Source organism: Actinoplanes sp. NPDC004185 (assembly GCF_053603475.1).
The window spans coordinates 57,672-115,342 of the sequence record NZ_JBSGFR010000023.1; the positions used below are offsets into that span (position 1 = coordinate 57,672).

General features: G+C 72.7%; 37 protein-coding genes and 2 pseudogenes (1 of these 39 only partly in view). 25 read left to right on the forward strand and 14 right to left on the reverse strand.

Translation table 11 applies throughout. The features are described from left to right. Window positions 1-46 precede the first annotated feature (46 nt). The 3 genes from ACWEOZ_RS23605 to ACWEOZ_RS23615 form a co-directional block, all read right to left on the reverse strand. Window positions 47-1,699, reverse strand: a complete 1,653-nt coding sequence (locus ACWEOZ_RS23605) for a PAS domain S-box protein (protein ID WP_451912845.1) — start codon at window positions 1,697-1,699, stop codon at window positions 47-49. A 124-nt stretch (window positions 1,700-1,823) separates the two neighbouring features. Next, window positions 1,824-2,684: a hypothetical protein gene (locus tag ACWEOZ_RS23610; RefSeq protein WP_451912846.1), complete on the reverse strand. Its 861-nt coding sequence runs from the start codon at window positions 2,682-2,684 to the stop codon at window positions 1,824-1,826. 25 nt (window positions 2,685-2,709) lie between these two features. Then, entirely contained in the window at window positions 2,710-3,498 is a 789-nt protein-coding gene (locus ACWEOZ_RS23615; RefSeq protein WP_451912847.1) for an enoyl-CoA hydratase-related protein, read from the reverse strand. 36 nt (window positions 3,499-3,534) lie between these two features. On the opposite strand from ACWEOZ_RS23615, the gene hemW reads away from it, so the two are divergent. Further along, entirely contained in the window at window positions 3,535-4,746 is a 1,212-nt protein-coding gene (gene hemW, locus ACWEOZ_RS23620) for a radical SAM family heme chaperone HemW (protein WP_451912848.1), read from the forward strand. Window positions 4,747-4,786: 40 nt separating this feature from the next. Here the strand turns inward: hemW and ACWEOZ_RS23625 are convergent, their stop codons facing one another. Then, window positions 4,787-5,521 (reverse strand): DUF4870 domain-containing protein, encoded by a 735-nt coding sequence (locus ACWEOZ_RS23625; protein ID WP_451912849.1) that lies wholly within the window; start codon window positions 5,519-5,521, stop codon window positions 4,787-4,789. A 179-nt stretch (window positions 5,522-5,700) separates the two neighbouring features. Between ACWEOZ_RS23625 and hrcA the strand changes: the two genes are divergently transcribed. From hrcA to ACWEOZ_RS23670, 9 genes are all read left to right on the forward strand, one after another. Next, window positions 5,701-6,723, forward strand: coding sequence for a heat-inducible transcriptional repressor HrcA (gene hrcA, locus ACWEOZ_RS23630; RefSeq protein WP_360548884.1), 1,023 nt, complete (start codon window positions 5,701-5,703; stop codon window positions 6,721-6,723). A 43-nt stretch (window positions 6,724-6,766) separates the two neighbouring features. Beyond that, window positions 6,767-7,912: a molecular chaperone DnaJ gene (dnaJ, locus tag ACWEOZ_RS23635; RefSeq protein ID WP_203770907.1), complete on the forward strand. Its 1,146-nt coding sequence runs from the start codon at window positions 6,767-6,769 to the stop codon at window positions 7,910-7,912. 31 nt (window positions 7,913-7,943) lie between these two features. Continuing rightward, the gene (locus ACWEOZ_RS23640; protein ID WP_451912850.1) at window positions 7,944-8,678 is read left to right on the forward strand and encodes a 16S rRNA (uracil(1498)-N(3))-methyltransferase; all 735 of its coding nucleotides are present in this window, start codon (window positions 7,944-7,946) and stop codon (window positions 8,676-8,678) included. A 94-nt stretch (window positions 8,679-8,772) separates the two neighbouring features. Next, window positions 8,773-9,843, forward strand: coding sequence for an iron chelate uptake ABC transporter family permease subunit (locus tag ACWEOZ_RS23645; RefSeq protein ID WP_451912851.1), 1,071 nt, complete (start codon window positions 8,773-8,775; stop codon window positions 9,841-9,843). After that, window positions 9,840-10,892: a FecCD family ABC transporter permease gene (locus tag ACWEOZ_RS23650; RefSeq protein ID WP_451912852.1), complete on the forward strand. Its 1,053-nt coding sequence runs from the start codon at window positions 9,840-9,842 to the stop codon at window positions 10,890-10,892. The genes ACWEOZ_RS23645 and ACWEOZ_RS23650 overlap by 4 nt, the downstream gene beginning before the upstream one ends. After that, window positions 10,893-11,687, forward strand: a complete 795-nt coding sequence (locus ACWEOZ_RS23655; protein ID WP_451912853.1) for an ABC transporter ATP-binding protein — start codon at window positions 10,893-10,895, stop codon at window positions 11,685-11,687. Between the two features lie 37 nt (window positions 11,688-11,724). Next, a complete protein-coding gene (locus ACWEOZ_RS23660; protein ID WP_212989933.1) occupies window positions 11,725-11,937 on the forward strand; it encodes an MbtH family protein in 213 nt (70 codons plus the stop codon). Beyond that, window positions 11,934-13,619: an ABC transporter ATP-binding protein gene (locus ACWEOZ_RS23665; RefSeq protein WP_451912854.1), complete on the forward strand. Its 1,686-nt coding sequence runs from the start codon at window positions 11,934-11,936 to the stop codon at window positions 13,617-13,619. Before ACWEOZ_RS23660 ends, ACWEOZ_RS23665 begins: the two co-directional genes overlap by 4 nt. Beyond that, window positions 13,616-15,364 (forward strand): ABC transporter ATP-binding protein, encoded by a 1,749-nt coding sequence (locus tag ACWEOZ_RS23670; RefSeq protein ID WP_451912855.1) that lies wholly within the window; start codon window positions 13,616-13,618, stop codon window positions 15,362-15,364. The genes ACWEOZ_RS23665 and ACWEOZ_RS23670 overlap by 4 nt, the downstream gene beginning before the upstream one ends. A 27-nt stretch (window positions 15,365-15,391) precedes the next feature. Here ACWEOZ_RS23670 and ACWEOZ_RS23675 read toward each other — a convergent pair whose 3' ends face one another. Both ACWEOZ_RS23675 and ACWEOZ_RS23680 read right to left on the reverse strand, forming a co-directional pair. Continuing rightward, a complete protein-coding gene (locus tag ACWEOZ_RS23675; protein WP_451912856.1) occupies window positions 15,392-16,468 on the reverse strand; it encodes a sensor histidine kinase in 1,077 nt (358 codons plus the stop codon). Continuing rightward, complete coding sequence (locus tag ACWEOZ_RS23680; RefSeq protein ID WP_451912857.1) at window positions 16,465-17,124, reverse strand: response regulator transcription factor; 660 nt, start codon at window positions 17,122-17,124, stop codon at window positions 16,465-16,467. The genes ACWEOZ_RS23675 and ACWEOZ_RS23680 overlap by 4 nt, the downstream gene beginning before the upstream one ends. A gap of 114 nt (window positions 17,125-17,238) precedes the next feature. Here ACWEOZ_RS23680 and ACWEOZ_RS23685 point away from each other — a divergent pair, with 114 nt between their 5' ends. From ACWEOZ_RS23685 to ACWEOZ_RS23700, 4 genes are all read left to right on the forward strand, one after another. Then, window positions 17,239-18,102, forward strand: coding sequence for a S1 family peptidase (locus ACWEOZ_RS23685; protein WP_451912858.1), 864 nt, complete (start codon window positions 17,239-17,241; stop codon window positions 18,100-18,102). Then, the gene (alr, locus tag ACWEOZ_RS23690) at window positions 18,099-19,235 is read left to right on the forward strand and encodes an alanine racemase (protein ID WP_451912859.1); all 1,137 of its coding nucleotides are present in this window, start codon (window positions 18,099-18,101) and stop codon (window positions 19,233-19,235) included. The genes ACWEOZ_RS23685 and alr overlap by 4 nt, the downstream gene beginning before the upstream one ends. Further along, window positions 19,232-20,263, forward strand: coding sequence for a D-alanine--D-alanine ligase family protein (locus ACWEOZ_RS23695; RefSeq protein ID WP_451912860.1), 1,032 nt, complete (start codon window positions 19,232-19,234; stop codon window positions 20,261-20,263). Before alr ends, ACWEOZ_RS23695 begins: the two co-directional genes overlap by 4 nt. Window positions 20,264-20,328: 65 nt before the next feature. Beyond that, window positions 20,329-41,430 carry an amino acid adenylation domain-containing protein gene (locus ACWEOZ_RS23700; RefSeq protein WP_451912861.1) on the forward strand — a complete coding sequence of 7,034 codons (21,102 nt, stop codon included), beginning with the start codon at window positions 20,329-20,331 and terminating at the stop codon, window positions 41,428-41,430. A 262-nt stretch (window positions 41,431-41,692) separates the two neighbouring features. On the opposite strand, the gene ACWEOZ_RS23705 is transcribed toward ACWEOZ_RS23700, so the two are convergent. Continuing rightward, the gene (locus tag ACWEOZ_RS23705; protein WP_451912862.1) at window positions 41,693-42,439 is read right to left on the reverse strand and encodes a hypothetical protein; all 747 of its coding nucleotides are present in this window, start codon (window positions 42,437-42,439) and stop codon (window positions 41,693-41,695) included. 357 nt (window positions 42,440-42,796) lie between these two features. Between ACWEOZ_RS23705 and ACWEOZ_RS23710 the strand changes: the two genes are divergently transcribed. Then, window positions 42,797-42,985, forward strand: coding sequence for a hypothetical protein (locus ACWEOZ_RS23710; protein WP_451912863.1), 189 nt, complete (start codon window positions 42,797-42,799; stop codon window positions 42,983-42,985). Between the two features lies 1 nt (window position 42,986). Here ACWEOZ_RS23710 and ACWEOZ_RS23715 read toward each other — a convergent pair whose 3' ends face one another. Together ACWEOZ_RS23715 and ACWEOZ_RS23720 are read right to left on the reverse strand one after the other, a co-directional pair. Then, window positions 42,987-43,748 (reverse strand): DUF6082 family protein, encoded by a 762-nt coding sequence (locus ACWEOZ_RS23715; RefSeq protein WP_451912864.1) that lies wholly within the window; start codon window positions 43,746-43,748, stop codon window positions 42,987-42,989. 356 nt (window positions 43,749-44,104) lie between these two features. Continuing rightward, window positions 44,105-45,121, reverse strand: a complete 1,017-nt coding sequence (locus ACWEOZ_RS23720; RefSeq protein WP_451912865.1) for an ABC transporter substrate-binding protein — start codon at window positions 45,119-45,121, stop codon at window positions 44,105-44,107. Window positions 45,122-45,233: 112 nt separating this feature from the next. On the opposite strand from ACWEOZ_RS23720, the gene panD reads away from it, so the two are divergent. Next, window positions 45,234-45,653 (forward strand): aspartate 1-decarboxylase, encoded by a 420-nt coding sequence (gene panD / locus ACWEOZ_RS23725; protein ID WP_451912866.1) that lies wholly within the window; start codon window positions 45,234-45,236, stop codon window positions 45,651-45,653. A gap of 25 nt (window positions 45,654-45,678) precedes the next feature. After that, window positions 45,679-46,026 carry a hypothetical protein gene (locus ACWEOZ_RS23730; protein WP_451912867.1) on the forward strand — a complete coding sequence of 116 codons (348 nt, stop codon included), beginning with the start codon at window positions 45,679-45,681 and terminating at the stop codon, window positions 46,024-46,026. Window positions 46,027-46,042: 16 nt separating this feature from the next. Here the strand turns inward: ACWEOZ_RS23730 and ACWEOZ_RS23735 are convergent, their stop codons facing one another. Further along, window positions 46,043-46,396, reverse strand: a complete 354-nt coding sequence (locus ACWEOZ_RS23735; RefSeq protein WP_451912868.1) for a hypothetical protein — start codon at window positions 46,394-46,396, stop codon at window positions 46,043-46,045. A 53-nt stretch (window positions 46,397-46,449) separates the two neighbouring features. Next, complete coding sequence (locus tag ACWEOZ_RS23740; RefSeq protein WP_451912869.1) at window positions 46,450-46,770, reverse strand: hypothetical protein; 321 nt, start codon at window positions 46,768-46,770, stop codon at window positions 46,450-46,452. 36 nt (window positions 46,771-46,806) lie between these two features. On the opposite strand from ACWEOZ_RS23740, the gene ACWEOZ_RS23745 reads away from it, so the two are divergent. Continuing rightward, window positions 46,807-47,535 (forward strand): SDR family NAD(P)-dependent oxidoreductase, encoded by a 729-nt coding sequence (locus ACWEOZ_RS23745; protein ID WP_451912870.1) that lies wholly within the window; start codon window positions 46,807-46,809, stop codon window positions 47,533-47,535. Here ACWEOZ_RS23745 and ACWEOZ_RS23750 read toward each other — a convergent pair. After that, window positions 47,532-48,485: a methionyl-tRNA formyltransferase gene (locus ACWEOZ_RS23750; protein ID WP_451912871.1), complete on the reverse strand. Its 954-nt coding sequence runs from the start codon at window positions 48,483-48,485 to the stop codon at window positions 47,532-47,534. The two genes, ACWEOZ_RS23745 and ACWEOZ_RS23750, sit on opposite strands and share 4 nt — an antisense overlap. Before the next feature lie 103 nt (window positions 48,486-48,588). Here ACWEOZ_RS23750 and ACWEOZ_RS23755 point away from each other — a divergent pair, with 103 nt between their 5' ends. From ACWEOZ_RS23755 to ACWEOZ_RS23765, 3 genes are all read left to right on the forward strand, one after another. Next, window positions 48,589-49,887: a lysine N(6)-hydroxylase/L-ornithine N(5)-oxygenase family protein gene (locus tag ACWEOZ_RS23755; protein WP_451912872.1), complete on the forward strand. Its 1,299-nt coding sequence runs from the start codon at window positions 48,589-48,591 to the stop codon at window positions 49,885-49,887. A 47-nt stretch (window positions 49,888-49,934) separates the two neighbouring features. Continuing rightward, the gene (locus ACWEOZ_RS23760; protein WP_451912873.1) at window positions 49,935-50,708 is read left to right on the forward strand and encodes a GNAT family N-acetyltransferase; all 774 of its coding nucleotides are present in this window, start codon (window positions 49,935-49,937) and stop codon (window positions 50,706-50,708) included. 217 nt (window positions 50,709-50,925) lie between these two features. Then, complete coding sequence (locus tag ACWEOZ_RS23765; protein WP_451912874.1) at window positions 50,926-51,396, forward strand: hypothetical protein; 471 nt, start codon at window positions 50,926-50,928, stop codon at window positions 51,394-51,396. Window positions 51,397-51,457: 61 nt separating this feature from the next. Here ACWEOZ_RS23765 and ACWEOZ_RS23770 read toward each other — a convergent pair whose 3' ends face one another. Together ACWEOZ_RS23770 and ACWEOZ_RS23775 are read right to left on the reverse strand one after the other, a co-directional pair. Further along, a complete protein-coding gene (locus tag ACWEOZ_RS23770) occupies window positions 51,458-53,824 on the reverse strand; it encodes a beta-glucosidase H (protein ID WP_451912875.1) in 2,367 nt (788 codons plus the stop codon). 34 nt (window positions 53,825-53,858) lie between these two features. Beyond that, the gene (locus tag ACWEOZ_RS23775) at window positions 53,859-54,620 is read right to left on the reverse strand and encodes an SDR family NAD(P)-dependent oxidoreductase (RefSeq protein ID WP_451912876.1); all 762 of its coding nucleotides are present in this window, start codon (window positions 54,618-54,620) and stop codon (window positions 53,859-53,861) included. Between the two features lie 23 nt (window positions 54,621-54,643). On the opposite strand from ACWEOZ_RS23775, the gene ACWEOZ_RS23780 reads away from it, so the two are divergent. The 4 genes and pseudogenes from ACWEOZ_RS23780 to ACWEOZ_RS23795 all read left to right on the forward strand — a co-directional run. After that, window positions 54,644-54,991 carry an HIT domain-containing protein gene (locus tag ACWEOZ_RS23780; RefSeq protein WP_451912877.1) on the forward strand — a complete coding sequence of 116 codons (348 nt, stop codon included), beginning with the start codon at window positions 54,644-54,646 and terminating at the stop codon, window positions 54,989-54,991. Then, window positions 54,988-56,358, forward strand: a complete 1,371-nt coding sequence (locus ACWEOZ_RS23785; protein ID WP_451912878.1) for a serine hydrolase domain-containing protein — start codon at window positions 54,988-54,990, stop codon at window positions 56,356-56,358. The genes ACWEOZ_RS23780 and ACWEOZ_RS23785 overlap by 4 nt, the downstream gene beginning before the upstream one ends. Window positions 56,359-56,519: 161 nt before the next feature. Continuing rightward, window positions 56,520-57,218 (forward strand): annotated as a pseudogene (locus tag ACWEOZ_RS23790) (PhoH family protein); the annotation flags it as partial. A gap of 348 nt (window positions 57,219-57,566) precedes the next feature. After that, window positions 57,567-57,671 (forward strand): annotated as a pseudogene (locus ACWEOZ_RS23795) (LAGLIDADG family homing endonuclease) (its annotated part continues 360 nt past the right edge of the window); the annotation flags it as partial.

Below are 57,671 nucleotides of genomic sequence, written 5' to 3' on the forward strand. Positions count from 1 at the left end.
CCGAACTGCCCGGCACGCGGTGGATCGCCTCACTGCGCGAGCTGCTTCAGTAGCGGAACTTGTGTTGCGCGCTGCGGCGGTTCACCCAGGCCGGGAGTTCGTCCACGTTTTCCAGGTGCGGCACCTGCTCCACCGGGTCCTGCGGCTTCGTCACCTTGCGCATCGTCACCACGTAGCCCTGGACCAGGCGGTCCTCCCGCAGATCCCGGTACGTCGCCTCGACCATCACCTGGGTCTCGTCCGCCCGTTGCAGAGCGCAGTAGACCACCCCGTCGCCCTCGTCGCGGAGGGCTCGGCGGATCTGGCCCCGGTCGTCCGGGTGCACCAGGTCCGGCAGCTTCGCGAACGGGGGGAGCTCCTTCTCACCGATCAGTTCGTGCAGGGCCGGGCTCGCGTACCGGATCTGCTGGTCCTCGTCGATCACCAGCATGATGTCCGCGGTGTTGCGGATCACCGCCCTGAGATAGAGGTCGCTGTCGCGGCGGCCCACCGCCTCCACCAGGGAGATCCGGTCCAGGGCCAGCGCCGCCTGGCCGGCCAGGACCTCCAGGGCGTCGCGGCTCACCGTCAGCATGTCCTTGCGGCCGGCCAGCACCAGCGCGCCGCCGCTCGGGCGGGCCACCGCCAGCGGCTCCAGCCACAGCGGACAGACCAGCGTCCCGTCGGCCGGGTTCGTTCCCGGCGTCTTCTCGTCGTCCAGCCACCAGCTGCGCGGGCGGGGATTCGTCGCCGCCGCCGGCAGAGCCTGCAGGGTGAGCTGGCGGTCGTCGGTGGCGAAGACGATGCGCTGCACGTCGTGCGGTGGCAGCAGCTGGGTCACCGCCGTGCGGACCGCCTCGTCGACCGCGGCGTCGTCGGCCGCCGCGACCAGCGCCGCGCTCGCCTCCCGCAGCACGCGTTCGCGGGTCAGGGCCTGGCTGTTCTGGGTCACGGAGTCGGCCAGCCGGGTGAAGGCCAGCACCACCGTCAGCGCTCCCGCCACCGCGATCACCACACCGTCACGGATCTCGCCCTGCAGCGCCTGGATGAGCAGCACCAACGGCGGGGTGACCACGGACACGCCCAGCAGAGTCGCCCAGCGGCCCTGCCACGGCTTCGGCCGCAACGGCAGCGGCGTCGTCAGCTGGACCATCGACGGGTGCAGCGCCGCGCCGCCCCAGGCCAGGTAGAGGAGCATGTAGCCGGCCTCGGACCAGTGACTCGGGGCCAGCGAGTACGCGATGTCGCTGGCCAGGATGCCCAGCGCGCCGACGCCCAGCAGCACCGCCGACCAGTTGAACCACACCGCCACGACCAGCCGGGTGCAGATGCCGACCAGCAGCAGGGCGCCGAGCATGTCCTCCGGTGCTATCCCGCCCAGCCAGCTGCTGCCACTGATCAGGAACACCCAGATCACCAGCAGCACCGCGCAGGCGAAAGCCACCAGGTCGATCACCCGGGCCCGGTCCATCAGGATCGCGCCGGCCCGGGTCAGCTGCAGCAGCGACAACGCCACCAGGGCGAACATGGCCAGGTAGGCGATGTCGGCGGCAGCGTACTCGTGCAGGGCGTGCAGGATGTCGCCGATGGCCACGGCGACGACCGAAGCCGCCAGCAGCAGCCAGGGCCCGATCCGGGCAGGCTTGTGCCGGCAGATTCCGACGATGATCGCGGCGACGCCGACGGCTCCCAGATGGATCCACTCGATGGCTTGGAGCACGACTAACTAGTACCAGTCCGGTCGCTGTCTGTCCACGTCGATGTATACGCAGCGCTATGACCAGGCAACATCGTGATCGTGACTCTCCGGGGCATGAATAAACGTGAATATGAAGGCTGATCGCCTAGCTGAAGACCTCGGCGATCACGGTGTCGTTGCCCGCGCCCTGGCCGCCGGTTACGGGCTGCCACTTACCCTCGGGTGCGCTCCACTCCCGGTCGGCGAAGCGGACGCGTTCCACGCCGGTGCTGCTGGCGTGCGAGACGAGCCAGTGGGCGTACCGCCAGCCGGCGTTGACGTCCTTGACCGCGACGGTCAGGCCGCCGCTCTGGGTCGCCTCGATGGTGTTGAGGCCCTTGCCCCAGTCGAGGCGCATGCCCTCGGCCAGCGCAGCCGCGGCGGTGGCTCCGCGCAGGGCTGGCTCGCCGCTCACCGTGCACTCGACCGCACCGGTGGCCCGGCCGGTCAGGGCCTTGGCGAGCACGGTGGACTCGTCGGCCCACTTCTCGTACGCGTTCGGGTAGGCCGACCGCTGCACCTTCTGCGCCGCGTCGGTGATCCGCATCTTCTGCCAGCCCTTGACCTTCTTGAGGGCCGAGTAGAACTTGCCCGCCGCGTACCTCGGGTCCTGGATCTTCTCCGGCGTGCCCCAGCCCTGGCTGGGACGCTGCTGGAACAGCCCGACCGAGTCGCGGTCGCCGGTGTCGAGATTCTCCAGCTTGGACTCCTGGAACGCGGTCGCCAGCGCGATGATCACGGCCCGCTCGGGCATCTTGCGCCGCAGGCCGACCGCGGTGATCGTGGCCGCGTTGGCCATCTGCACGAGGTCCAGCGCGACCTCGCCGTCGGCCCGGACGATGCATTCCGGGCCGAGCTGCGGCAGCTTGATCTTGCCGCCGACGGAGTTGACGGCCACGACCACGCCGAGGGCGCCGAGGAGCGCGAGCAGAACGACCACGACTACTGGCTTTCTCCGCACGCACACTCCCTCCGTCGGGGGACAAGGGTAATCAACGAGTGCCCGTCTCCTGCGTCGCCGGCACCCAGGAGGCCGGGCGCTTCTCGCGGAAGGCCGCGACGCCCTCGCGGCCCTCGGCCGATCGGAAATAGCCGGCCGAGCGCTCCGACAGCTCGGCCAGGTCGGCGCGCACGGTCTCGGCCGGCCGGCGGCGCAGCAACTGCTTGGTGCCGGCCAGGGCCAGCGGGCCACCCCGGACCAGAGACTGCGTGTACGCGGTGACGGCCGCGTCCAGCTCCTCCGCCTCGACAGCCGCCGTGACCAGCCCGATCTCGGCCGCGCGCGTCCCGTCGAAGACGTCGCCGGTGAGATAGAGCTCGGCCGCGGCCCGGGGCGCCAGCCGGGGCAGCACGGTGGCGCTGATCACTGCCGGGATCACGCCCAGCCGTACCTCGGAGAACGCGAACGTCGCCGTCCGGGCGCACACCGCGATGTCCGCCGCAGCGATCAGGCCCAGTCCGCCCGCGCGGGCCGGACCGGCGATCCGGGCCAGCACCGGCTTCGGGAACTCCCAGATCGCGGCGAGCACGTCGGCCAGCAGCTCGGCCGGGATCCGGCCGGTCTCGCGGGCCTCGGCGGTCTCCTTCAGGTCGGCCCCCGAGCAGAAGACCGGGCCGGTGTGCGAGATCACCACCGCCCGGACCGCCGGGTCGGTCAGCGCGGCGCCGAGCGCCGCCAGCAACTCGCTCATGAGCAGCGAGGAGAGCGCATTACGGTTCGCCGGGCTGTCCAGCGTCACGGTGGTCACCCCGGCTGCGGTGACGGTACGGACCAACTCCATGCCGGAACCCTAACGGTGTACGTGCACACTTGACGGATGCCTGGTCCCGCGCCCGAGGGCGAGCCCGTACCGAGTGACGGCTCGCTGCCCGACAGTGCCCTGCGCGATGTCGGCGGACGCGGTTTCGGGGTCTACGTCCACGTCCCCTTCTGCGCCAGCCGGTGCGGGTACTGCGACTTCAACACGTACACGGCCAGCGAGCTGGGCGGGGGCGCCAGCCGGGAGGGCTACGCCGACGCGGTCCTGGCCGAGCTCAAGCTGGCCGCCTCGGTCACCGGCGCGCGCGTCGACACCGTCTTCGTCGGCGGCGGCACGCCGACCCTGCTCGACCCGGGCGACCTGGGCCGGATCCTCGAGGGCATCGACCGCACCTGGGGGCTGGCGGCCGACGCGGAGATCACCACCGAGGCCAATCCCGAGTCGGTGACCCCGCAGTCGCTGCAGGCGCTGCGCAAGGCCGGATACACCCGGATCTCACTGGGCATGCAGTCCGCCGCCCCGGTCGTGCTGCGCACCCTGGAACGCCGGCACACCGCCGGGCGGGCACCGCAGGCCGCGATCGAGGCCCGGGAGGCCGGCTTCGACCACGTCAACCTGGACCTGATCTACGGGACGCCGGGGGAGACGCCCGAGGACTTCGCCCGTTCGCTGGCCGCGGTGCTCGACGCCGGGGTGGACCACGTCAGCGCGTACTCGCTGATCGTGGAGGACGGGACGCGGATGGCGGCCCGGATGCGCCGCGGCGAGCTGCCGTACCCGGAGGACGACGTGGCCGCGGACCGCTACCTGGCCGCGGAGGCGGCGCTGGGCGGGGCGGGTTTCTCCTGGTACGAGGTGTCGAACTGGGCGACGACGCCGGACGCCCGCTGCCGGCACAACCTCTTGTACTGGACCGGTGGGGACTGGTGGGGGCTCGGGCCGGGCGCGCACAGCCATGTCGGCGGGGTGCGCTGGTGGAACGTCAAGCACCCGGCCGCGTACGCGAAGCGGGTGGAAGCGGGCCTGTCGCCCGGGCAGGGCCGGGAGATCCTGACCGATGCGGACCGCCACGTCGAGGACGTGATGTTGCGCGTACGGCTGCGCGACGGCCTGCCGCTGACCGCGCTGGACGCGACCGGGCTGACCGGCGCGGCCGGGGCGCTGGCCGACGGCCTGCTGGACCCGGCGGCGTACGAGGCCGGCCGGGTGGTCCTCACCCTGCGCGGCCGGCTGCTGGCCGACGCCGTGATCCGCGACCTGCTGCCGTGACGCCGATGGCGCCGGGCCGGAGCCCGGCGCCATCGAAGCGCTACTTGATGAGCGAGACCGTCATCGGGTAGTTGTACGGCTCGTTGTTGTTGGCCTTCACGCCGGCCACGATGCCGAAGATCGTGGCGATCGCCCAGGCCGCGATACCGACGAAGAAGCCGATCACGATGCAGGTCAGCACCCAGCCGACGATGGCGATGATCGACCAGAGGATCTGGAAGTTCAGCGCCTTGACCGCCTCGGCCCGCACGACCGGGGACTGGTTGCCCTTGGCCAGCAGCGCCACCAGCGGGGCGATCCAGCCGGAGCAGCCGCCGCCGAGGAACGCGCCCGCCGCGCCACCGAAGTGGGCGACAAGGATCCAGGTCTTGTCGTCGTTGCCCGGGGCGTAGCCGCCCGGCGGGTAACCACCGGGCTGCTGGCCGTAGGCGCCGGGAGCGCCGTACGGGGTGCCGCCGGGCGGCGGGCCGTAGCCACCGGCACCCGAGCCGGGCGGCGGGCCGTAGCCACCCGCACCGGAGCTCGGCGGCGGGCCGTAGCCACCCGCGCCCGAGCTGGGCGGCGGGCCGTAACCGCCGGCACCCGAGGTGGGCGGTGGGGTGCCGTAGGTCGGCGGCTGCTGCGGGGTGCCGTAGGTCGGCGGCTGCGGGGAGCCGTACGCCGGGGGCGGCGGCGGGGCCGATCCGGGGGTCGGATCGTTACCCGGATATGGGTTGAGCGGCGCGGTGGGATCCGAGGGATTGCCCTCACCGGGCGGACGCGGCGGTTCAGTCATGCGCACACGGTAGGACCGCACGTCGAACGTGGCGAGAGCAACACCCGGGTGACGTCGGAGAATAGACAGTCGGCTAAGTGGCCCAGGCCCGCACGGCTGATCATCGCGCGGCGGGCGCGGGCGACGTAGACTGGCACTCGACTTCGCGGAGTGCCAGCTGAGAGGTGGAGGGGTACGACATGAGTCTCGACGACCGCAAACTCGAAGTACTCCGCGCCATCGTCGAGGACTACGTCGCCACTCAGGAGCCGGTGGGCAGCAAAGCCCTGGTCGAGCGGCATCAGCTGGGCGTCTCACCGGCCACGGTCCGCAACGACATGGCCGTGCTGGAGGAGGAAGGCTACATCCGGCAGCCGCACACCAGTGCCGGCCGGGTGCCCACCGACGCCGGCTACCGGCTCTTCGTCGACCGGCTCTCCCGGGTCAAGGCCCTGAGCCCGGCCGAGCGCCGGGCCATCGAGCGCTTCCTGGTCGGCGCGGTCGACCTCGACGACGTGGTGCACCGCACGGTGCGCCTGCTCGCGCAGCTCACCCGCCAGGTCGCCGTCGTGCAGTATCCGAGCCTGGCCCGCTCCGCGGTGCGCCATCTGGAGCTGGTGCCGATCTCCACCACCCGGATCATGCTGGTGATGATCGCCGACACCGGCCGGGTCGAGCAGCGCCTGGTGGAGCTGCCCGGTCCGACCCCCGGCGACGACGTGCTCGACATGCGCCGCGTGATCAACGCCAAGCTCACCGGGCAGAAGCTGGCCGACACCCCGCCGCTGGTGCAGACGCTGGTCGACGAGTGCGCCCCGGAGAAGCGCACCACGATGGCCTGCGTCGCCTCGGTCCTGCTGGAGACTCTGGTGGAGCGCAGTGAGGAACGCCTCGCTCTGGCGGGCACGGCCAACCTCACCCGCGGCGGCGTGCTGGACTTCCAGGGTTCGCTGCGGCCGGTCCTGGAGGCGCTGGAGGAGGAGGTCATCCTCCTCAAGCTCATCGGTGAGGTGGAGCCGAGCACCACCCGGGTCCGCATCGGCGACGAGAACGAGATCGACAACCTGCGGGCGGCCTCGGTGGTCAGCACGGGCTACGGCCCGGGCGCGACCATCGTCGGTGGGCTCGGCGTGCTGGGGCCGACCCGGATGGATTACCCCGGCACCATCGCCACGGTACGAGCCGTGGCACGCTACGTTGGCGATTTGCTGGCACAAAACTGACGGAACCGCTCAGCGCTGGGCAGACATGAGGACTCGAACCCCTGTGGCCAAGGACTATTACGGAATTCTCGGGATCAGCCGGGAAGCCACCGACGACGAGATCAAGCGCGCTTACCGCAAGCTGGCCCGTCAATACCACCCGGACGTCAATCCCGACCCCGAGGCGCACGAGAAGTTCAAGGACATCAACGCGGCGTACGAGGTGCTCTCGGACGACCAGAAGCGGCAGATCGTCGACCTCGGCGGTGACCCGCTGGCTCCGGGCGGCGGCGGCGCGGGCGGACCGGGTGGCCCCGGCGGGGCGGGCCCGTTCGTCGGGTTCCAGGACATCATGGACGCCTTCTTCGGCACGGCCGCCGGCGGTGGCTCCCGAGGGCCACGGCCGCGCACCCGGCCGGGCGCCGACGCGATCCTGCGCCTGGAGCTCGACCTGGTCGAGACGGCGTTCGGCGTCGAGGCGCCGATCACGGTCGACACCGCGGTCCTGTGCACCCAGTGCTCCGGCGCGGGCACCGCACCCGGCACCCACCTGGCCACCTGTGAGACCTGTGGCGGCCGCGGTGAGGTCCAGTCCGTGCAGCGCACGTTCCTGGGCCAGGTCGTCTCGTCCCGCCCGTGCCAGGTCTGCCAGGGCCACGGCACGGTCATCCCGCAGCCCTGCCCGACCTGCGCCGGCGACGGCCGGATCCGCACCCGCCGCTCGCTGACCGTGAAGATCCCGGCCGGCGTCGAGGACGGCATGCGCATCCGCCTGGCCCAGCAGGGCGAGGTCGGCCCGGGCGGCGGCACGGCCGGCGACCTGTACGTGGAGATCCACGAACGCCCCCACGACGTCTACTCCCGCAAGGGCGACGACCTGCACTGCCGGGTGACGCTGCCGATGACGGCCGCCGCGCTCGGCACCCGGCTGACCATCAAGACGCTGGACAGCGAGGAGAACATCGAGGTCAAGCCGGGCACCCAGCCGGCCTCGACCTTGCGCATCCGGGGCAAGGGCGTGCCGCACCTGCGCGGGCAGGGCCGTGGTGAGCTGTTCGTGCACCTCGACGTCAAGACGCCGACCAAGCTGACCGCCGACCAGGAGCGGATGCTGCGCGACTTCGCCAAGACCCGGGGTGAGGACATCGCCGAGCTGAGCAAGCAGGGCGGTTTCTTCTCCCGCATGCGTGACGCCTTCAACGGGCACTGAGGGACCGGCGGCGTTCGGCTAGCGTGAGCGGGTGTCTGCGCCTCTTTTTCTCGTTGACGACCTGCCCGGTGGTAAGCGGTTCACGCTCGCCGGCGCGGAGGGGCATCATGCCGCCACCGTGCAGCGGCTCCGGGTCGGTGAGGCGCTGCTGCTCGGGGACGGGCGGGGCGGGACGGCCGCCGCCGAGGTGACCGGGGTCGGCCGGGGCAGCATCGACGTCGAGGTCACCGGCCGGGATTTCGCCGCCGCGCCCGATCCGCGGCTGGTGGTGGTGCAGGGCATCGCCAAGGGTGACCGCGGTGAGCTGGCGGTGCAGGCCATGACCGAGATCGGCGTCGACGAGATCGTGCCGTGGGCCGCTTCCCGGTCGGTCGCCCAGTGGCGCGGTGACCGGGGCGTCAAAGCCCGGGAGAAGTGGGTCACCACCACCCGGGAGGCCGCCAAGCAGGCCCGGCGTCCGTGGCTCCCGGTGGTCTCGGGCAGCCCTGACGTCTCCACCAAGAAGGTCTCCGGGCTGCTCTCGGCGGCCGCCGCCTCGTTTGTGCTGCACGAGGAGGCCACCGATCGGCTCAGCCGGGCGAAGCTGCCCGAGGCCGGTGAGATCGTGCTGGTCGTCGGGCCCGAGGGCGGCATCAGCGATCAGGAGCTGGGCTCGTTCGTCGCGGCCGGCGCGCAGCCGGTGCGGCTCGGGGAGTCCGTGCTGCGCACCTCCACCGCCGGGATGGCCGCGCTCGCGGTGCTCTCCGCTCGCCTGGAACGCTGGTGACCGCAGCGGAAGGCGCGCGGTGGAGGCCCGCCCGGCGCGGCCGGGCAACGACCGGATGGTGACGGGTAAGGAAGGTTAGCCTAAGCTTCGCGGCATGGTGCTGACGCGGACGGCCGCTGCGACGCGACCGGGACCGAAGGCCGCACCGGCCGCCGCCGGGCTCGCCGCGACCCAGGCCCGCCGCACCGTCGGCCTGCTGATCTGTCTCGGCGTGCTGGCCCTGGTCGGCCTGCTCAGCATCGCCCTCGGCACGCGCACCATCTCCCCGGGCGCCGTCTGGGACGCGTTCTTCCACTTCACCGACACCGACGACCAGTCGATCGTGCGGGACCTGCGGGTGCCCCGCACGCTCCTCGGGCTGCTGGCCGGCGTCGCCTTCGGACTGTCCGGCGCGGTCATCCAGGCCGTCACCCGCAACCCGCTGGCCGACACCCAGATCCTCGGCATCAACGCCGGGGCCGGGCTGTTCGTGGTGTTCGCGGTCGGGGTGCTCGGCCTGACCAGCCTCAGGCAGTACATGTGGTTCGGGTTCGCCGGGGTCGCGTTCGCGCTCACCCTGGTCTACCTGCTCGGGTCCACCGGGCGTGGCGGGGCCACCCCGATCCGGCTGACCCTGGCCGGGGTCGCCCTGGGCGCGGTCATGGACGGCATCTCCGGCGGTATCCGGCTCGTGCGGCCCCGGGCCTTCGACTACCTGCGGTTCTGGGATGTCGGCTCGCTGGCCGGGCGGCCGCTGGACGTGGCCGCCACGATCCTGCCGTTCGTGCTGGCCGGGACGGTGCTCGCGCTGATCGTCGCGCGCTCGCTGAACGCCGTGGCGCTCGGTGACGATCTCGCCCGTACCCTCGGCGCCCGGATCGGTCGCACCCGGGTCCTGGCCACCGTCTCGGTCATGCTCCTGGCCGGCGCGGCGACCGCCGCGGTCGGGCCGATCGGGTTCGTCGGGCTGATGGTGCCGCACGTGGTGCGCTGGATCGTGGGCCCGGACCAGCGCTGGATCTTCGTCTACACCGTGGTCTGCGGTCCGGTGCTGCTGTTGCTGGCCGACATCGTGGGCCGGCTCGTGGTGCGCCCGGGGGAGTTGCGCGTCGGCGTGGTCACCGCCTTCATCGGCGCGCCCGTGCTCATCTGGTGGGTCCGCCGGGCCCGGGTGAGTGGGCTGTGAGCGTCGACTTCGGCCGCAAGGTCGTGGTGCTGCGCCCGCACCGCAAGGCGTCCGCCCGGGTCCCGCTGCGTCCGGCGCTGGTCTGTGCGGTGCTCGTGCTGGCCGCGCTGGCCGTCGGGGTGCTGACCCTGGGCACCGGTGAGTTCACCCTCACGCCGTCCGAGGTGCTGCGGGCGCTGTCCGGCGAGGGCACCCGGGCCGCCCGGCTGGTGGTCGTCGAGTGGCGGCTGCCGCGGGTGCTGCTGGCGCTGATCATCGGCGCCGCGCTGGGGCTGGCCGGGGCCGTCTTCCAGGCGCTGACCCGCAACCCGCTGGGCAGCCCGGACGTCATCGGCTTCAGCACGGGCGCGTACACCGGGGTGCTGATCGTGACCGTCCTGATCGGCAACGGCTACTACGTGGTGGCGGCCGGTGCGTTGGCCGGTGGGCTGGCCACCGCCGTCGCGGTCTACCTGTTCGCCTTCAAGCGCGGCGTGCAGGGCTTCCGGCTGATCATCGTGGGCATCGCGATCAGCGCCATGCTGGCCTCGGTCAACCAGTGGTTCATCATCAAGGTCGACCTGCAGGCGGCCTTCGCCGCCATGATGTGGGGGCAGGGCAGCCTCAACGGCCTGGGCTGGGCGCAGGTCACCCCGGTGGCGGTCACCGTCGGTGTGCTCTGCCTGCTCCTGATCGGGTACGGCCCCCGCCTGTCCCTGCTGGAGATGGGTGAGGACGCGGCCGCCGCGCTGGGCGTACGGGTGGAACCGGCCCGGCTCGCGTACCTGGTCATCGGGGTTGCCCTCACCGCGGTCGCGACAGCGGCCGCCGGTCCGATCTCCTTCGTCGCGCTGGCCGCCCCGCAGCTCGCCCAGCGCGTCGCCCGCACGCCCGGCATCGCGCTGCTGCCCTCGGCCGCGATGGGCGCCTTCCTGCTGATGGTCAGCGACTTCCTCGCCCAGCGGGCGTTCGCCCCGACCCAGCTGCCGGTCGGTGTCGTGACCGTCTCGGTGGGCGGCATCTACTTCATCTGGCTGCTGGTCCGCCAGGCGCGAGGACAGGGGTCCTGAATGAGCATCGCCGCCCGCGACATCACCATCGGGTACGACCGCCGGACGATCAGCGAGCACCTCGACCTCGAGGTGCCGGAGAGCCGGTTCACCGCGATCATCGGCCCCAACGCCTGCGGCAAGTCCACGTTGCTCCGTGCGCTGGCCCGGCTGCTCCGGCCCAGCGCCGGCGAGGTGCTGCTGGACGGCCGGGACATCCACTCGCGGCCGGCCAAGGAGGTGGCCCGCCGGCTCGGCTTGCTGCCGCAGTCGTCGATCGCCCCGGACGGGATCACGGTCGCCGAGCTGGTCGCCCGCGGCCGGTTCCCGCACCAGAAGCTGATCCGGCAGTGGACGGCCGAGGACGAGGCCGCGGTGGTCGCCGCGATGGCCGCCACCGGGGTGACCGACCTCTCCGGTGAGCTCGTCGACACGCTGTCCGGCGGGCAGCGGCAGCGGGTCTGGGTGGCCATGGTGCTGGCCCAGCAGACGCCGATCGTGCTGCTCGACGAGCCGACCACGTTCCTGGACATCGCCCACCAGATCGAGCTGCTGGAGCTGTGCGTGCGGCTCAACCGCGAGCAGGGCACGACGATGGTCGCGGTGCTGCACGACCTCAACCAGGCCGCCCGGTACGCCGACCACCTGGTGGTGATGAAGGCCGGGGTGATCGTGGCCCAGGGCGACCCGCGCGAGGTCATGACGGCCGGGCTGGTCGAGGACGTCTTCGCGCTGGGCTGCCGGATCATCGACGACCCGGAAACCGGTACGCCGCTGGTGATCCCGCGCTCGAAGGTGACCCAGCGCGTAGGTTAGGCTGTCCTTACTTTCGGCCGACCTGTGGGGAGACGTCGTGTCCAGCAACCCGTTCGACGACGAGAACGGCACCTTCCACGTCCTCGTGAACGACGAGGAGCAGCACTCGCTCTGGCCGTCCTTCAAGGAGATCCCGTCGGGCTGGCGCAGCGTCTTCGGGCCCGCGCCGCGGCAGCAGGCCATCGACTACGTGGACGCCAACTGGACCGACCTGCGCCCCAAGTCGCTGCGCGACAGCATGGCCCAGTGAGCAGGGCCGGCGCTCGGATTCTGCGTCGCACCACCACTCGGAACGCCAAGCGGCTGTGGCTCGGTACCGGCCTCATCGCGGTGCACCAGGCCTGCGAGACGTTCGTCCCGGTCCTGATCGGCGTGGTCATCGACCGGGCCGTCACGCCGGGCGACCTCGGTCAGCTGCTGCTCTGGGTGGGTGTGCTCGCCGTGCAGTTCACGGTGCTGACCACGGCGTACCGCTTCGGCGCGCGGCAGCTCATGGCCGCCATCGCCGAGGAGGGGCACCAGCTGCGCCTGGAGGTGTCGGCCAAGATCCTGCACCCGCGCGGGGTGCGTACCGACCTGCGGGCCGGGGATCTGCTGACGGTGTCCACGAGCGACGCCGACAACACGTCGTACCTGCTGGACTACGTGCCGCGGATCGTCGGTGCCGTCGTCGCCACGGTGATCAGTGCGGTGGTGCTGCTGCTGATCTCCGTACCGCTGGGTCTGGTCGTCCTGGTCGCCACCCCGCTGGTGCTGGTGCTGCTGCAGATCAGCTCGCCGCTGATCACCCGGCGGGTCGCCGACCAGCAGGAGCAGGCCGGCCGGGCCACCTCGCTGGCCACCGACCTGGTCACCGGGCTGCGGCCACTGCGCGGCATCGGCGCGCAGGACGCCGCCGCCGGGAACTACCGGGCGGTCAGCCGCCGCTCGCTGGCGGCGACGCTGCGCGCGTCGCGCACCCAGGGCGGCTACCTGGCCGCCTCGACCGTGCTGAGCACGCTGCTGGCCTGCGGCATCGCCATCCTGGCGGGCTGGTTCGCGCTCACCGGCCGGATCACGGCCGGACAGTTCATCACCGTGATCGGCCTCGCCCAGTTCCTCATCGAGCCGTTCGGGACCCTCGCGGTGGTGCCGAGCTGGATCGCCGAGGCGCGCGCGTCCGCGGACCGGGTCGCCCTGGTCACCGACGCCGGGCTGGTGCTGCCGGAGGGCGCCGACCGGCCCGCCGAGCACCCGTGCGACCTGCGCCTGTCCGGCGTGCGGCACGGCCCGCTCGACGGCCTCGACCTGCACGTGCGGCCGGGGGAGTTCGTCGGCGTGGTGGCCCGCCGCCCCGGCGACGCCGAGGCGTTGGTCAAGCTGCTCAGCGTCCCCGCCGGCTACCAGGGCCGCGTGCTGCTCGGCGGCTCACCGCTGGAGCAGGTCGACCGCGCCCACGCGCGCCGGCTGCTGCTTGTCGAGCCGCACCACACCGACCTGTTCACCGGCACGATCGCCGCCAACGTCGCCGTGCACGCCCAGGGCGAGATCCCGGCCGACGTGCTCAGCGCCGCCGCCGCCGACGAGGTGCTCGACACCCAGCCGGAGCGGCTCGACGCGCTCGTCGCCGAACGCGGCGCCAGCCTCTCCGGCGGCCAGCGCCAGCGGATCGCCCTGGCCCGCGCGCTGCTCGCCCGGCCGCCGGTGCTGGTGCTGCACGACCCGACCACCGCCGTCGACGCGGTCACCGAGCACGCCATCGCGCAGGGCATCCGCGCGCTGCGGCACGGCCCGGCGTCCGGCTTCGCCACCGTCGTCATCACCAGCAGCCCGGCCCTGCTCGCCGCCACCGACCGCATCGTCGTCCTCGGCGACGGCGTGGTGACGGCCGAGGGCGGGCACGAGGAGCTGGGCGCGAGCGACGAGACCTACCGGCAGTTGGTGCTGCGATGACCCAGATCCTGCCCATCGCGACCACCCGGCAGACCCGCGGCTGGCTGGGGGCCGAGCTGCGCGGGCGCCGGGCCGAGGTGACCGGGACGCTGCTGGTCGGCCTGCTCGCGGCCGCGGCCTCGATCGTCCCCGTGTACGCCCTGGGCATGCTCGTCGACCGGGTCCGCGACGGCGCCGGTACGGGGGCGATCGTGTCGATCTCCGTCGTCATCGTCACCGCCGCGCTGATCGGCGGGGGTGCGATCGGGCTGTCCTCGTACCTGATCGGCCGGCTCGGTGCCCGGATGCTCGCCGACCTGCGCGAGAGCACCGTCGCGACCGCGTTGCGCCTGCCGGCCCTGGTGCTGGACCGGGCCGGGCGCGGCGACCTGCTCTCCCGGGTCGGTGCGGACATCGCCGCGATCGGCAAGGCCGTCTCCGACGTGCTGCCGAACGTGATCTCGGCGCTGCTGCTGGGCGTGCTGAGCCTGGTGGCCATGGCCGGCATCGACTGGCGGCTGGGCCTGGCCGGTGCCGTGGCCGTGCCGTTCTACGTGATCGCGCTGCGCTGGTACCTGCCCCGCTCGGCCCCCCGGTACGCCGCGGAGCGCAAGGCGGTCGCCGAGCGGTCGCAGCTGCTGGTGGAGAGCATGCAGGGGTTGCGGACCGTGCACGCGTACCGGCTGGAGCAGCGGCACCTGGCGGACATCGACGCCGCGTCGGCCAAGGCCCGCGACATCGACGTCGGCGTCTTCACGCTGTTCACCCGCTTCGTCGGCCGGGTCAACCGGGCCGAGTTCTTCGGCCTGGCGGCGATCCTGACGGTCGGCTTCTGGCTGGTCCGCGACGGCTCGGTGACCGTCGGCCAGGCCTCGGCCGCCGCGCTGCTGTTCCACCGGCTGTTCAACCCGGTGTCCACACTGCTGTTCACCTTCGACGAGATCCAGGCGGCCGGCGCGAGCCTGTCCCGGCTGGTCGGCGTCGAGACGATGCCGGTCGAGCAGCGGGGCGCGGGCCGGCCGCCGGCAGACGCGGCGCTGACCCTGGACGACGTCAGCTTCAGCTACGACGGCCGCACGCCGGTGCTGAAAAAGGTCAGCCTGCGGCTCGAGCCGGGAGAGCGGGTGGCGCTGGTCGGCTCGACCGGGGCCGGCAAGACCACGGTGGCCTCCATCGCGGCCGGGGTGCTGCGCCCCGACGAAGGGGTGGCACGGGTCGGCGGGGTGCCGGTCGCGGAGCTGCCGGGCGAGACCGTGGCGATCATCAGCCAGGAGACGCACGTCTTCGCCGGACCGCTCATCGAGGACCTGCGGCTGGCCCGCCCTTCGGCCAGCATCGAGGAGGTCTCCGCCGCACTGGACACCGTGGGCGCCCTGCACTGGGCGCTTGCGTTGCCCGAGGGCTTGGACACGCTCGTCGGTGACGGCAGCCACGAGCTGACCGCCGCGCAGGCGCAACAGCTCGCGCTGGCCCGGCTGGTGCTGCTGGACCCCGCGGTCGCGGTGCTGGACGAGGCGACGGCCGAGGCGGGAAGCGCGGGAGCCCGGGCGCTGGAGGAAGCCGCCGCGGCAGCGACGCGGGGCCGGACGGTGCTGATCGTGGCGCACCGGCTCACCCAGGCGGCGTCGGCGGACCGGGTCATCGTGCTGGAGCACGGCGAGATCGTGGAGTCGGGGCCGCACGCTGAGCTGGTCGCTGCCGGCGGACGCTACGCGCAGCTGTGGTCGGCCTGGGAGACGCGCAGCTCGGCTCCGGCGCCTCGCTGAACGGCAGGGCTAGGCGGGACCGGCGGTCTAGGGGAAGGAGACCTCGACGCGCAGGCCGTCGTGGCCGGTGGACGAGGCCGCGATGACGCCGTCGTGGGCCCGGGTGATCGAGCGGGCGATCGACAGTCCGAGGCCGGCCCCGCCGCCCTGGTGGATGCGGGTGGCGGACAGCCGGCGGAACGGCTCGAACAGGGCCGGCACCGCCTCGGCCGGGACGTCGTCACCGGTGTTGGTGACGATCAGCGCCGGGTCGTCGCCGACCTGGACGTCGATGGTGCCGTCCGGGCGGTTGTAGTTCACGGCGTTCTGGACCAGGTTGCTGACCAGGCGTTCCAGCAGCACCTGCTCGCCCAGGACCAGGCGCGGGCGCAAGGTGCTGGTGATCGTGATGCCGGCCTCGGCGGCCCGGGCGCGGTGGGCGTCGATCACCTCCGCGGCGATCAGGTCGAGCCGCAGCGGGGTACGGGACAGCAGGCCGCGGTCGCTCTCGGCCAGGACCAGCAGGCCCTCGATCAGCTGCTCGTTGCGTTCGTTGGTCTCCAGCAGCTGGGCGGCGAGCAGTTCGAGCTGGTCCTCGGTGCGGGCCCGGGCCAGGCCGACCTCGATCAGCGTCCGCTGCACCGCGAGCGGGGTGCGCAGCTCGTGCGAGGCGTCGGCGGCGAACCGGCGCTGGGCCTCGTACCCGACGGCGATGCGGTCCATCATGTCGTCGATCGTGCGGCCGAGCAGCGCCACTTCGTCCCGGCCGGGGCCGGGGCGCAGCCGGTGGCCCAGGTTCTGCGGGCCGACGTTCGCGATCACCGGCACCAGGTCCCGGACCGGGCGCAGGCACCACCGGACCGCCGGGACACACAGGGCCAGCAGGCCGGCGAGGACCAGGAACAGGACGGGTCCGGTCACGACGCTGGGCCGCCGGAAGATCTGCTCGCAGAGGAACGAGGCGTCGGCGTCCGGGGCCCGCAGTCCGCCCATCCCGCACCAGGACACCCCGAACTCCCGCGACAGGGTGAGCACCTGGTCGGCGACCGTCGGGGCGAACTGCGCCGCGACCAGAGCGATCCCGCAGACCAGGAGGATGCGGCGGGCCGCGGAGGGCGACCTCATGGGGCGAGCCGGTAGCCGACCTTGGGCACCGTGTGGATCACCGGCGGGTCGCCGAGCTTGCGGCGCAAGGTCATGACCGTGGTACGGACGGTGTTGGTGAACGGGTCGGCGTTCTCGTCCCACGCCTGCTCGAGCAGGTCCTCGGCGCTGACCACGCGACCGCCCGCGCGCATGAGCACGTGCAGGACGGCGTACTCCTTCGGCGAGAGCGACAGGGTCAGGCCGTCGCGGGCCGCCGTGTGCCGGGTCACGTCCAGCACGATGCCGGCCTGCTCCAGCACCGGGGGCAGCGCCGGGGCCGAGCGCCGGGACAGGGCCTGCAGCCGTGCGACCAGCTCGGCGAACGCGAACGGCTTGGTCAGGTAGTCGTCGGCGCCCAGCCCGAGGCCCTCGACCCGGTCGCGGATCCCGGCGGCCGCGGTCAGCAGCAGCACGCGCGTGCCCAGCCCGGCCCCGGCGATCCGCCGGCACACCTCGTCGCCGGTGCTGCCGGGCATGTCCCGGTCCAGGACGGCCACGTCGTAGCGGTTGACGCCGAGCTTCTCCCAGGCGGTGACGCCGTCGTAGACCACGTCGACAGCCATGGACAGCCGGCGCAGCCCTTCGGCCACCATGTCGGCGAGCACCCGCTCGTCGTCCGCCACCAGCACCCGCAACGCCGCGCCTCCTGCCGTCCGTGACCGCCCGCCAGGCTGGCACAGCGGGGATAAAGATTTCATAAGGACCGTCCTGACGTCCTCCGGACGGGCGCGTCCGCAGCATGGCATCCCATGAGATCTGTCCGTCGATGTCTCACCGCTGTCCTGATGGCCGGGGCGCTGACCGCCGCACCGGTGAGCGCCGCGCCGGCGTCCGCCATCGCGCACGGAGAGGACGTGGACGCCGGCGCCTATCCGTTCACGGTGTTGCTGACCATGACCGGACTGCCCACCGACGGCCCCGGCACCCGGGACAGCTCCTGCTCCGGCGCTCTCGTCGCGCCTCGCTGGGTGATCACGGCGGGGCACTGCTTCCGTACGGCCGACGGGCGGCGCGTGAGCCGGACCGTGGCCGACCGCACCACCGCCACGATCGGGCGCGCGGATCTGAGCAGTGGCCAGGGGCACGAGGCCGAGGTCGTCGCCGTACGCCAGGCCGAAGGCGCCGATGTGGCCCTGGCCGAGATCGACCCGGCGGTCACCGACATCACCCCGCTGCCGGTCGGCACCACGCCGCCCACGGCGGGCGAGGTCGTCCGGCTCACCGGGTACGGCCTGACCGCCGGTGACGGCTCGGAGCCGGCGCGACGGCTCCAGACCGGGCAGTTCGTCGTCGGCCGGACGAACGACTCGCTGATCGAGACCTCCGGCAAGGCGCCGCGCGCGGACACCAGCCCGTGCCCGCACGACTCCGGCGGACCGTACTTCCGGCAGCGGCGGGACGGGACCGCGGTCCTGGTGGCCGTGGTCAGCGGCGGCCCCCGGTGTCCTCATCCGGGGCCGGACTTCAGCGCGCGGACCGACAACCTCGCCGGCTGGATAGCCGAGACGACCGGCGGGGGCGACCGCCACCTCGTCGGTTACGGCCTGAGTGCTCTCGCCGCGCTGGTGGGCGTCGTGCTGGTCGTTCTCGCGGTGCGGTGGCGCCGGCGATGAGTTCCCTCGGTGAGGCTGTCGTCGACCTGGCGGCGGTGGCGGCCAATGTCCGTACGGTGGCGGCGGTTGCCGGCACGGACCTGATGGCCGTGGTGAAGGCCGACGGCTTCGGGCACGGCGCGGTCGCGGTCGCGCGCGCCGCGACCGCCGCGGGTGCCGCCTGGCTCGGCGTGACCTCCTCGGCAGAAGCGCTGTCGTTGAGATCCGCCGGGCTCACCGCGCCGATCCTGAGCTGGCTGCACACCCCGGACGAGAACTTCGGCCGGCTGATCGCCGCCGGGGTCGACCTCGGCGTCTCCACCGTGCCGCACCTGCATGCGGTGGCCGCGGCCGGGCGCCGGCTCGGCACCCGGGCGGCGGTCCAGCTCAAGGCCGACACCGGGCTCTCCCGCAACGGGGCCGCCGGCCCCGACTGGCCCGAGCTGACCGGCTGGGCCCGCAAGTACGAGCGGGAGGGCAGCCTGTGGGTCCGCGGCGTGTGGTCGCATCTGGCCGACGCCGAATCGCCGGGCTCGGCGAGCGTCGCCCGGCAGGTCACGGCCTTCGAGGAAGCGCTGCGGCTCGCCCGCGCCGCCGGCCTCGACCCGGCGCTGGCCCACCTGGCCAACTCGGCGGCGGCGCTCACCGCGCCGGCGGCCCGCTACGACCTCTGCCGGATCGGCATCGCTCTCTACGGGATCGACCCGCTCGGCACCGGCCCCGCCGGCCTGCGCCCGGCGATGACGGTGCGGACCCGGGTGGTCAACGTGAAGCGGGCCGGCTCCGGCACGGGCGTCTCCTACGGCCCGGACCACGTCACCAGCCGCCCGACGACCCTCGCCCTGCTCCCGCTCGGCTTCGCGGACGGCCTGCCCCGCGCGGCGCAGGGCCGGGCCGAGGTGTGGCTGCACGGCTGCCGGTGCCCGGTCGTCGGACGCATCGCCATGGACCAGTGCGTGATCGACGCCGGAGACCTGCCCGTCGCGATCGGTGACCCGGTGACCGTCTTCGGCCCCGGGGGCCACCCCGCCGGCGCCGCGCCGACGGTCGCGGACTGGGCCCGCTGGGCCGGCACCAGCCCCCACGAGATCTTGACGGGCATCGGCGCCCGGGTGAGACGGACCTATGGGTACGGAGAGGCAGCAGCACTGTGAGAACCCGGATGGCACTGGTCTACGGCGGCCGCAACGGCGAACACGCGGTGTACCGCGGCTCGGCGGCGAGCATCCTGGCCCACCTCGACCCCGGCCGGTACGAGGTCACCGAGGTCCTCATCGAGCAGGACGGGCGATGGCGTGTCGGCGGCCGGCTGGTGGCTCTGCCCGAGGCGCTGCGGGTCATGCGCGATCAGGACGTGGTCTTCCCGGCCCTGCACGGCGCGTACGGCGAGGACGGCCGGCTCCAGGCCCTGCTGGAGTTCCTGGGCGTGCCGTACGTCGGCAACGGGGTCCTCGCCGGCGCCGCGGGCATGGACAAGATCGTGACGAAGAAGCTGCTCGCGGCGGACGGGATGCGCGTCGCCGAGAGCGTGACGATCGACGGTGACGACCTCCCGCCGGCCGAGCGGCGCCGCCTCGGGCTGCCGGTCTTCGTCAAGCCGGCGCGGGCCGGTTCCAGCCTCGGCGTCACGAAGGTCCGCGACTGGGACCACCTTCCGGCCGCCGTGCGGCTGGCCCGCGGCTTCGACGACAAGGTCCTGGTCGAGCGGGCGATCATCGGGCGGGAGATCGACGTGGCCGTCCTGGAGCACCCCGACGGGCGGGTCGAGGCCGGCCCGCCGCTGGAGATCACGGTGACGGAACGGACCTTCTTCGACTACGACGCCAAGTACCACGGCGGCGCCGCGTTCGAGATCCCCGCTGCCCTGGACGCCGCGACCACGAAGGTGCTGCAGGCACGCGCTGTCCAGGCTTTCCGGGCGCTCGGCTGCCGCGGCCTGCTCCGCGTCGACTTCTTCCTGCCCGCCGGCGAACCTGGCGAGCTGCCCGCCGGCGAATTTGGCGAGCTGCCGGTCGGCGGATCCGGCGAGCCGGTGGTCAACGAGGTCAACACGTTCCCGGGGATGACGGCCGAGTCGCAGTTCCCGCAGATCTGGCAGCGGGCCGGCATCCCCTTCGCCACCCTGCTGGACCTGCTGGTCGCCGGCGTGACCCGGCCCCGGACCACCAGAGCCAGAGGTTAGGCTAACCTAAGCTCGCGTCGGTGACGCGCGTCCGGCAGGGCGTCCACATCGGAGGGCGAGATCAGATGACGGCAGGGCTGCAGAGTGTCGAGGAGCTTCTCGCGCGGTGGAACAACCACACCCGGCCGGAGACGACTTCGACCGCGGTCGCCGACTTCGCCGCGCAGGCCCGGCGTACCCCCGATGCCCTGGCCCTGGTGGCCGGGGAGACCCGGCTCACCTACCGGGAGCTGAGCGGCCGGGTCCATGCGGTGGCCCGGCACCTGCGCGAGCAGGGCATCCAGGCCGAGGACGTGGTCGGCATCGGGATGCCGCGTTCGGCCGACATGGTCGTCGCCGTCCTCGGTGTCATGGTGGCCGGCGGCGCGTTCGTCCCCGTCGATCCGGCCTGGCCCGCCCAGCGCCGCGAGCAGGTGCTGGCCGAGGCCCGGGCCGGGCTCGTGCTGACCGAGCTGCCCCCGGGCCTGGCCGAGGACCCGGAGATCCCGGTGTCGCCGGGACAGCTCGCCTACGTCATCTTCACCTCCGGCTCGACCGGCACGCCGAAGGGCGCGATGATCCGGCACGAGGCCATCGCCGAGCGGCTGCGCTGGCAGGTCGAGCACGTGCTGCACTTCGGCCCGGGCGACGCCTCGCTGTTCAAGGCGCCGCTGTCCTTCGACATCAGCGTCAACGAGATCCTGCTGCCGCTGGTCTCCGGCGGTTACGTGGTGGTGGCCGAGCCCGGCGGCGAACGGGACCCGCAGTACCTGCTCGACCTGATCGCCACCGAGGGTGTCACCTTCGTCTATCTGGTCTCGTCCATGCTGGACGTGCTGTTGCAGCTGGCCCGCGGCACGCACCTGCTGGACGGCCTCAAGCACGTCTGGTGCGGCGGCGAGGTGCTCACCCCGGAGCTGTTCGACCGGTTCCGCGCCCAGCTCAGCACCACGCTCTACCACGGTTACGGGCCCGCCGAGGCGACCATCGGCGTCTCGCACGTCATCTACCGCGACTCGGCCGAGCGGATCGCCACCTCGATCGGCCGGCCCAACCCGCACACCCAGCTCTACGTCCTCGACGACGAGCTCGATCCGGTCGGCGTCGGCGTCACCGGCGAGCTCTACGCGGCCGGCTTCCTGCTGGGCCGCGGCTATGTCAACGCGCCCGCGCTGACCGGCGCCCGGTTCGTCGCCAACCCCTTCGGCGCGGCCGGCGAGCGGATGTACCGCACCGGCGACCTGGCCCGCTGGCACGCCGACGGCACCCTGGAGTTCGTCGGCCGGGCCGACAACCAGGTCAAGATCCGCGGCATGCGGCTCGAGCTGGAGGAGGTCGAGGCGGTCGTCGCGACCCACCCGGCGGTGCGCCAGGCCGTCGTGGTCGTGCCCGACCGGCACCTGATCGGGTACGCCGTCACGACCACCGCCGTCAGCCCGGACGAGCTGCGCGGCTGGTGCGCGGACCGGCTCCCGGAGTACATGGTCCCGTCCGCGTTCGTGCTGCTGGACGCGTTCCCGTTGACGCCCAACGGCAAGGTCGACCGCCGCGCACTGCCGGCACCCGTCCTGGCCGGACCGGCCTCCCGGGCACCGCGCACGCCCACCGAGGCCGCTCTCTGTGAGGTCTTCGCCACCGTGCTGGGCGTGGACACCGTCGGCGCCGAGGACGACTTCTTCGCGCTCGGCGGGGACAGCATCGTCGCCATCGGGGCTGTCCGCGCGGCCCGCCGGGCCGGCTTGACGCTGCGCGCCCGGGACCTGTTCGCCAGCCCCACGCCCGCCGCGCTCGCCCTGGTCGTCGCCCCGGCCGCCGAGCCCGGGACCACCGCGGTCGACCCGGCCGGGCCGGTCCCGCCGACCCCGATCGTCGCCTGGCTGGACGAGGTGGGGTCGGCGACCGACGGCTTCCTCCAGGCCGTCACCCTGCGCACCCCGGAGGGCCTGACCCTGCCGGAGCTGCACGAGCTGGTGGACGGGCTGCTCGCCGCGCACGACGTGCTGCGCGCCTCGCTCGACGGCGCGGTGCTGACCGTGGCCCCGATCGGGTCGGTCACCGCCCGTGACGTCGTCCGGGTCGGCGAGGACCTGGACGCGACCGCCGCGCGCCTGAGCACCGACCGGATGGTGGCCTTCTCCTTCCACGAGCAGGACCGGCAGCTGATCGTGGCTGTGCATCACGTCGTCGTGGACGGGGTCTCGCTGCGCGTGCTGGCCGAGGATCTGCGCACCGGGCTGCCGATCGCGCCCGCGCCGACCTCGTACCGGCAGTGGGCCACGGCTCTGTCCGCAGTGGACTTCAGTGCCGACGAGGCGCACTGGGCGGCGGTCGCGGCCGAGCCGGTGCCGCTGCTCGGCAGCCGGGCGCTGGACCCGGCCCGGGACACCGTGGCCACCGAGGAGACGCTGACCGTCACGCTGCCGCCCGGCGTCACCGAGCGGCTGCTCAGCACCGTGCCCGCGGCCATCCACGGCGGCGTCAACGACGCGCTCGTGGCCGCCCTGGCGCTGGCGCTCTCCCCGGACGCGCCGCTGCTGCTGGAGCTGGAGGGGCACGGCCGCGAGGAGGACGTGGTCGACCTCGACCTGTCCCGCACCGTCGGCTGGTTCACCACGCTCTTCCCGGTCCGGCTGGACGTCACCGGGCTCTCCCTCGCGGCCGCGGTGAAGGCGGTCAAGGAGCAGCTGCGTGCGGTGCCGGCGAACGGCCTGTCCTACGGCGCTCTGCGGTATCTGGCGCCCCGGCCGGAGCTCGCCGTGCAGCCGCAGGTGCTCTTCAACTACCTGGGCCGGTTCGACCACGACGTCATCGAACGCCGCGATCCACGCATGCCCCTGCCCCGGGCGCTGGAAATCAACGCCGTGGCCGTCGAGGGCGGACTGTCGGCCACCTTCAGCTGGGCCGGCGGCGTGCTCTCCCGGGCGCGGGCCGAGGAGCTCGCCGCCCGCTGGGTCGAGCTGCTCACCGCGATCGCCGCTGACCCCGGCATCAGCGGGCACACGCCGTCGGACTTCCCACTGGTGAGCTTGACGCAGGCCGATGTGGACGCGCTGGGCGCCGAGGTCACCGACGTGCTGCCGCTGACCCCTCTGCAGGCCGGCCTGTACTTCCACGCCACCTACTCGCCGGGCGCCGACCCGTACGTGGTGCAGCAGCTCATCGAGCTGGACGGGCCGCTGGACGGGGAACGGTTGCGCCGCGCCGCCGGGGAGCTCTTCGACCGGTACCCGAACCTGGGCGCCGCGTTCCGCCCGGTCGGCGACGGCGACGTGGTGGCGGTCGTCGGACCCCGCCCCGAGCTGCCCTGGCGGCTGGTCGTCACCGATGACCTCGACGCCGTGGCCGCCGCCGAGCGCGCGCAGCCCTTCGACCTGGCCCGCCCGCCCGGCATGCGCTACGCCCTGGTCCGGCTGGCCGCCGACCGGCACGTGCTGGTGCAGACCGTGCATCACATCGTCGCCGACGGCTGGTCCGTCCCGCTGATCCTCAACGACCTGCTCGCTCTCTACGCCGGCCAGCCCCTGCCGCCCGCTCCGGCCTACCGCGACTTCCTGGCCCACCGCGGCACCGGCGACCCCGACGCTTTCGCTCGCCTGCTCGACGGCGTGGACGAGCCGACCCTGCTGGCCCCCGGCGCCGACGCCCCCGCCGCCCGCCTCTCCGCGACCGTCGACGGTGCCGGTGTGCAGGCGGTCGCCCGCGCGTACGGGATCACCGTCAGCAACGTGCTCGCCGCCGCCTGGGGTGTGCTCGTCGGCCGGGTGACCGGCCGCGACGATGTGGTGTTCGGCTCGACGGTGTCCGGTCGCGGCGTCGAGCTGCCCGGCATCGACGGGATCGCCGGCCTGCTCATCAACACCGTGCCCGCCCGGGTCCGCTGGACCGGCGCCGACAGCCTGGCCGACGTGCTGCGCGGCTTCGCGGCGAGCCAGCGTGAGGTGGTCGAGCACGAGCAGACCGCGCTGGCCGAGATCCAGCGCCGTCTGGGCCTGTCCGAGTTGTTCGACACCCTGGTCGTGGTCGAGAACTACCCGGCCGCCGCCGCGCCCGCCGGCGGTGACCTGCGGATCGCCGGTATGCGGGTGATCGAGGCGCCGCACTACCCGGTGACGCTGATGGTCAAGCCGGGCGACACCATCGCCGTCGACCTGACCCACCGGCTCGCCCCGGAGACCGCCGAGCTGCTGCTGGAGCAGTACGTCCGCGTGCTGGCCGCGATCGCCGCCGACGCCTCCCGCCCGGTCGCCACCCTCGATCTGCTGTCGGCCGAGCAGCGGGCTGCCGCGCTGGCTCTCGGGACGGGCGCTTCCGCGCCGGCCACGGCAACCGTGCCGGACCTGATCGCGGCCGTCGAGCCCACCCGGACCGCCGTACGGGCCGGCGCGGTGGAGCACACCTACGCCGAGCTGTGGTCCCGCGCGGGCGAGGTGGCGGGTGCACTGCACGCGGCCGGAGTGCGCCGCGGCGACGTCGTTGCGGTCGCCACCCGGCGTACGGTCGAGTTGCCGGTCGCGCTGCTCGGCGTGCTGCGCGCCGGAGCCGCGTACCTGCCGGTGGACCCCGGCTATCCGGCCGCCCGCATCGAGTTCATGCTCGAGGACGCGGCACCCGTCTGCGTGCTCGCCGACGACCCGAGCGCGCGAACGCTGCCCCCGCACGAGCGGCCGACCGTCCGGGTCCGGACCGCTCGTGGCGCCGCGCCCGCGGTGGCGCTGCACGGACTCGACGCCGCTTCCGTGGTCTACACCTCGGGCTCGACCGGGCGGCCCAAGGCCGTCGTCGGCACCCACGCCGCCCTGGCCAACCGGCTGGCCTGGGCCCGCGACGCCTGGGACGGCGAGGTGCGGGTGGCCAAGAGCTCGATGAGCTTCATCGACGGCACCACCGAACTGCTCGGCGGGCTGGTCGCCGGGGCCACTGTCGTCGTCGCGGACGAGACCGCGGCGGCCGACGGCGCGACCCTGGCCCGGCTCGTCGCCGAGTCCGGCGCGACCCAGCTGCTCGCCGTGCCGAGCCTGGCCGCCGCGCTGGCCGAGACCGCCCCGGACCAGGTCCGCGGCCTGCGCCGGTGGATCACCAGCGGTGAGGCCCTGGACGCGGACACCGTCGCCGCGCTGGTGGCGGCCTCGCCGGCCGCCACCGTCGTCAACTCCTACGGCGCCTCGGAGAACACCGGCGACGTGCTGGCCGGGGTGGTCACCCCGGGGGAGCCGGTCACCCTGGGCCGGCCCGTGCCCGGGGTACGGATCCACCTGCTCGACGCCGCCCTCGAACCGGTCGCCCCGGGTGCCGTCGGCGAGCTGTACGTCGGTGGTGTCCAGCTCGCCCGTGGCTACCGTGGCCAGGGCGGTGCGACGGCGGCCCGGTTCGTGGCCGACCCGTTCACCCCGGGCGAGCGGCTCTATCGCACCGGCGACCTGGGCCGCTGGCTCGGCGACACGGTGGAGTTCCTGGGCCGCAACGACGACCAGGTCAAGGTCAACGGGCACCGGGTGGAGCTGGCCGAGGTGGAGGCGGCCCTGCTGCGGCGTCTCGGGGTTCGCGAGGCGGTAGCGGTCGCGCGTCGCCAGAGCCTGCACGCGTATGTGGCCGGCGAGGACCTCGACCCGCAGGGCCTGCTCGCGACTCTGCGGGAGGAGCTGCCGGCGTATCTCGTGCCGGCGACGGTGACCGTGCTGGACGCCGTACCGCTGCTGCCCAACGGCAAGCGGGACAGGCGCGCGCTGCCCGACCCGGCCGCCGCCGTGGCCGCCCCACCGCGCACGCCGCGCGAGGCCCTGGTGTGCGAGCGCTTGGCCGGCGTGCTCGGCGTCGACTCCGTCGGCGTGCACGACGACTTCTTCGCCGCCGGCGGGGACAGCATCTCGGCCATCCGCCTGGTCAACCTGCTCGCCCGGGACGGGATCGTGCTCACCACCCAGGACGTCTTCCGCACCCGGACCGCCGCCGCGATCGCCGCCACCGGCGCGGAACCGGCCGCCGAGCCGGACAGCGCGCCGGCTGCCGAGGTCTGGGAGCTCTCGCCACTGCAGCAGGGCGTCTACTACCAGGCCACCTTCTCCGACGGCGCCAGCACCTACATCGCGCAGAACGTGTTCGACCTGGACCGGCGCATCGACGTGCCGGCCCTGCAGCTGGCCTTCGCCGCGCTGCTCGACCGGCACCCGACGCTGCGGGTCGCCTTCACCGGTGACCCGCGTCCACTGCAGACCGTCAGCCCGAGCGTGCCCGCGGTCGTCACGGTGCTCGACGGTGACCCTGAGCTGATCGCCGCCGAGGACCGTGAACGCCCGTTCGACCTGACCGCGCCCCCGCTGGTCCGCCTCACCGTCGTCCGCAAGCCCGACGGCACCGACCGGCTGCTGCTGACCTGCCACTTCCTGCTCTGGGACGGCTGGTCGCGCGAGCTGGTGCTGCGCGAGCTGTTCGCCCTGTACGACTCGCGCGGCGCCCGCGGGGCCCTGCCGCTCGACGGCCCCGGTTTCACCGACTACCTGGCCTGGATCGCCGCCCAGGACACCACCGCCTCGGCCGCCGCCTGGAAGTCGGCGCTGGGGGAGCCCACGATCGTCGTGCCGGAGGCCGTCGGCCGGGAACCGGTGCTGTCCGACCGCGTTCTCGCCGCGCTGCCCACCGGGGTCACCACCCGGCTCAACGAGCAGGCCCGCCGGGCCGGCGTCACCCTGAACTCGGTGCTCACCGCCGCCCTGGGCCTGGTGCTGGGCCACCGCACCGGCCGCGGCGACGTCACCTTCGGCACCACCGTCGCCGGACGCCCGACCGACCTGCCCGGCATCGAGAACGTCATCGGGCTGTTCCTCAACACCGTGCCCGCCCGGGTCACCGCCACCGGTGGCACGCCGGTGGTCGAGCTGGCCCGCCGAGCCCAGCAGGACCGGCTCGACCTGGCCCCGCACGAGTACCTCGGCCTCGGCGACATCCAGCGCGCGGCCGGCCACGACCAGCTCTTCGACACCCTGTACGTGCTGCAGAACTTCCTGGCCGACGACACCTTCGCCGACCTGGAGGCCGCCCAGGGCATCGTCGACGTCGAGTACACCGACACCACCCACTATCCGCTGACCTGGGTGCTCACCCCGGGCGCGAACCTGCGGATCAAGCTCGAGTACCGCCCCGGCGTCGTCACCGAAGCCACCGCCCGGTCCATGGTGGACGACCTGGTCACCGTGCTGCGGACCCTGGCCGACGGCCTCGACGTGGCGGCCGGCGCGATCCCGTTGACGGCCTCTCCGTCGCGGGGGAGAGACGCCGACATCCCGGACATCACCATTGCGGAGATGCTGGCGGCGCAAGCCCGGCGGACCCCCGAGGCGGTCGCCCTGGTCGCGGGCGAGCAGCAGCTCACCTACGCCGAGCTGGACGCCCGGATCGACGCCGTCGCCCGCGGGCTGGTCGCCCGGGGTGCCGGTCCGGAGCAGATCATCGCGCTGGCCCTGCCGCGCGGCGTGGACATGGTCGTCGCGCTGTTCGCCGTGCTCCGGGCCGGGGCGGCGTACCTGCCGCTGGACCTGGACCTGCCGGCCGAACGGCGGCAGCAGATGATCGACGACGCCCGGCCGCTGCTGGTGCTGACCTCGCTGGACGGCCTGGCCCGCGACGAGGGACCGGTGACCCACCCCGGCTTCACCGGGGACCGGCTCGACCGGCCGGCGTACGTCATCTACACCTCCGGTTCCACCGGCAGGCCCAAGGGAGTCGTCACGCCGTACCGGGGGCTGACGAACATGCAGCTCAACCACCGGGCCGAGATCTTCGACCCGACCGTGGCGCGGGCCCGGGCGGCCGGCGTCGAGCGGCTGCGGATCGCGCACACGGTCAGCTTCTCCTTCGACATGTCCTGGGAGGAGCTGCTCTGGCTGGTCGAGGGACACGAGGTGCACGTCTGCGACGAGGAGCTGCGGCGGGACGCGACGGCGCTGGTCGCGTACTGCCACTCGCGCGGGATCGACGTCATCAACGTGACCCCGACGTACGCGCACCACCTGTTCGCCGAGGGCCTGCTCGACGGGCACCGGATGTGGCTGGTGCTGCTGGGCGGCGAGGCCGTCACCGAGGCGGTCTGGTCCCGGCTCAGCGACCCGGACGGCCCGACCGGCTACAACCTGTACGGCCCCACCGAGTACACGATCAACACCCTGGGCGCGGGTACGGCCGACAGCGCCACCCCCACAGTCGGCAAGCCCATCTTCAACACCCGCGGCCACGTGCTGGACAACTGGCTCCGTCCCGTCCCGCCCGGCGTGGTCGGCGAGCTGTACATCGCCGGGGCCGGCCTGGCCCGAGGCTACCTGCACGCGCCCGGCCTGACCGCGTCCCGCTTCGTCGCCGGGCCGGACGGCACCCGCCTCTACCGCACCGGTGACCTGGTCCGCGAACGCCCGGACGGCAACCTGGACTTCCTCGGCCGCAGCGACGACCAGGTGAAGATCCGCGGCTACCGGATCGAGCTGGGTGACGTGGAGAGCGCGGTCGCCGCCGTGCCGGGCGTCCGTCAGGCCGCCGTGCTGGCCCGTGACGGCAAGCTGGTCGCCTACCTGGTCGGCCCGGTCGAACCGGCCGAGGTCCGGGCGGCGCTCACCGAACGCCTGCCGTCCTACATGGTCCCGTCGCTGTACGCCGTCGTGGCCGCCCTGCCGCTGACCGTCAACGGCAAGCTCGACACGGCCGCGCTGCCCCCGGGCGCCCCGGTCATGTCGGCCGCCCGGGGCCCGCGTGACGAGCGGGAGAGCCTGCTCTGCGGCATCTACGCGGACGTGCTCGGCCTGCCGCAGGTCGGCATCGACGACGACTTCTTCGCCGTCGGCGGGGACAGCATCTCCTCGATCGCGGTGGCCGGCCGGGCCCGTAAGGCCGGGCTGCACGTCACGCCGCGGGACGTGTTCCGCCGCCGTACCGTGCAGGCGCTCGCCGCCGCACTGCCCGCAGCGACCGTCCAGGTCGGCACCGACAGTGGTCTGGGCGACATCGCGCTGACCCCGATGCTGGCCGAGACGGTGAAGTCGGCGACGCCGCTGGGCCACTTCTACCAGTCGATGGCCTGGCACACGCCCGCCGCGCTGACCCGCGCGCAGCTGGAGACCATTCTGCAGGCGCTGCTGGACCGGCACGACCTGCTCCGGGCCACTTTCGACGGCACCCTGCACGTGCCGCCGCCCGGCCTGCGGGCCGGCGACCTCTTCGCCCTCGACGAGGACGAGGCGATCCGCCGGCTGGACCCCGCCCGCGGGATCATGCTGCAAGCGGTCTGGACCGGCCGCAAGCTGACCCTGGTGATCCACCACCTGGTGATCGACGGCGTCTCCTGGCGGATCATCGCCGGCGACCTGGCCCGTGCCTGGGCCGATGTCCGCGCCGGCCGCCCGGTCGCGCTGGACGAGGTCGGCGCGTCGTTCCGCACCTTCGCGGCCACCGGGGCGGACTGCTCCGGTCAGGCCGGCTTCTGGCGGGCGACCCTGGCCGACCCGGGCCCCGACCTGGGTGACCGGCCCGTGGATCCGGCCGTCGACACCGCCGCCACGGTCCGCTCGATCACCGTGAGCCTGCCCGCCGACGTGACCGTCCCGCTGTTGTCGACCGTCCCGGCCGCCATGTCCGGCGGCGTCAACGACGTGCTGCTCACCGGCCTGGCCGTCGCGGTCAACCGCTGGCGGGGCCGCAACGCGCCGGTGCTGGTCAGCCTGGAGGGCCACGGCCGGACCGGCGACCTCGACCTGTCCCGCACGGTCGGCTGGTTCACCGCCATCCACCCGGTGCGGCTCGACCCCGGCCCGGACGGCGACATCGCCGCCGCGGCCCGCGCGATCAAGGAGCAGCTGCGGGCGGTGCCGGCCGACGGCATCGGGTACGGCCACCTGCGCTGGCTGCACGACGAGAACCTCGGCCCGGCGCCGCAGATCCTCTTCAACTACCTGGGCCGCTTCGGCGCCGAGGGCAGTGGCGACTGGAGTCCCGCCGGGCCGCTGCGCGAGGGCGTCGACCCGGCCAACCCGGCGATGCCGCTGGAGATCAACGCGCACGCCACCGGCGACGTGTTCACCGCGACGCTGTCCTGGCCGGCCGGCATCCTCGGTGCGGACCGGGTCATCGCCCTGGGCGAACAGTGGATGGCCGCTCTGCGCGAGCTGGCCGCCGCCGACGTCGCCGGGCACACGCCGTCGGACTTCCCGCTGGTCACGCTGACCCAGGACGACGTGGACGCGTTCGCCGGCGCCACCGACGTGCTGCCGCTGCTGCCGTTGCAGGAGGGCATGTACTTCCATTCGGTGACTTCCGAGGTCGACACGTACGCGGTGCAGCAGATCGCCGAGCTGACCGGGGAGGTCGACCCGGCCCGCCTGCGCCGCGCGGTCGAAGCTGCCGTGCGTCGCCACGACGCGCTGCGGGCCGCGTTCCGTGAGCTGCGCGACGGGCGCATCGTGCAGGTGATCGCCGCCGACGTGCAGGTGCCGTGGCGTGAGTACGCGGCCGACAGCCCCGAGCGCCTGTCCGAGATCGCGGCGGCCGAGCTGGCCCAGCCGTTCGACCTGGCCCAGCCCCCGGTGCTGCGGTACGCGCTGGTCTCACTCAGCGCCACCGAGCACCGGCTGATCGAGACGATGCACCACATCCTGGCCGACGGCTGGTCGTACCCGCTGGTGTTCTCGGACGTGGTGGCGGCGTACCACGGGCGGGAGCTGCCGGCCCCGGCCGCGACCTTCCGCGACCACGTGGAGTCCGTCGTCACCCGCGACCGTGAGGCCGCCCGTGCCGCCTGGGCCACCGCGCTGGCCGGCGTGGAACCGACCGCCCTGTACCCGGACATCACCACGGTGTCGCACCACGACAGCGCCTTTGCCGTCTTCGCCCGCAGCAACGAGCTGGCCGAGGTCGCCCGGGCCGACGGCGTCACCGTCAGCACGCTCGTGCACGGCGCGTGGGGCCTGCTGCTCGGCCGGCTGCTCGGCCGCGACCGCGTGGTGTTCGGCTCCACGGTCTCCGGCCGCGGCGGCGACCTCAGCGGCGTGGAGACCATCGTCGGGCTGCTCATCAACACCGTGCCGGTGCCGATGGCCTGGCGTCCGGACGAGCCGCTCGGTGACGTGCTGCGCCGGCTCCAGGAGCAGCAGACCGACGTGCTGGACGTGCAGCAGGTCGGGCTGGCCGAGCTGAACCGGCTGGCCGGGGTGCGGGAGCTGTTCGACTCGATGGTGGTGGTGGAGAACTTCCCGGCCGTCGAGGGTGGTGACGCCGAGGGCCTCGGCGTGCGGGGCTTCACGGGTACGGACTCACCGCACTACCCGGTGTCGCTGGTCGCCTTCCCCGGCGACGACCTGACGCTGGAGATCAAGTACGACGCCGCGATCGGGGCGGCGGCGGCCGAGCGGCTCGCCGGTCTGGTGCACCGCGTCCTGGACCAGTTCGCCGACGGGCTCGACCGCCCGGTGTCCACCCTGGACCTGGGAGCGACGGCGACCGGTGGCGAGACCCTCGAGGTCCGCGACACCACGCTCGACCTGTGGCTCGACCGCCCGGACGCCGTCGCGGTGACCGCCGGCGACAGCACCCTGACCTACGCCGGCCTGGAGGCCCGCTCGAACCGGCTGGCCCACGAGCTGATCGCCCGCGGCGTGGGCCCGGAGTCCCGGGTCGCCGTCGCCCTGCCCCGCGGCGCCGACCTGATCGTGGCGCTGCTCGCCGTGATCAAGGCCGGCGGCTGCTATGTGCCGGTGGACCTGGGCGCCCCGGCCGCCCGGCAGGAGTACATCCTCGGCGACGCCGCACCGGTCTGCCTGATCGGCGACGGCGGTGTGCCGGTCGACGCGCCGGGCCGCCCGGACACCCGCCCGCCGGTGGCTGTGAGCGGCGCGAACGCGGCGTACGTCATCTACACCTCCGGCTCGACCGGCAGGCCGAAGGGTGTCGTGGTGACCCACCGCGACGTGCTGGCATTGTTCGCCGCCGCCGAACGGCACTTCAGCTTCGGCCCGGACGACGTGTGGACGATGTTCCACTCGTACGCCTTCGACTTCTCGGTCTGGGAGCTGTGGGGCCCGCTGCTGTACGGCGGCCGGCTGGTCGTCGTCCCGCACGACGTGGCCCGCGATCCGCAGCGCTTCCGGGCCCTGCTGCGCGCCGAGGGTGTCACCGTCCTCAACCAGACACCGTCCGCGTTCTACCCGCTGATCGAGGCAGACGCGGCCGAACCGGACCGGCTGCCGCTGCGCTACGTCGTCTTCGGCGGCGAGGCGCTGGACCTGTCCCGGCTCACCGCCTGGTACGCCCGCAACACCACCCCCAGGCTGATCAACATGTACGGCATCACCGAGACCACCGTGCACGTCTCGTTCCGCGCCCTGCACCCGGACGACGTGAGCCGGCCCAGCGTCATCGGCACCGCCCTGCCCGGCCTGACCGTGCACGTCCTGGACGCCTACCTGCAGCCGGTGCCCGAGGGCGTGACCGGCGAGATGTACGTGGCCGGTGACCAGCTCGCCCGCGGCTACCTGGACCGGCCGGCGCTGACCGCGTCCCGGTTCGTGGCCAACCCGTTCGGGCCGGGCCGGCTCTACCGCTCCGGTGACCTGGCCCGGTGGGACGACGGCGAGCTGGTCTACCTGGGCCGCTCCGACCACCAGGTGAAGATCCGCGGTTACCGGATCGAGCTGGGCGAGATCATCTCGGCGCTGCTGGCGCTGGGCGGCGTCTCCGACGCGACCGTGATCGTGCGGGACGGCCGGCTGGTCGCCTACCTGGTCGCCCGGGCCGGCACCCGGCCCGACGCCGATGCGATCCGCGCGCACCTCGCCACGACCCTGCCCGACTACATGGTCCCCGCAGCGTTCGTGACGCTGGACGCGTTGCCGCTGACCGTCAACGGCAAGCTCGACCGGGACGCGCTGCCGGCCCCCACCGTGGTCACCGCCGTCGAGGAGAAGCGGGACGAGCCGCCCGCGGTCACGACGCTGCGCGAGCTCTTCGCGGAGGTGCTCGGCGTCCCGGTGCCGGCCGACGGTGACTTCTTCGCCCTGGGCGGCGACAGCATCGTGGCCATCCAGCTGGTCAACCGGGCCAAGCGCAGCGGCGTACGGATCTCCCCGCGCGACGTCTTCGTCAAGCGCACCCCCGCCGCGCTCGCCGCCACCGCCGCGCCGCCGGCCCCGGTGGCCGCGCCGAGCGACGGCGTCGGTGAGGTGGCGTTGCTGCCGATCGTCCACCGGCTCGCCGAGCTGGGTGGCGACGTCAGCCGCGTGCACCAGTCCGACCTGCTGCGCACCCCGCCCGGCGCGACCGCGGCCCGCCTGCAGCAGGCGCTGGATGCCGTGGTGGCCCGGCACGACGCACTGCGCCTGCGGCTGAGCCGCCCGGCACCGATGCTCTGGTCCCAGGAGGTCACCGCCACCAGCGGGGTCGTGCTGACCACCGTGGAGGGTCTCGACACCATCCAGCGGGAGACCGAAGCCGCCGTCGCCCGGCTCGACCCGGACGCCGGCCGCGTGCTGGAAGCCGTCTTCTTCGATGCCGGGCCGGACCGGCAGGGCCGCCTGCTGCTCGTCGCCCACCACCTGGTCGTGGACGGCGTCTCGTGGCACATCCTCACCGAGGACCTCCGCCAGGCCTACGAGGGACGCGCCCTCGAGCCGGTCGGTACCTCGCTGCGGACCTTCGCCCGGCTGCTCACCGAGGAGGCCGGCAGCGCGTCCCGGCTGGCCGAGTTCCCGGCCTGGCAGGCGGCACTGGCTCCGGGCGGGGAACTCGTGCCGGGTGCGCTCGCCGGCGGGCCGACCCGCGACCACGAGCTCCGCGTCCCGGCGGAGCACCTCACCGGCGACGTCACCGCGACGCTGCTCACCACCCTGCACACCGCGGTCAACCGGTGGCGGGGCACCCAGGACGACCTGGTGGTCGATCTGGAACGGCACGGCCGGGAACCGGTCGGCGACGCGGACCTGTCCCGCACGGTCGGCTGGTTCACCTCCGTCTCCCCGGTCCGTCTGCCCGCGCTGCCGACCGGCGACGGGCTGGGCTTCGGCCTGCTGCGCTACGTCAACCCGCGGTCGGCGGCGGCGCTGGCCCGGCTCGGCCCCCCGCAGGTGCTCTTCAACTACCTGGGTCGCTTCACCGAGGACACCACGGACTGGTCGCCCGCGGACGAGGACATCAAGGTACGGCTCGACGACGGCACGCCGTACCTGTTGGAAGTGAACGTCTGGATCCGCGGCCGGGAGCTGCACGCGGTGCTGACCTACGCCGACGAGGGGCTGGGGCTGGACGCCACCCGGGCCATCGCGGACGGCTGGGCGGCCGCCCTGGCCCCGGCCGAGCAGTGGCCGCTCTCGCCGCTGCAGGACGGGCTGTTCTTCCAGGCCAAGCTGGCCGGCGACGCGGACGTCTACATCGCGCAGAACGCCTTCGACGTCGGCTACCGCCTCGACGTGCCCGCGCTCGAACGGGCCTTCGCGGCGGTCCTGGCGGCGCACCCGGCGACCCGGCTGGCCTTCACCGACGAGGGCCGCGACCACGCGGTGGCGGTCCTCGGCACCGAGGTGCCCGCCGTCGTCGCCGTCGTCGAGACCGACGAGGCCGGGCTCGACGAGGTCATGGCGGCCGACCGGGCCCGCCCGTTCGACCTCGCGAAGCCACCGCTGGCCCGGCTCACCGTGGTGCGGCGGCCCGGCGGTCGTGACCGGCTGCTGTTCACCTACCACCTGCTGCTCTGGGACGGCTGGTCGCGCGAGCTGGTGCTGCGGGACCTCTTCGGGGCCTATGCCGGCCGCCCGATCGCGCCGGAGCGGGCGAGCTTCACCGACTATCTCGACTGGCTGACCCGGCAGGACACCGAGGCGTCGGCGCGCGCGTGGACGGACACGCTCGGCGAGCCGACGGTCCTCTACCCGGCTGCCGCCGGCACCCGCCCGGTCCTGGCCACCAGCCTGGCCCTGCAGCTCACCGAGGGACAGACGGCCCGGCTCACCGAGCAGGCCCGGTCCGCCGGGGTCACCCTCAACACCGTGCTGAGCACCGCCCTGGGACTGGTGCTGAGCCACGCGTCCGGGCGCGCCGAGGCCACCTTCGGCATCACCGTCGCCGGGCGGCCCACCGAGCTGGACGGCATCGACGAGGTGGTCGGCGTCTTCCTCAACACCGTCCCGCAGCGGGTGACCCTGTCGGCCACCGAGGCGGTGCGCGACGTGCTGCGGCGGGTGCAGGCCGAGCGGATCGAGCTGATGGCCCACGAGTATCTCGGCCTGGGCGAGATCCAGCGCGCGGCCGGTCGCGGCGACCTCTTCGACAGCCTGTACGTGCTGCAGAACTTCCTCGACGACGACACCTTCACCGACCTCGAGACCGAGCACGGCATCGTCGGCGTCGAAGCCGTGGATGCCACCCACTACCCGCTGACCTGGGTCGCCACCCCGGGCCGGGAACTACGGATCCGGTTGGAGTACCGGTCCGACGTGGTGCCCGAGGTCGAAGCCCGGGCGCTGCTCGCGCGGCTCGGCCGGGTGCTGCGCACCCTGGACCCCGCGGCCGTGGTCGCCTCGGTGCCCCTGGCGGTGCCGCCGCCGCAGCTCGGCCGGGTCGCCGGGATACCCGATCTGACCATCGCGGAGATGCTCGCCGAGCAGGCCGCGAACACCCCGGCCCGGGCCGCGCTGACCCATGACGGCGAGACGCTGAGCTACGCCGAGCTGGACGGGCGGGTCAGTGCCGTGGCCCGGGGACTGCGGTCGCTGGGGGCCGGCCCGGAGACGATCGTCGGGCTCGCCCTGCCGCGTGGCATCGAGATGGTGGTGGCGCTGTTCGCGGTGCTGCGTGCCGGGGCGGCGTACCTGCCGCTGGACCTGGACCTGCCGGCCGAGCGGCGCCAGGACATGATCGACGACGCCCGGCCGCTGGTCGTGCTGGAGTCGCTGGCCGGACTGTACGAGGAGGTCGGCGAGCCCTGGCTGGCCGACTTCGCCCCGGGTACGCCCGGACGGCTGGACCGGCCCGCGTACGTCATCTACACCTCGGGGTCCACCGGGCGGCCCAAGGGGGTCGTGACGCCGTACCGGGGGCTGACGAACATGCAGCTCAACCACCGCGAGGCGATCTTCGCGCCGACCGTGGCGGCGGCCGGCGACCGGGTGCTGACCATCGCGCACACGGTCAGCTTCTCCTTCGACATGTCCTGGGAGGAACTGCTCTGGCTGGTCGAGGGTCATCACGTGCACGTCGCCGACGAGGAACTGCGCCGCGACGGCCGGGCCCTGGTCGCCTACTGCGCCGAGCACCGGGTGGACGTGGTCAACCTGACCCCGACGTACGCGCAAGCGCTGCTGGACGAGGGGCTGCTCGACGGCGCCCACCGGCCGTGCCTGGTGCTGCTCGGCGGCGAGGCCGTCTCCGAGAAGCTCTGGACGGTGCTGCGCGACACCGGGGGCGTGGCGGGCTACAACCTCTACGGCCCGACCGAATACACGATCAACACCCTGGGCGGGGGTACGGACGACAGCGTCACCGCCACCGTCGGGAAGCCGATCTGGAACACCACCGCCCACGTCCTCGACGCCTGGCTGCGCCCGGTCCCGCCCGGCGTCGCGGGCGAGCTCTACATCGCCGGTGCCGGCCTGGCCCGCGGCTACCTGAACCAGCCGGGCCTGACCGCGTCCCGCTTCGTCGCCGGGCCGGACGGCACCCGCCTCTACCGGACCGGCGACCTGGTCCGCGAACGCGCCGACGGCAACCTGGACTTCCTCGGCCGCACCGACGACCAGGTGAAGATCCGCGGCTACCGCATCGAACTGGGTGAGGTGGAGACGGCCGTCTCGGCGGTGCCCGGCGTCCGGCAGTCCGCGGTGCTGGCCCGTGACGGGGCCCTGCACGCCTACCTGGTCGGGACGGCCACCCCGGCCGAGGTGAAGACCGCCCTGGCCGAGCGCCTGCCGTCCTACATGGTCCCGTCGCTGTACGCCGTCGTGGACGGGCTGCCGCTGACCGTCAACGGCAAACTCGACACCACCGCGCTGCCCGCACCCACGCCGGTCACCACCGAGTCCCGGCCGCCCGCCGACGACCGGGAGCGCCGGCTGTGTGAACTCTTCGCCGAGGTGCTCGGCCTGCCGTCGTTCGGGGTCGAGGACGACTTCTTCGACGCGGGCGGGCACTCGCTGACCGCCCTGCGGCTGCTCGGCCGGGTCCGCGCCGAGCTCGGCGGGGACCTGTCGCTGCGGGTGCTGTTCGATGCCCGTACCCCCGAACGCCTGGCCCGGGCCACCGCCGGCCCGGCGCGGGCCGCTCTCGCCGCCCGCACCCGGCCGGACGTGCTGCCGCTGTCGCCGGCGCAGCAGCGGCTCTGGCTGCTCGACCAGATCGACCCCGGTTCCAGCGCCTACAACTATCCGCTGGTGCTGCGCCTGGCCGGCCGGATCGACGGAACCGCACTGTCGCTGGCCCTGGCCGACGTGGTGGCCCGGCACGAGGTGCTGCGCACGCTGATCTCCGGCTCGGCCCAGCACGTCGCCGACCCGCCCGCGGCCGTTCCGGTGCTGGTCGGCGTGCCGGTGGACGAGGTGGTCACCCGGCCCTTCGACCTGGCCACCGACCTGCCGATCCGGGCCGCGGTCATCGAGGAGGGCGACAGCTCGGTGCTGGCGCTGGTGCTGCACCACATCGCCATGGACGAGTGGTCCGACGGCCCGCTGCTGCGCGACCTGAGCACGGCGTACCTGGCCCGCCGCGAAGGCCACGCGCCGGCTTTCACCCCGCTGCCGGTGCAGTACGCCGACTACGCACTGTCCCTGCAGGAGGACCCGGCCGAGCTGGACTTCTGGCGTACGGCCCTGAGCGGCCTGCCGGACGAGATCACCCTGCCCGCCGATGCCCCGCGCAGCCCGGCCCGCACCACGGCTGGGCTGGTCAGTGCCGCCCTGCCCGCCACGCTGATCGACCCGCTGCGGGACATCGCCCGGGCCGAGTCGGCCAGCCTGTTCATGGCCCTGCACGCCGCGCTGGCTGTGCTGCTGTCCCGGCACGGCGCGGGCACGGACGTGCCGATCGGCAGTCCCACGTCCGGGCGGGGCGACGCTGTGCTGGAGGACCTGGTCGGCTTCTTCGTCAACACGATCGTGCTGCGCACCGACCTGACCGGCGATCCGACCTTCGCCGACCTGCTGCGCCGCGTACGCGCGGCCGACCTGGCCGCGTTCGACCATGCCGGGGTGCCGTTCCAGCAGGTCGTGGAGCTGGTCAATCCGCCGCGGGCGGCGGGGCGCAATCCGTTGTTCCAGGCGATGATCGGCTACTTCCACCGGCCTGCGGACGCCGGGCCGGTGCTGGGCCTGGCGGTGCTGCCGGCCCCGGAGGTGACGGCCGATCCCAAGGTGGACCTGGACGTCACGTTCATCGACGGCGGGGCGGACGGGGTCGAGGTCACCTGCGAGTACGACGCGGGGCGGTTCCGGCCGGAGACCGCTCGGCGGTTGCTGGACCGGTTGGTGCGGCTGCTGGCCGTTTTCGCCGAGAATCCGGGGCAGCTGGTCGCCGAGGCCGACCTGCTGACCGACGACGACCGGCGGGAGCTGCGATCGCTGCATTCCTCAGCCGGTGACGACGCGGCATCGGCCGCGTCGGATGGCGGCCTCCTGTCGGCCTTCGCGGGCCCGGCCGCGTCGGATGGCGGCCTGTTGTCGGCTTCCGCAGGTCAGGCCGCGCCGGATGGCGGCCTCCTGTCGGCTTCCGCGGGCGCGGCGGCGCCGGGCGGCGGCCTGTTGCCGGCCTCCGCGGGCCGCTCGCCGGGTGCGGCGGGTCTGGTCGGTGCGGCGGCGGCTGACCGGCCGTGGTTCGCCGCGCTTTCCCGGCATGAGGGGGAAGCGCTCGTGGCCGATGGGGTGAGCTGGAGCTATGCGGAGCTGGACCGGGCGTCCGACGCCGTGGCCGCGTTGCTGGGGGCGCGGGGGATCGGTCCGGAGAGCATCGTCGGGATCAATCTGCCCCGCTCGGCTGATCTGGTCGTCGCCGTGCTCGGCGTGGCCAAGGCCGGCGCCGCGTATCTCCCGCTCGATCCGGCGTTCCCAGCGGCCCGGCTCGCCTTCATGGTCGAGGACGCGCGACCGGCCGCCGTCATCGGTGACACCGAATTCGACGGGGTGCCCACCGTCAAGCTGACCGAGGCGGTGCCCGCCGCGGCGCCGCCGGTGCGGATCCGGCCGGAGCACGCCGCGTACGTCATCTACACCTCCGGCTCGACCGGGCGGCCCAAGGGCGTTGTCGTCACCCATCGGGACCTGGCGACGTTCCTGGCCGCCGTACCGCTGGGGGGTGATGACCGCCTGCTCGCGGTCACCACGCTGTCCTTCGACATCTCGGTGCTGGAGCTGATGGGTCCGCTGCTCGCGGGCGGGACCGTCGTGCTGGCCTCGCCGGCTCAGGTCCGGGACCCGCTGCTGCTGGCCGCGCTGCTGCGGGAGCAGCGCGTCACCACGATGCAGGCGACCCCGTCGCTGTGGGCGGCACTGCTCGAGTCGTCCGATGTGGACCTGTCCGGGGTGCGGGCGCTGGTCGGCGGCGAGGCCCTGCCGGCCTCGCTGGCGACGGATCTGGTCGCGCGGACGGCGGCGGTGATAAACCTGTACGGCCCGACCGAGGTCACCGTCTGGGCCACGCGCGAGGACGTCGACGCGGGCTGGGACGGCACGATCGGGCGCCCGCTGCCGGGAACGTCGGTGCACGTGCTCGACGATCGGCTCCAGCCGGTGCCCCCGGGCGTGGTGGGGGAGCTGTATCTCGGCGGGGCCCAGGTCACCCGCGGCTATCTGGGTCGGCCGGCGCTGACCGCGTCCCGGTTCGTCGCCGGACCGGACGGCGGGCGGCTCTACCGCACCGGCGACCTGGTCGTGCTGCGCGGTGGCCGGCTCGTCTACCTGGGCCGCACCGACCACCAGGTGAAGGTGCGCGGCTTCCGGATCGAACTGGGCGAGATCGAAGCGGTCGCGCTGGCCCACCCGGACGTGACCCGGGCCGTCGTGGTGGCCCGCGAAGACCGGCTGGTGGCATACCTGACGACGACCAGCGGCACGGTGCCGTCGGGGCTGTGGGACGACGCGCTGCCGGGCTACATGATCCCGGCTGTGTGTCATGTGCTGGACGCATTGCCGCTGACGCCGAACGGCAAGGTGGACCGGGCCGCTCTGCCGGACATCGCCGTCACCGCGGCCGGTACGTCGCCACGGTCGCGGGTCGAGGCAACCGTCGCCCGGATCGTGGCGGAGGTGCTCGGCGTGCCCGAGGTCGGCGTGCACGACGACTTCTTCGCGCTCGGGGCACACTCTCTGCTGCTGGTGCGGCTGGCCACTGCGTTGCGCCGGGAGGTGGCTGTGGACGTACCGGTGGCCCGGCTCTTCACCGCGCCGACCGTCGCGGGTGTGGCCCGGCTGCTGGCCGACGACGCACCCGCCGGGGACGCTCTTGATCCGGTGCTGACGCTGCACGCGGGCGGTGACCGGCCGCCGCTGTTCTGCCTGGCTCCGGCGAGTGGGTTGAGCTGGCAGTTCGCCGGGTTGAAGAGGTATCTGCCGGCGGACATCCCGCTGATCGGGTTGCAGAGTCCGCTACTGTCCGGCGGGGAGCTGCCGTCGTCACTGACCGAGCTGGCGGCGGCGCACGCTTCGCGGATCACGGCTCGGCAGCCGGACGGGCCGGTTCGGCTGCTGGGCTGGTCGTTCGGTGGGGCGCTGGCGCTGTGCGTGGCGGCCGCGCTGAGCGCGCGCGGCCGCGAGGTGGAGTTCGTCGGCATGCTGGACGCACGCCGGGAGGCGGTCGAGGCGCCGTCGACGGTTGCGGCTCTGCTCACCGAGATGGGGTACGCGGTGAGCGATCCGGGGCTGTCGTTGGGTGAGGCGGTGGGTTTTGTGCGGGCGGCCGGGGGGAGTGTGGCTGCGTTGACGGACTCGCAGACCGCGTTGGTGCTGGAGAACTATCTGGCTGCGGATCGGCTGATGGCTTCGGCGGAGTATCCGTCGTATCGGGGGTCGGTGTTCTTCGTCGAGGCGACTGTGGCTGAGCAGGGCTTCACCGGCCCGGCGGCGCCGTCCTGGGGTTCGTTGGTGGGTGGCATGGAGGTGCATTCGCTGCCGGTGGCCCATTCGGAATTGCTCGATCCGGCGACGCTGGAGCGCCTTGGGCCGTTGCTGGCTGAGCGGCTGGGGTAGGTCACCGCTGCCTCCGCTGCCTCCGCTGCCGCCGCTGCCGCCGCTGCCGCGGCTGCCGCGGCTGCCGCGGCGCGGTTCCGGGCTGGGGTGCCTGCCGGGTCCTAGGCTGGTTGCCCCGGTCCCGGGCTGGTTGCCCCGGTCCTGGAGTTGGCTCGGCTGGGTGCCTGGTCCTGGGGTTGGCTGGCCCGGCCCTAGGGTTGGCTGGCCCGGACCTGGGATTGGCTGGCTCGGTCTCGCGGTTGGGGCCCGGCACGGACCTGCCTCAGCGGGCCAGGGGAATGAGGTCATCGCTGAGCAAGCTGCCCAGACCGGCGAGGGCGAGGCTGACGGCGAGGCCGAGCAGGATGGAGATCCCGATCCCGGCCCACCCCTTGAGCCGATTGTCCCGGCCGGGCGGCCCGAAGCGAGGCGGCGTCTGCGGGCGCCACGGGCGTTCCCGGGCCAGCCACCAGAGCAGGCCGAGGCCGAGCGGCACACCGGAGACTATCCAGAACCAGAACCACTTCGTGCCGGTGGCCGGATCCGGCGCGGAGACCAGCGCCCAGAGAAACAACAGACTGCCGGCGATGAGCAGGCCGGCCTGGACGGCCCCGACAGGCGGATCGGCGGGGCGCCGGGCCTCGTAAGCCTGCAGTTCCTGGTCGAGAGCGTTCGCCGCAGGGACGGTGTCGTCGGCGGTGTTCGGCTCCTCCACGGTGGTGTGGTGGCGGCGGCCGTCAGTGGTGTGCCACAGCAGGATGGGACCCGGCCCGCCGGACTCCTGAAGGTCGGCGGGGAAGGGACTGACGAGGCCACCGTCGTTCTGCCAGCCGTCGCCCCACTCGTAGTCGGTGAGGCGCTGCGCGGCTATGTCGGCGCGGACCCGCTCGACGGTGGACTCCCTCGGGGCGGCCCACCAGGTGACGGCCGCCCAGGCGACCCAGCCGAGCACCAGGATGACGCGCAGCACCTGCCACCACGAGATTGTCGGCCGCCCGCCGACCTCCTGCACGACCGCGTCACCCGTCACGGGATGATCGTCGCAGCTCACCGCAATGATCCGCCGCGCTGATACGCCCGCAAGACACACGTTTTTCGATGTGGGTAGCGCCGACCGCAACCCTGGAGAGTGAGCAATTTGATCCGGTCGCGCGGGGCGTGAGATAGTACTCCCTCCCGGCTTGTCTGCGGAGCGTTTCGCGCCCTTACACCGGAATTGGTGATTGTCGGCGGAAGACCTCACAACCTTCTCGACTTCGGTCACTGTAACTTTTAGTAGTTGTGCTATGTGCGCACAGTTGATGGTGGCCGTTGTATCGACTCAGGGGGAAGCGTCCGGATGGCAATCGTTCGGCGTCTGGGTCTTTCGCCCCAGCAGCGGGGGAGCTTGAGCAACGCCACCTGTCCTGACATCTTCGAGTTGAGCGATGGATCGTTCGCCGTCATCGGCACCGATCGCACGGATGAAATCGAGATGTTGTTGCCGCCCGGAGCGGCGCGCGCTGACTACGAGCGGATCGTCGTGATCACTCGGGAAACACTCGTCAGCGCGAAGCAGGACATCCCGGAGGCTTAGGTCACGCGGCCTGCGGCGGGTTGTGTCGGTCATGCAGGGACGTCGGGCCTGACTGATTCTCTCTTGCGGCGTTGGCGACAACAGCTTCGTACTCCTGGCAGATTGCGTCCGCGGTCTGGGCGACCACCATCTCGGGGCTGCCCGGGGGAAGTGTTTTTCGGACCTTCGCGGCCGCTCTCCAGTATCCGCGCATCAGAGGGCTTGAGAACAGATACCTCAAGTTGGCGATCACTTCCTCATCGCTGTATCCGCCGGTGCGCAGCGACGTCAGGCTGAACTGATAAATGATGTTCGCATAGAGGTATTGGCGATTGAGGCTTGGTGTGATGTTCGGTTCCAGCGGCGGCCATACCTCGGCGAGGCTCGCATCATCGATACTTAGTTTCAGAATCTCCAAGTGCAGCTGACCCAGGTTGGCGGCTGCGGTGCGCTGCAGCTCCACATGATTGTTCATCAGGAAGCGGCGTTGGTGTTCCATCTCGGCTCGACCCTGCCGCATCTCATGGAATTGCATGCGAGCGGTGATGACCACAGCCGCGAGTGCCAAGCCGCTGATGATCGAGCTCAAGGCCCCGAAGGTCTGGCCGACGTCGCTCCACTTGTTCCACTCCGCCGCCGCGCCCCGTCTGGCCAGTAGGGCGGCAACACCTACGCCGGCCAGGAGCATGACCAGGACGACGACGCATCCCGCCGTCATCCAAGCGGCAAGAGAAGCGGCAGCTGGTGTCCGACGAGCGGCTGTTGAATCTGCAGTCGTTGTCATGGCGCCGACCTCCGAGTCGGACCGGCGATCCAGTGCCCGCTCGGCCACCCCTGTTTTTTATCCTCCGCTCATAGTGCAACCTGCAAACAAGGAAAGCCACTACGAGATGAGTGAATGAGTAACGGTCGATCTTTGCCAGGTGGCAACTTGCTAATAAGCTGTAATCCGTATGGCTGAGATCATTAGTAGGTCTGTGCGTATTGCGGACTGCAAAATACCAGAATCAAGATACGAATCCAGAGTGCTTCTGCTGCAGTTCTGGCTCCGGGCGACCTGGTGAGCGCATCTTCAGCTCGCACCATGTGCTGCACAGTGGGGAGCTGCCAATGGCAGCTCCCCACTGGTGCCGTAGTGGATCAGGCGGCGTTGGAAAGATCCGTGACCGCCGTCGCCTTGTCGCCGTCGGTCGCGTTCTTCAGTTGCGGCACCAGCACCTCCAACGCATACAGCAACGCATTGGGCCCGCTGTAAGCCAACGCCCCACCCAGCGGCGTCGAGAACGACGTGTACAACGCCCGGTCCTCACCGACCACCTTCAACCGGCTGAACGCCGGCGAGGCCAGCATGTCCTTCTTCGTCGCCCCGTTCACGAAGAGCACGTCGCGGTCCAGCAGGTCGAGCCGCTCCTCGCTGACGTCCTCCGATTCGCTCTGCGCCGCGAAGCCCAGCGCGTCGAACAGGGCCCGTCGCGGGTCCTTGGCCGGGATCAGCCAGTGCTGGCCCTTCTCCGGGCCGAAGTCCACCACCAGGGTCTTGCCCGCGAATTGCGGGTTCGCCGCCTTGGCCTCGTCGATCTTCGCGTTGACCTTGGCCACCAGCGCCTGCGCCTCGGCCGGCTTGCCCAGCGCCTTGCCGGTCGTCAGAGTCTGCACGTCCCACGGGGTCTGCTCGTCGGCGTAGTCCTTGGACTGGATCACCGTCGGGGCGATCTGGGAGAGCTTGTCGTACGTCTCCTTGTTGATCGTCTCGTAGATGGCCAGGATCAGGTCCGGCTGCTGCTTGATGATCGCCTCGAAGTTGATCTCGGCGGAGAACGTGGTCAGCTGCTTGCCGGCCAGCGCCTCCTTGACCCACGGGTACGTCGGGTACTCGGTGAACCATTCGCGGGTGCTCACCGGGACCACGCCGAGCGCCAGCACCGGGTCCTGGTCGTTCCAGCCGACGGTGACGACCCGTTCCGGCTGCTTCTCGATCGTGGTCGAGCCGAACTTGTGCTCGATGCTGACCGGGAAAGCGGCGGCGGCCGAGCCCGGCGCGGCGGGTGCGGCGGCACCGTCCCCTTCGGACCCGCAGGCGGTGATGGTGGTGGCGGCGAGCAGACCGGCGGCGACGGCGGTGAGGGCGCGTCGCCAGCCGCCCAGGCGGCGGTTCATCTATGTAGCTCCTAGCTGAGGGGGCGTTGGATCATGAGTGAGGTTAGGCTAGGCTAACTTTGCTTCCGCGACGACCCCCTCGCGGGCCTCATCCACCCCAGGAGGACGACACATGCAGCGGACCCTGCTCGGCGGCAAGATCCACCGCGCCACCGTGACCCAGGCTGACCTGCACTACGTGGGCTCGATCACGATCGACAAGACCCTGATGGACGCGGCCGACCTGGTCGAGGGCGAGCAGGTCCAGGTGGTCGACATCGACAACGGCGCGCGTCTGGTGACGTACGTGATCGAGGGTCCGGCGGGCTCCGGCGTGATCGGCATCAACGGCGCGGCCGCCCGGCTCGTCTCGGTCGGCGACCTGATCATCATCATGTCGTTCAAGCAGGTCGACGAGCGCGAGCGCGCCGACTACGTGCCGCGCGTCGCGCATGTCGACGCGCAGAACCAGCTGATCGAGATCGGCTCGGACCCGTCGGCGCCGGTTCCCGGCGCGGGCGACCAGATCTCCGGGAAGGTCCTGGTCCACTGAGGCCGGCGGGGGCGGGGGCACTGCGATGGGCGCGCTGACGATCTGCCGGGACTGCTGCTGCGGCAGCGCCGACAAGCATCCGGAAACCGACCACGACGCCCAGCTGGAGGCGATCCGCGGCGCGGTGGGTGACAGACATCGGGTACGCGTGAGCGAATGCCTGCGGGTCTGCGAACGCTCGAACGTGGTCGTGGTGCACCCGACCCCCGCCGCCCGCCGAGCCGGCGCCCGTCTGGTCCACCTGGGCGACGTCCTGGACGACACCCTCGTCGGCGCGGTGGCCGCCTGGCTGGACGCGGGCGGCCCGGGCATCGCGACGGTCCCGGAGCCCCTGACCGCCCGCATCTTCAACCCGGCCGACTACGCCGACTGACGCCCCGGCCGGCGGCTCAGCCCATTCGTAGTGGCGCGGCCACGAGCACCACACACGCCAGAACCGCGATGCCGATACGCACCCCGCGGAGCCCCCGCCACCAGGGCAGCAACCACAACGCCAGCCACAGCACCCCGAAGACGGCGAAGTGCCGGCCGACCACTCCGAGGGTGATCTCCTCACACCGGTTGTCGGCCAAGGTCTTCGCGCACACCTCGGGGACCTCGCCGAAGGCCTCCCCGAGCACCATCAGCATCCCCACGGCCGCCGCGACCGCCGGCCCGAGCACCAGCGTGACCAGCGGTGTCAGCAACCACCCGGCCAGATCCCGGCGACGGTCCGTGAGCCGGTCACGAGTCACATTCTGCACGCCCGAACCGTAGCGATCTCCATCGATCAGCGCCGCCCCGCCGGCGCGGAACCTCAGACGGGGTAGTCGGTCCGGTGCGCGTAGGTGAGCTGGTCCGGGGCGACGCCCCACTCCACCAGGATCCGGCCCAGCCGGCCCTCGTCGCCGGCCTGCGCGCTCCGCGCTTCGGTCATGCCGTCGTCCGGTCCGAAGCACCAGTCGTTGTCGATGTAGGTGTTGTCGAACTCCCGGTGCAGCACGTTGAACGCACCCCCGGCGAGCGGGTAGACCGCGACCCAGGCGCGACGGCCGTGGACCGCCGCGGGAACTTCGGCGACGATCAGCCGGCCACGCCGCAGCGCGGTACGCAGGGGGAGGGGCCAGTCGTCGATCACGGCCGGAATTGAACCACGACGCTCTAAGCTGCTGCGATGGGACGACGAGTGCTGATAACCGGCGCACGACGAGGGATCGGCGCCGCGATCGCCGTCGACCTGGCGGCGCCCGGCTGGACGCTTCTGCTGCACCACTTGGACGCCGCCGAGGAGGCCGAGGCCGTCGCGCAGCAATGCCGGGACCGCGGCGCCCGCACCGAGGTCCTCGAAGCCGATCTCGCCGACCCGGCCGCCGTCTCCGCCCTCGCCGCGCAGGCCGGCCCGGTCGACATCCTCATCAACAACGCCTCCCGCGCGTCGAACGTCGCCTTCGACGCGCTGTCCCTCGACGAGTGGCAGGAGACCTTGGCCGTCAACGTCACCGCGCCGATGCTGCTCGCGCAGGCGCTCGGCGCCGGGATGGCCGAGCGGGGCTGGGGGCGGATCGTCAACGTCACCTCGGCCACCGTGGCGCTCGGCGGGCCGTCCGGGCCCTCGTACGTGGCCGGTAAGGCCGCCCTCGTCGGTCTCACCCGCTCGCTCGCGCGGTCGTTCGGGCCCGCCGGGGTCACGGTCAACGCCCTCTCGCCCGGTGCCGTCCTGACCGAGCGCGAGCGGGAGATCCTGGGCGACGACCCGCACCCCGGGCTCGTCGCCGCCCAGGCCGTGCCGCGCCCGCTGGTCCCGGCGGATCTGCTCACCGCCGTACGGTTTCTGGTCGCCGACGGCTCGGGGGCGATGACCGGTCAGGTGGTCGAGGTCGGCGGGGGACTGGTGCTCGGTTAGCGGTCCGGGTGGCTGGTCAGGTAGCCACCCATCGTCGTGAAGTAGTCCTGGGCCGGCATCTCCACGCCCTCGTCGGTGCGGACCGAGCGGATCAGCAGCGCCTTGCTGCGGCCGCGGCGGGCTTCCGCGCCCGCGACGATCGCCACGCCGTCGCCCTCGCGGAAGAAGATGCGGCCCGGCGTGCCGCCGTAGACCGCCTGCGAGACCGCGGCCGTGACGACTTCCAGGCGGCGTCCCTTGTGGAAACAGAAGGCCTGGGGGTACGGCGCTGACTGCGCCCGGACCAGCCGTTCCAGCTCCTCGGCCGACCAGGTCCAGTCGATGCGGATGTCCTCCTCCGACCGCTTGTGGAAGAAGCTGGCCTGCGAGCGGTCCTGCGGCACGAAGTCCCGCCGGCCGCTCGCGATGGCCGCCAGGCCGTCGACGGTGATCGGGCCGAACAGCTCCAGCGTCTTGTGGAACAGGTCCGTCGTGGTGTCGGCCGGGCCGACCGGGACGGCGCGCTGCAGCACGATCGGCCCCGCGTCCAGCGTGTCGTCCATCAGGTGGGCGGTCACGCCGACCTCGCGCTCGTTGTTGAGCAAGGCCCAGATCAAGGGCGAGAAGCCCGCGTACGCCGGCAGCAGCGCGTCGTGCACGTTGAGGGTGCCGAACGGCGGCAGGTTGAAGATGCGCGGCGGGATCCAGGTACGCCAGTTGGTGGCCACGATGACGTCCGGCGCGACCTGCTTGAGCGCCTCGTACAGCTCCTCGTCGTCGGGGCGTTCGCGCAGCATGACCGGCACGCCGTGGGCCTCGGCGAGCTCGGCGACCGAGTCCGGCCAGACCTTCTCGTACGCGCCCTCACCGACCGGGTGGGTCACCACCATGACCACGTCGTGTGCCGAATCCAGCAACGCCTGCAGGGTCCGGTGCCCCCAGGTCTGGAAGCCGAACATGACGACGCGCATGAATTTTTCTCCCTCACTCGGCACTGCGGACGCCTCCCGCGTTGCTTAGGTTAGGCTAACCGAAATCCGGGGTCAGGTCGGCCCCGCCGTGGAGGGGACGGACATGTCTGAACCTGTCGATGTCGTGGGGATCGGCTTCGGCCCGTCCAATCTGGCCATGGCCATCGCCGTGTCGGAACACAACAGCGGGCAGGCTCCGGAGGCTCGGGTACGCGCCCGGTTCCTGGAACGGCAGGCCGGCTTCGGCTGGCACCGCGGCATGCTGCTCGACGACGCCACGATGCAGGTCTCGTTCCTCAAGGACCTGGTGACGCTGCGGAACCCGACCAGTGAGTTCAGCTTCCTGCGCTATCTGCACAGCCAGGGCCGGCTCATCGACTTCATCAACCACAAGAACCTGTTCCCGCTGCGGGTCGAGTTCCACGACTACTTCGCCTGGGCTGCCGCGCAGGTCGACGACCAGGTCACCTACGACGCCGAGGTGCTGTCGGTGACCCCGGTCGCCGCTTCCGGCGGCGAAGTGGTCGCGGTCGACGTGCTCTCGCGCCACGGCGGGCAGCTCAGCACCCACCGCGCCCGGAACCTGGTGGTCGGCACCGGGCTGCGTCCGCGCCTGCCCGAGGGCGTGACGGCGTCCGACCGGATCTGGCACACCAGCGACCTGCTGCACAACATGCCGAAGCTGCGCGGCACCGAGCCGCGCCGGATCGTCGTGGTCGGCGCCGGGCAGAGCGCCGCCGAGGCGGTCGCGACCCTGCACCGCGAGTTCCCCACGGCCGAGATCTGCGCGGTCTTCTCCCGGTACGGCTACTCGCCGGCCGACGACAGCAGTTTCGCCAACCGCATCTTCGACCCGGCGGCGGTCGACGACTTCTTCGTGGCCCCGGAGGACGTGAAGCGGCAGCTGATGAGCTACCACGCCAACACGAACTACTCCGTGGTCGACATGGACCTCATCGACGACCTGTACCGCCGGGCGTACCAGGAGAAGGTGCTCGGCAAGCAGCGGCTGCGAATGCTGAACGTGTCCCGGCTGACCGAGGTGACCGACGGGCCGGACCAGGTGGTGGCGAGCGTACGGTCGCTGGTCACCGGGGAGACCCAGCGGCTGGCCGCGGACGTGGTGGTCTGCGCGACGGGCTACCACCAGGCCGACCCGTACGCGATCCTCGGCGAGCTCGGCGAGCTGTGCCACCGGGACGAGCTGGGCCGGCCCCGGGTCGAGCGCGACTACCGCGCGGCGACCGACCCGCGCCTGCGGGTGGGCATCTATCTCCAGGGCGGCACGGAGCACACGCACGGCATCACGTCGGCGCTGCTGTCGAACACCGCGATCCGGGTGGGGGAGATCCTCGACTCGGTGGTGACCCGCCGGTCGGCGCCGACCCTGGTCAGCGTCTGATCAGATAATCATTTTACGGACTGCATAACCATGCATATGATCGGGTGATGCCCGAACTTCAGCATGGTGACGCGGCGGCCCGGATAGAACGGTCGGCCGCAGCGGCGTGGCCGGCCGGTCGCACCGCGAGCGCGGCCGGGTGGCTGCTGCGGCACACCCCGGGCGTGGCCCGCCGGCGCTCCAACTCGGCCCTGCCGCCGGCACCGGATCAGCATCCGGAAGACACCGTGGGCGCGGTGGAGGCCTTCTATCGCGCGGCCGGCTTGCCGGTGACAGTCCAGGTGAGTCCGGCCGAGCAGCACTCTGCGCTGGACGCGGCGCTCGCCGCCCGCGGCTACCGCCACGAAGCCCCCACCCTGGTCCTCACCGCGGCCACCGCCGCCGTGATTGCGGCGACGCCCCCGGGCGCCGCCGGGCCATCCGTGGACGTGGTGATCCACCCGACGGCAAGTCCCCCGTGGCTGGCTGCTCATCAGCAACTGAACGGGCCCGCGGATACCTCCGCCGTGGCGGAACGGGTCCTCGCGCGGGTGCCGTCGCCGGCCGCCTTCGTGCTGATCCGGGTGGACGGCCGGGATGCCGCGATCGGCATGTTAGTGGCCGACGGTGAGCGGGCCGGAGTGTTCTGCATGGCGACCCGCCAGGAGTACCGGCGTCGCGGCCTCGCGCTGACCGTCCTCGGTGCCGGTGCGCGCTGGGCGGCCGCCCGCGACTGCGACTCGCTGTATCTCCAAGTCGAAGAGGGCACCGTCGCGGCCCGTGAACTGTACTCCCGGGTAGGTTTCGCCCATTCCCACCGCTACCACTACCGGGTCCGCTGACGGCCGTGCAGGCCGACATTGCGCTGCGTCAACCCCTGCTCTCTCACAGTGGTAAATATAACTCTGCGTGACTGATCATGAGGGGTCTGGTAAGACTTATTTCCACAGTCGACTAGTCCGATTAGTCAGTTCGCAGTGTGATCGTTGTCTTGTCGCGTGTCGGAGAGCACACTTTCGTCCGCGCGTCCGCCCCCTCCCCTGGCGCGAAGGAACCCACATGACGCAACCCCGCCAGCTCCCACCAGCACCGGTACCGCACGTCCGGAAGCGCAGCCCGATCCCCTGGGTGATCTTCGCCGTCCTCGTCGTCGTCGCCGGCATCGTGCTGGTGCCCAAGCTCCTCGACGACGGGAAGGCCGAGAACGGACCGCAGCCCGTAGCGGCCGCGGAGCAGGATCCGCTCCTCGTCGCGGTGCAGAAGTGCGACCCCGCCAAGAACGGTATGAAGCTCTCTGACAGCAACCGCAAACTGGTCGTCAAAGGCTCCGGGGACAAGTCCCCGGACGGCCTCTCCGCAAGCGCCATGACCTGCGTCTTCGACACTTTGCAGGTGCCCGGCGCGCTGGCCGACCGGATGTACAGCACGGTCGAGGCCGACGGGCGGTTGCAGGGCGACTGGCCCGGCTACTCGGTCTCCTGGACCAACGACCAGAACGAAGGCCTGAACCTGACGGTCACCCGCAACTGACCACCACGCGAAAGGGGCCACGACCGCTCGGCGGTCGTGGCCCCTTCGCGTGCGCCGGCTGCTAGAGCGACAGGGTGGCGGTCAGTCGCGGGTCGTCGAAGGCGTGCGCGGCGGTCACCTCGTACGGGCCCGGGACGGTCTGCCAGCCCTCGTCCCAGACCTGCCAGGTGCGCGGCGGCAGGGGGACACGGACCGTCACGGTCTCGCCGGGGTGCGCCTCGACCGGCTGGAAACCGGCCAGCCAGCGCGCCGGCCGTTCCGGAGCGGCCGACTCGCCCTGCGCGCCGGCGTACACCTGGACGACCTCGCGGCCGAACCGGGCGCCGGTGTTCGTCAGCGTCACCACTGCCTCGGTGGCCGACACCGACAGGGTCTCGTACTGCCAGCTGGTGTAGCCCAGACCGTGGCCGAAGGCGTACAGCGGGGTGGTGCCGGCCCGCTGCCAGGCCCGGTAGCCGATGAAGATGCCCTCGTCGTAGGCCACCTGGCCGTCGCGGGGGACCACCTCGAGGATCGGGCAGTCCTGCTCGCGGCGCGGCCACGTGGTCGGCAGCCGGCCGCCCGGTTCGGTGACGCCGAGCAGCACGTCGGCCAGCGCCGCCCCGGCCTCCTGCCCCGGGAACCAGGTCAGCAGCACCGCCGCTACGTCATCGGCCCAGGGCAGCAGCACCGGCGAGCCGGCGTTGACGACCACGATGGTGCGCGGGTTCGCCGCGGCCACGCGTACCACCAGCTCGTCCTGCCGGCCCGGCAGCGAGAGTGACGTGCGGTCGAAGCCCTCGGACTCGACCTGCTCGGTCGTGCCCACGACGACCACCGCGACGTCCGACGCCGCCGCCAGCGCCACCGCCTCCTCGATCATGCTGTCCGCGGAGACGCCCGGCGCCAGGTGGCCCAGCGTCGCGCTGACCGTGTGCGCCATGCCCGGCTGGATGCTCTGGCGCAGCACCACCTCGACCGGCTCGCCGGCCGTCAGCTTCACGACCGCGCGCTGCTCGCGCGGGGAGAGCAGCAGGTCGGCGCGGGTGGCGCCGGGCGGGTGCAGCGTCCCGCTGTACAGCTGCTGGGCGCCCACCCGCAGGTCGAAGGTGCCGAAGCCGGACACCGCGAAGGTGTGCTCGCCGTCCTGCTCGGGCGTGAAGGTGGTGCGCATCTCCAGGCCGGTGACGACGGCCGGGTCCAGGCCCGCGGGCAGGTCGCCGATCCAGCGCACGGCGGCGGTGCCGACGTCGAACCGGTGCCCGGCGCCCAGCAGTTCGATCGACGCCGGCTGCGGCAGCGCGGGCAGGAACGGGCGCGGGTCGGCCCCGACGGCGTGCACGACGTCCACCCCGGACAGTGCCCGGCTCAGGCCGTCCAGCGGGGAGATCACGTGCGGCGGCACCACCTGGGCGCTGCCGCCGCCGAGCACCCGGGCATCCGTGGCCAGTGCCCCGATCACGGCGACCCTGGTCAGCGCGGCCGGCTCCAGGGGCAGCGTGAACTGCTCGTTGCGGGCCAGCACGAAGGACCGGGCCGCGACCTCGTGCGCCACGGCGTCGCCGTCCAGGTCCGGCGGGAGAGACCCGACCGCCGGGGGTACGCCGTCGAGCACGCCCACCCGGCCGGCCAGGCGCAGCACCCGCCGTACCTTGTCGTCGATCAGCTCTTCAGCCACTTCGCCGGCCCGCACCGCCGCGACCAGCTTGGCCCCCCACGGGTTCTCCAGCGCCGGCATGGCGATGTCCAGCCCGCCCAGTGCGGCGGCGACCGTCTCCCGGGCCGCCCGCCAGTCGGAGACCACGATGCCGTCGAAGCCCCACTCGTCCTTGAGGATGTCCGACTGCAACCGGCCGTTCGAGGCCATCGGCCGGCCGTTGACGCCGTTGTAGGCGCTCATCACACCCCAGCCACCGGCCGCCACGACCCGCTCGAACGGCGCCAGATACACCTCGCGCAGCGCCCGCTCGCCGATCCGCACGTCGACGGTCATCCGGTCGGTCTCGAAGTCGTTGCCCACCAGGTGCTTGACCGTGGTGCCGACGCCGTGCTCCTGCACCCCGGCCACGAAACCGACCGCGATCTCGCCGCTGAGCAGCGGATCCTCCGAGTAGCACTCGAAGTGCCGGCCGCCCAGCGGGGTGCGCTGCAGGTTGACCGTCGGGCCCAGCAGCAGGTGCACGCCCTTGCGCCGGGACTCCTGGCCCAGCAGGTGCCCGGCCTTGCGGGCCAGCGCCGGATCCCAGGTGGCGGCCAGCGCGGTCGGGCTGGGCAGGGCGATCGACGGGTCGTCCGGGGCCCAGCCGGTGCCGCGGACGCCGATCGGCCCGTCGGACATCACCAGCGAGCGCAGCCCGATCTCCGGGATCGCGGGCAGGGACCAGAAGTCCTGGCCGCCCAGCAGCGACACCTTCTGCTCGAGGGTCAACCGGGCCAGCAGGTCATCCATGGAAGCGCTCCCATCACGTTGAATGCCCAAGATCCTACGTGCGCAGGTACGACGCCCCGTTGAGGTCGATGATCGTGCCCGAGGCCCACTCCGCCTCGGCCGAGGCCAGCCAGTGCACCGCGCTCGCGATCTCCGCCGGCCGCGCCACCCGGCCGAACGGGCTCTGCGCCCGGATCGCGTCCCCGCGCGGCGACTTCAGGTGCTCGTTGGTCATGTCGGTCTCCACGAAACCCGGGGCCACACAGGCCACCCCGATCCCGTACGGGGCCAGCGCCACCGCCAGCGACTGCGCCATCGCGTTCATGGCTGCTTTGCTGGCGCCGTACGCGGGCTGGTCCGGCTCGCCCCGGAAAGCGCCGCGCGACGACACGTTGATGATCCGGCCCCCGCGCTCGCGCATGTGCTGGGCCGCCGCCCAGGACGCGTTCGCCGCCCCGAACAGGTTCACGTCGAAGGTGGCCCGCCAGTTGGCCAGCCACTGCTCGTAGCCGGTGCCGAAGATCGGGTGCGGGCGGTCCGCCGGGCCGAACACGCCGGCGTTGTTGACCAGCACGTCCAGGCCGTCCAGCCGTTGCGCCGCCTCGTCGACCATGGCCCGTACCGCTGTGGGGTCGGCCAGATCCGCCCGGACCACGATGTGGCCGTGGCCGGGCAGCGCCGCGGCCAGGTCCCCGGCCAGCGCGGCCGAGTCCCGGTGATGGATGGCGACCCGGTCGCCGGCCTCGGCGAACCGGGTCGCGACGGCCCGGCCGATGCCGCGGGAGGAACCGGTCACGAGGATCGCGCGTCCTGTCATGGCCTCACTCTAGGATCTTCGGCGTGGACAACGACTGCCTGTTCTGCCGCATCGTCGCCGGGGACATCCCCGCGACCGTCGTGCACGAGACCCCGACCACGCTGGCCTTCCGCGACATCGACCCGAAGGCCCCGGTGCACGTCCTGGTGATCCCCAAGGCGCACCACCGGGACGTCGTCGCGCTCGCCGCCGACCCGGCCGCGGCCGCCGACGTGCTGGCCGCGTCGGCCGCGGTGGCCGAGGCCGAGGGGCTCACCGGTGACGGCTTCCGGCTGATCTTCAACACCGGCAGCCACGGCGGCCAGGAGGTCTTCCACGTGCACGCCCACGTCGTCGGTGGCCGGCCGCTCGGGCCGATGGTGGCCCGGTGACCCCGGAGCAGCGCCTGGAGCGCGCCGTCCGCAAGGTCCAGGCCGACGCCCGGGTGCCCGCCCTCTCCGTCGCCCTGCACCGCGCCGACCGCAGCCTCTGGACCTGCACCGTCGGCACCTCCGGCAACGCCCGCGCCCTGGACGCGCAGAGCCGCTTCCGGATCGGGTCGGTCACCAAGACCTTCACGGCCGTGCTGGTCATGCAGGCCCGCGACGACGGCCTGCTCGACCTCGACGACCCGATCGCCACCCACCTCGACGTGCCCTCGCACGGCACCGCCACCATCCGCCGGCTGCTCTCGCACACCGCCGGCTTCCAGCGCGAGCCGTACGGCGACGTGTGGGATCTGCTCGTCGCGCCCGACGACGCCGCCCTGCTCGCCGACCTCGCCAAGGCCGAGCGGGTGCTGCCCAACAACCGCCGCTACCACTACTCCAACCTGGGCCTGGCCGTGCTCGGGCAGCTCGTGGCCAAGCTGCGCGGCGGCACCTGGGCCTCGGTGCTGCACGAGCAGATCCTCGAACCGCTCGGCCTGACCTCCACCACCGTCGAGCCGACCGGCGACGCCGTGGTCGGCTACCTGGTGGACACGTATTCCGACGCCGCCCGCCCCGAGCCGCAGCTCGACATGGGCGGGGCTGCCCCGGCCGCGCAGCTCTGGAGCACCGCGGGCGACATGGCCCGCTGGGCGGCGTTCCTGGCCGCCCCCGAGATCGTCGACCCCGGCGCGCTGGTGCTGGCGCCCGAGACCCTCGACGAGATGCGCTGGCCGCAGACCACGACCGACGAGACCCTCTGGTCCGGCGGCTTCGGCCTCGGTCTCATCCTCGCGCCGCAGGGCCGCCGGGTGATGCACGTCGGGCACGACGGCGCCATGCCCGGCTTCCTCGCCGGCGTCTACGGCCGGCGTGGCGGCGAGGGCAACCCGGGGGCGCTGGGCGCCGCGGTGCTCGGCTCCTCCGGCACGGCCACGGAGATCAACGAGCTGGTCCACGAGCTGCTCGCCCTGGCCGTCGAGACCGACCCGGCCGAGGTGCGCGCCTGGTCACCGGGCCGGGCCGCCCCGCCGGCGTACCGCTCGGTCCTCGGGCCCTGGTGGAGCGAGGGCTTCGCGCACGTCTTCAGCTGGCACGACGGCGCGCTGCAGTCCCGCGGGGCCGACGCGCCGGCCGACCGGCCGCCGTCGGTCTTCCGGCCGCTGCCCGACCAGCCCGACGTGCTCCGGACGATCTCCGGGCGCGAGGCCGGCGAGCTGCTCCGGCTGACCCGCGACGCCGACGGCCGGGTGGTCCGGATGCACTGGGCCACCTACCGGTTCACCCGGGTCCAGGAGACCTTCGACGGCGTGCCGGTCTCCGAGGGCTGACCCGCTGTTCCCGGCCCGGCCGACCCGCCGATAATGGCATCGGCGCGGGTGCCGCCGACCGGATACGATGGCACGATCCTTACGCGGACCGCCGGAGAGGCGGGCCTCTCCGAACCGGGACGAGAATGAGAGCAGGTGGCTGAGGCCTCACGGCCGCCCCTATGACCGGCACCGATCCCAGCAACGCTGCCGCCCGGGCCCAGACCAGGATCTCGGTCTCCGACCCGAAGATCATGGTGAACCTGCTCGGCGCCAAGGACGAGATCCTGCGGCACATCGAGCGGACCCTCACCAGCGACGTCCACGTCCGCGGCAACGAGATCACCATCACCGGCGTGCCCGCCGACAACGCCACGGCCGAACGCCTCTTCTCGGAGCTCATCGAGCTGATCGAGAGAGGCGAGACGCTCAGCGTCGACGCCGTCCGCCGCACCGTCGCGATGCTCGAGCAGAACACGGCCGAGCGCCCCGCCGAGGTGCTGACCATCAACATCCTCTCCCGGCGCGGCAAGACCATCCGTCCCAAGACGCTCGGGCAGAAGCGCTACGTCGACGCCATCGACGAGAACACGATCGTCTTCGGCATCGGCCCGGCCGGCACCGGCAAGACCTACCTGGCGATGGCCAAGGCCGTCCAGGCGCTGACCGCCAAGCAGGTCAACCGGATCATCCTGACCCGGCCCGCGGTCGAGGCGGGCGAGCGGCTGGGCTTCCTGCCCGGCACGCTCAACGAGAAGATCGACCCGTACCTGCGCCCGCTGTACGACGCGCTGCACGACATGCTCGACCCCGAGTCGATCCCCCGCCTGATGGCGGCGGGCACGATCGAGGTCGCGCCGCTGGCCTACATGCGTGGCCGCGCGCAGCCGCTGACGGCCAAGGTGCTGACGCCGGACGGGTGGCGCCCGATCGGGGAGCTGGCCGTCGGTGATCTCGTGGTCGGCTCGGACGGGCAGCCGACGCCGGTGCTGGGGGTCTACCCGCAGGGCGTCAAGCCGGTCTACCGGGTCATCACGCAGGACGGAGCTTCCACCCTCGCCTGCGGCGAGCACCTGTGGACGGTGCAGACCCCGGACGATCGCAGTCACCACCGTCCTGCCCGGGTGCTGCAGACCCAGGACATGATCGGCAACCTGCGCCGGGGCCACGTGCACCGGTACGAACTGCCGCTGGTCGACCCGGTGCAGTTCGTGCCGCAGGACGTTCCGATGGACGCGTACGCCCTGGGCCTGCTGCTGGGCGACGGCTGCCTGACGACCGCGACGACGCCGAGTTTCACCACCGCCGATCCTGAGCTGGCCGAGGCCCTCGAG

What these genes read in the sequence shown, in the direction of transcription:
- ACWEOZ_RS23685 (WP_451912858.1), top strand. Translation starts at nt 17,239, where the DNA reads ATGAGATCTGTCCGTCGATGTCTCACCGCTGTCCTGATGGCCGGGGCG.
- ACWEOZ_RS23770 (WP_451912875.1), bottom strand. Translation starts at nt 53,824, where the DNA reads ATGGATGACCTGCTGGCCCGGTTGACCCTCGAGCAGAAGGTGTCGCTG.
- ACWEOZ_RS23775 (WP_451912876.1), bottom strand. Translation starts at nt 54,620, where the DNA reads ATGACAGGACGCGCGATCCTCGTGACCGGTTCCTCCCGCGGCATCGGC.
- ACWEOZ_RS23730 (WP_451912867.1), top strand. Translation starts at nt 45,679, where the DNA reads ATGGGCGCGCTGACGATCTGCCGGGACTGCTGCTGCGGCAGCGCCGAC.
- ACWEOZ_RS23700 (WP_451912861.1), top strand. Translation starts at nt 20,329, where the DNA reads ATGACGGCAGGGCTGCAGAGTGTCGAGGAGCTTCTCGCGCGGTGGAAC.
- ACWEOZ_RS23765 (WP_451912874.1), top strand. Translation starts at nt 50,926, where the DNA reads ATGACGCAACCCCGCCAGCTCCCACCAGCACCGGTACCGCACGTCCGG.
- ACWEOZ_RS23715 (WP_451912864.1), bottom strand. Translation starts at nt 43,748, where the DNA reads ATGACAACGACTGCAGATTCAACAGCCGCTCGTCGGACACCAGCTGCC.
- ACWEOZ_RS23745 (WP_451912870.1), top strand. Translation starts at nt 46,807, where the DNA reads ATGGGACGACGAGTGCTGATAACCGGCGCACGACGAGGGATCGGCGCC.
- ACWEOZ_RS23645 (WP_451912851.1), top strand. Translation starts at nt 8,773, where the DNA reads ATGGTGCTGACGCGGACGGCCGCTGCGACGCGACCGGGACCGAAGGCC.
- ACWEOZ_RS23675 (WP_451912856.1), bottom strand. Translation starts at nt 16,468, where the DNA reads ATGAGGTCGCCCTCCGCGGCCCGCCGCATCCTCCTGGTCTGCGGGATC.
- hemW (WP_451912848.1), top strand. Translation starts at nt 3,535, where the DNA reads ATGCCTGGTCCCGCGCCCGAGGGCGAGCCCGTACCGAGTGACGGCTCG.
- ACWEOZ_RS23655 (WP_451912853.1), top strand. Translation starts at nt 10,893, where the DNA reads ATGAGCATCGCCGCCCGCGACATCACCATCGGGTACGACCGCCGGACG.
- hrcA (WP_360548884.1), top strand. Translation starts at nt 5,701, where the DNA reads ATGAGTCTCGACGACCGCAAACTCGAAGTACTCCGCGCCATCGTCGAG.
- ACWEOZ_RS23615 (WP_451912847.1), bottom strand. Translation starts at nt 3,498, where the DNA reads ATGGAGTTGGTCCGTACCGTCACCGCAGCCGGGGTGACCACCGTGACG.
- ACWEOZ_RS23755 (WP_451912872.1), top strand. Translation starts at nt 48,589, where the DNA reads ATGTCTGAACCTGTCGATGTCGTGGGGATCGGCTTCGGCCCGTCCAAT.
- ACWEOZ_RS23670 (WP_451912855.1), top strand. Translation starts at nt 13,616, where the DNA reads ATGACCCAGATCCTGCCCATCGCGACCACCCGGCAGACCCGCGGCTGG.
- ACWEOZ_RS23720 (WP_451912865.1), bottom strand. Translation starts at nt 45,121, where the DNA reads ATGAACCGCCGCCTGGGCGGCTGGCGACGCGCCCTCACCGCCGTCGCC.
- ACWEOZ_RS23750 (WP_451912871.1), bottom strand. Translation starts at nt 48,485, where the DNA reads ATGCGCGTCGTCATGTTCGGCTTCCAGACCTGGGGGCACCGGACCCTG.
- alr (WP_451912859.1), top strand. Translation starts at nt 18,099, where the DNA reads ATGAGTTCCCTCGGTGAGGCTGTCGTCGACCTGGCGGCGGTGGCGGCC.
- ACWEOZ_RS23625 (WP_451912849.1), bottom strand. Translation starts at nt 5,521, where the DNA reads ATGACTGAACCGCCGCGTCCGCCCGGTGAGGGCAATCCCTCGGATCCC.
- panD (WP_451912866.1), top strand. Translation starts at nt 45,234, where the DNA reads ATGCAGCGGACCCTGCTCGGCGGCAAGATCCACCGCGCCACCGTGACC.
- ACWEOZ_RS23760 (WP_451912873.1), top strand. Translation starts at nt 49,935, where the DNA reads ATGCCCGAACTTCAGCATGGTGACGCGGCGGCCCGGATAGAACGGTCG.